The organism is Wenjunlia vitaminophila DSM 41686 (assembly GCF_000380165.1).
Taxonomy (GTDB): domain Bacteria; phylum Actinomycetota; class Actinomycetes; order Streptomycetales; family Streptomycetaceae; genus Wenjunlia; species Wenjunlia vitaminophila.
Genome location: NZ_KB904634.1, coordinates 286,651 through 336,673, shown reverse-complemented (window position 1 = coordinate 336,673; position 50,023 = coordinate 286,651). Strand labels below are relative to the sequence as shown.

General features: G+C 74.2%; 41 protein-coding genes, 1 pseudogene and 1 riboswitch (1 of these 43 cut by a window edge). Of the genes and pseudogenes, 32 read left to right on the top strand and 10 right to left on the bottom strand.

The features are described from left to right. Positions 1 to 136: 136 nt before the first annotated feature. The 6 genes from A3IG_RS0101340 (at position 137) to A3IG_RS0101315 (ending at position 7,279) form a co-directional block, all read left to right on the top strand. Positions 137 to 544 (top strand): YciI family protein, encoded by a 408-nt coding sequence (locus A3IG_RS0101340; protein WP_018381740.1) that lies wholly within the window; start codon positions 137 to 139, stop codon positions 542 to 544. An 8-nt stretch (positions 545 to 552) separates the two neighbouring features. Continuing rightward, positions 553 to 1,698 carry an RNA polymerase sigma factor gene (locus A3IG_RS0101335; RefSeq protein WP_018381739.1) on the top strand — a complete coding sequence of 382 codons (1,146 nt, stop codon included), beginning with the start codon at positions 553 to 555 and terminating at the stop codon, positions 1,696 to 1,698. A 168-nt stretch (positions 1,699 to 1,866) separates the two neighbouring features. Then, positions 1,867 to 3,942, top strand: a complete 2,076-nt coding sequence (locus A3IG_RS28155) for a PEP/pyruvate-binding domain-containing protein (RefSeq protein ID WP_018381738.1) — start codon at positions 1,867 to 1,869, stop codon at positions 3,940 to 3,942. Further along, complete coding sequence (locus A3IG_RS0101325; protein WP_018381737.1) at positions 3,936 to 4,874, top strand: hypothetical protein; 939 nt, start codon at positions 3,936 to 3,938, stop codon at positions 4,872 to 4,874. The genes A3IG_RS28155 and A3IG_RS0101325 overlap by 7 nt, the downstream gene beginning before the upstream one ends. Positions 4,875 to 4,966: 92 nt before the next feature. Next, positions 4,967 to 5,743 carry a protein-tyrosine phosphatase family protein gene (locus A3IG_RS0101320; RefSeq protein ID WP_018381736.1) on the top strand — a complete coding sequence of 259 codons (777 nt, stop codon included), beginning with the start codon at positions 4,967 to 4,969 and terminating at the stop codon, positions 5,741 to 5,743. 96 nt (positions 5,744 to 5,839) lie between these two features. Further along, positions 5,840 to 7,279: a GuaB1 family IMP dehydrogenase-related protein gene (locus tag A3IG_RS0101315; protein ID WP_026219776.1), complete on the top strand. Its 1,440-nt coding sequence runs from the start codon at positions 5,840 to 5,842 to the stop codon at positions 7,277 to 7,279. 106 nt (positions 7,280 to 7,385) lie between these two features. Here the strand turns inward: A3IG_RS0101315 and A3IG_RS0101310 are convergent, their stop codons facing one another. Then, positions 7,386 to 7,679: an SHOCT domain-containing protein gene (locus A3IG_RS0101310; protein ID WP_026219775.1), complete on the bottom strand. Its 294-nt coding sequence runs from the start codon at positions 7,677 to 7,679 to the stop codon at positions 7,386 to 7,388. A 453-nt stretch (positions 7,680 to 8,132) separates the two neighbouring features. On the opposite strand from A3IG_RS0101310, the gene A3IG_RS34025 reads away from it, so the two are divergent. The 3 genes from A3IG_RS34025 (at position 8,133) to A3IG_RS0101295 (ending at position 13,269) form a co-directional block, all read left to right on the top strand. Continuing rightward, positions 8,133 to 10,088 carry an alpha-amylase family protein gene (locus A3IG_RS34025; protein ID WP_158676896.1) on the top strand — a complete coding sequence of 652 codons (1,956 nt, stop codon included), beginning with the start codon at positions 8,133 to 8,135 and terminating at the stop codon, positions 10,086 to 10,088. Then, entirely contained in the window at positions 10,082 to 11,914 is a 1,833-nt protein-coding gene (locus A3IG_RS0101300; RefSeq protein ID WP_018381732.1) for an MBL fold metallo-hydrolase, read from the top strand. Before A3IG_RS34025 ends, A3IG_RS0101300 begins: the two co-directional genes overlap by 7 nt. A 191-nt stretch (positions 11,915 to 12,105) precedes the next feature. Further along, on the top strand, positions 12,106 to 13,269 hold the full coding sequence (locus tag A3IG_RS0101295; RefSeq protein ID WP_018381731.1) for a LacI family DNA-binding transcriptional regulator: 1,164 nt from the start codon (positions 12,106 to 12,108) through the stop codon (positions 13,267 to 13,269). A gap of 52 nt (positions 13,270 to 13,321) precedes the next feature. On the opposite strand, the gene A3IG_RS0101290 is transcribed toward A3IG_RS0101295, so the two are convergent. The 3 genes from A3IG_RS0101290 to A3IG_RS32210 all read right to left on the bottom strand — a co-directional run bounded on the left by A3IG_RS0101290 (position 13,322) and on the right by A3IG_RS32210 (position 14,994). Next, positions 13,322 to 13,774 carry an SRPBCC family protein gene (locus A3IG_RS0101290; RefSeq protein WP_018381730.1) on the bottom strand — a complete coding sequence of 151 codons (453 nt, stop codon included), beginning with the start codon at positions 13,772 to 13,774 and terminating at the stop codon, positions 13,322 to 13,324. Then, positions 13,771 to 14,385: a CGNR zinc finger domain-containing protein gene (locus tag A3IG_RS0101285; RefSeq protein ID WP_026219774.1), complete on the bottom strand. Its 615-nt coding sequence runs from the start codon at positions 14,383 to 14,385 to the stop codon at positions 13,771 to 13,773. Before A3IG_RS0101285 ends, A3IG_RS0101290 begins: the two co-directional genes overlap by 4 nt. A gap of 90 nt (positions 14,386 to 14,475) precedes the next feature. Further along, entirely contained in the window at positions 14,476 to 14,994 is a 519-nt protein-coding gene (locus A3IG_RS32210; RefSeq protein ID WP_018381728.1) for a hypothetical protein, read from the bottom strand. Between the two features lie 598 nt (positions 14,995 to 15,592). Here A3IG_RS32210 and A3IG_RS0101275 point away from each other — a divergent pair. From A3IG_RS0101275 to A3IG_RS0101260, 4 genes and pseudogenes are all read left to right on the top strand, one after another. After that, positions 15,593 to 16,567, top strand: coding sequence for a hypothetical protein (locus A3IG_RS0101275; RefSeq protein WP_018381727.1), 975 nt, complete (start codon positions 15,593 to 15,595; stop codon positions 16,565 to 16,567). A 175-nt stretch (positions 16,568 to 16,742) separates the two neighbouring features. Beyond that, a pseudogene (locus A3IG_RS28140) lies at positions 16,743 to 17,644 on the top strand (aminoglycoside phosphotransferase family protein). 188 nt (positions 17,645 to 17,832) lie between these two features. Then, positions 17,833 to 19,227: a GH1 family beta-glucosidase gene (locus tag A3IG_RS0101265; RefSeq protein ID WP_018381726.1), complete on the top strand. Its 1,395-nt coding sequence runs from the start codon at positions 17,833 to 17,835 to the stop codon at positions 19,225 to 19,227. After that, complete coding sequence (locus A3IG_RS0101260; protein WP_018381725.1) at positions 19,224 to 22,355, top strand: FAD-dependent oxidoreductase; 3,132 nt, start codon at positions 19,224 to 19,226, stop codon at positions 22,353 to 22,355. The genes A3IG_RS0101265 and A3IG_RS0101260 overlap by 4 nt, the downstream gene beginning before the upstream one ends. A 119-nt stretch (positions 22,356 to 22,474) precedes the next feature. Here the strand turns inward: A3IG_RS0101260 and A3IG_RS0101255 are convergent, their stop codons facing one another. Both A3IG_RS0101255 and A3IG_RS31655 read right to left on the bottom strand, forming a co-directional pair. Next, positions 22,475 to 22,960: a GlcG/HbpS family heme-binding protein gene (locus tag A3IG_RS0101255; protein WP_236719083.1), complete on the bottom strand. Its 486-nt coding sequence runs from the start codon at positions 22,958 to 22,960 to the stop codon at positions 22,475 to 22,477. Positions 22,961 to 23,046: 86 nt separating this feature from the next. Further along, a complete protein-coding gene (locus A3IG_RS31655) occupies positions 23,047 to 23,400 on the bottom strand; it encodes a hypothetical protein (protein ID WP_058032774.1) in 354 nt (117 codons plus the stop codon). A 454-nt stretch (positions 23,401 to 23,854) separates the two neighbouring features. Here A3IG_RS31655 and A3IG_RS0101245 point away from each other — a divergent pair, with 454 nt between their 5' ends. From A3IG_RS0101245 to A3IG_RS0101220, 6 genes are all read left to right on the top strand, one after another. Then, positions 23,855 to 24,943 carry an ROK family protein gene (locus A3IG_RS0101245; RefSeq protein ID WP_018381722.1) on the top strand — a complete coding sequence of 363 codons (1,089 nt, stop codon included), beginning with the start codon at positions 23,855 to 23,857 and terminating at the stop codon, positions 24,941 to 24,943. Beyond that, positions 24,936 to 25,652 (top strand): D-sedoheptulose-7-phosphate isomerase, encoded by a 717-nt coding sequence (locus tag A3IG_RS28130; RefSeq protein ID WP_018381721.1) that lies wholly within the window; start codon positions 24,936 to 24,938, stop codon positions 25,650 to 25,652. The genes A3IG_RS0101245 and A3IG_RS28130 overlap by 8 nt, the downstream gene beginning before the upstream one ends. 49 nt (positions 25,653 to 25,701) lie before the next feature. Further along, positions 25,702 to 28,251: an alpha-mannosidase gene (locus A3IG_RS0101235; protein ID WP_157862242.1), complete on the top strand. Its 2,550-nt coding sequence runs from the start codon at positions 25,702 to 25,704 to the stop codon at positions 28,249 to 28,251. A gap of 11 nt (positions 28,252 to 28,262) precedes the next feature. Continuing rightward, positions 28,263 to 30,347 carry a hypothetical protein gene (locus A3IG_RS34020; RefSeq protein ID WP_018381719.1) on the top strand — a complete coding sequence of 695 codons (2,085 nt, stop codon included), beginning with the start codon at positions 28,263 to 28,265 and terminating at the stop codon, positions 30,345 to 30,347. After that, positions 30,344 to 31,843 carry an FGGY-family carbohydrate kinase gene (locus tag A3IG_RS28125; protein WP_158676895.1) on the top strand — a complete coding sequence of 500 codons (1,500 nt, stop codon included), beginning with the start codon at positions 30,344 to 30,346 and terminating at the stop codon, positions 31,841 to 31,843. The genes A3IG_RS34020 and A3IG_RS28125 overlap by 4 nt, the downstream gene beginning before the upstream one ends. Before the next feature lie 135 nt (positions 31,844 to 31,978). Beyond that, on the top strand, positions 31,979 to 32,839 hold the full coding sequence (locus tag A3IG_RS0101220; RefSeq protein ID WP_018381717.1) for a phosphotransferase family protein: 861 nt from the start codon (positions 31,979 to 31,981) through the stop codon (positions 32,837 to 32,839). Positions 32,840 to 32,920: 81 nt separating this feature from the next. Here the strand turns inward: A3IG_RS0101220 and A3IG_RS0101215 are convergent, their stop codons facing one another. Then, positions 32,921 to 33,625 (bottom strand): DUF5995 family protein, encoded by a 705-nt coding sequence (locus tag A3IG_RS0101215; RefSeq protein ID WP_018381716.1) that lies wholly within the window; start codon positions 33,623 to 33,625, stop codon positions 32,921 to 32,923. Between the two features lie 132 nt (positions 33,626 to 33,757). Beyond that, positions 33,758 to 34,408 (bottom strand): FMN-dependent NADH-azoreductase, encoded by a 651-nt coding sequence (locus tag A3IG_RS0101210; protein ID WP_018381715.1) that lies wholly within the window; start codon positions 34,406 to 34,408, stop codon positions 33,758 to 33,760. Between the two features lie 115 nt (positions 34,409 to 34,523). Between A3IG_RS0101210 and A3IG_RS28120 the strand changes: the two genes are divergently transcribed. After that, positions 34,524 to 34,934: a winged helix-turn-helix transcriptional regulator gene (locus tag A3IG_RS28120; RefSeq protein ID WP_018381714.1), complete on the top strand. Its 411-nt coding sequence runs from the start codon at positions 34,524 to 34,526 to the stop codon at positions 34,932 to 34,934. Positions 34,935 to 35,064: 130 nt separating this feature from the next. Continuing rightward, the gene (locus tag A3IG_RS0101200) at positions 35,065 to 36,324 is read left to right on the top strand and encodes a WD40 repeat domain-containing protein (protein WP_236719067.1); all 1,260 of its coding nucleotides are present in this window, start codon (positions 35,065 to 35,067) and stop codon (positions 36,322 to 36,324) included. Positions 36,325 to 36,397: 73 nt separating this feature from the next. Here the strand turns inward: A3IG_RS0101200 and A3IG_RS0101195 are convergent, their stop codons facing one another. Next, complete coding sequence (locus A3IG_RS0101195) at positions 36,398 to 37,687, bottom strand: MFS transporter (protein ID WP_018381712.1); 1,290 nt, start codon at positions 37,685 to 37,687, stop codon at positions 36,398 to 36,400. A 77-nt stretch (positions 37,688 to 37,764) separates the two neighbouring features. On the opposite strand from A3IG_RS0101195, the gene A3IG_RS0101190 reads away from it, so the two are divergent. The 11 genes from A3IG_RS0101190 to A3IG_RS0101140 all read left to right on the top strand — a co-directional run bounded on the left by A3IG_RS0101190 (position 37,765) and on the right by A3IG_RS0101140 (position 48,139). Further along, positions 37,765 to 38,946, top strand: coding sequence for an ROK family transcriptional regulator (locus tag A3IG_RS0101190; RefSeq protein WP_018381711.1), 1,182 nt, complete (start codon positions 37,765 to 37,767; stop codon positions 38,944 to 38,946). Between the two features lie 191 nt (positions 38,947 to 39,137). Then, positions 39,138 to 39,268: riboswitch (FMN riboswitch) on the top strand. A gap of 184 nt (positions 39,269 to 39,452) precedes the next feature. Then, a complete protein-coding gene (gene ribD / locus A3IG_RS0101185) occupies positions 39,453 to 40,571 on the top strand; it encodes a bifunctional diaminohydroxyphosphoribosylaminopyrimidine deaminase/5-amino-6-(5-phosphoribosylamino)uracil reductase RibD (protein WP_018381710.1) in 1,119 nt (372 codons plus the stop codon). Then, positions 40,572 to 41,186 (top strand): riboflavin synthase, encoded by a 615-nt coding sequence (locus tag A3IG_RS0101180; RefSeq protein ID WP_018381709.1) that lies wholly within the window; start codon positions 40,572 to 40,574, stop codon positions 41,184 to 41,186. Continuing rightward, positions 41,183 to 41,842: a nicotinamide mononucleotide transporter family protein gene (locus A3IG_RS0101175; protein ID WP_026219772.1), complete on the top strand. Its 660-nt coding sequence runs from the start codon at positions 41,183 to 41,185 to the stop codon at positions 41,840 to 41,842. The genes A3IG_RS0101180 and A3IG_RS0101175 overlap by 4 nt, the downstream gene beginning before the upstream one ends. Continuing rightward, on the top strand, positions 41,839 to 43,116 hold the full coding sequence (locus A3IG_RS0101170) for a bifunctional 3,4-dihydroxy-2-butanone-4-phosphate synthase/GTP cyclohydrolase II (protein WP_018381707.1): 1,278 nt from the start codon (positions 41,839 to 41,841) through the stop codon (positions 43,114 to 43,116). Before A3IG_RS0101175 ends, A3IG_RS0101170 begins: the two co-directional genes overlap by 4 nt. Before the next feature lie 98 nt (positions 43,117 to 43,214). Further along, positions 43,215 to 43,718 carry a 6,7-dimethyl-8-ribityllumazine synthase gene (gene ribH / locus A3IG_RS0101165; protein ID WP_018381706.1) on the top strand — a complete coding sequence of 168 codons (504 nt, stop codon included), beginning with the start codon at positions 43,215 to 43,217 and terminating at the stop codon, positions 43,716 to 43,718. Between the two features lie 20 nt (positions 43,719 to 43,738). Continuing rightward, entirely contained in the window at positions 43,739 to 44,008 is a 270-nt protein-coding gene (locus A3IG_RS0101160) for a phosphoribosyl-ATP diphosphatase (protein WP_018381705.1), read from the top strand. A gap of 97 nt (positions 44,009 to 44,105) precedes the next feature. After that, positions 44,106 to 44,954, top strand: a complete 849-nt coding sequence (gene hisG, locus A3IG_RS0101155) for an ATP phosphoribosyltransferase (protein ID WP_018381704.1) — start codon at positions 44,106 to 44,108, stop codon at positions 44,952 to 44,954. A 75-nt stretch (positions 44,955 to 45,029) separates the two neighbouring features. Next, positions 45,030 to 45,515: a PH domain-containing protein gene (locus A3IG_RS0101150; RefSeq protein ID WP_018381703.1), complete on the top strand. Its 486-nt coding sequence runs from the start codon at positions 45,030 to 45,032 to the stop codon at positions 45,513 to 45,515. A gap of 204 nt (positions 45,516 to 45,719) precedes the next feature. After that, positions 45,720 to 47,072, top strand: coding sequence for a hemolysin family protein (locus tag A3IG_RS0101145; RefSeq protein WP_018381702.1), 1,353 nt, complete (start codon positions 45,720 to 45,722; stop codon positions 47,070 to 47,072). Continuing rightward, positions 47,069 to 48,139: a hemolysin family protein gene (locus A3IG_RS0101140; RefSeq protein ID WP_018381701.1), complete on the top strand. Its 1,071-nt coding sequence runs from the start codon at positions 47,069 to 47,071 to the stop codon at positions 48,137 to 48,139. Before A3IG_RS0101145 ends, A3IG_RS0101140 begins: the two co-directional genes overlap by 4 nt. A gap of 293 nt (positions 48,140 to 48,432) precedes the next feature. Here the strand turns inward: A3IG_RS0101140 and A3IG_RS0101135 are convergent, their stop codons facing one another. Next, positions 48,433 to 50,023, bottom strand: partial view of an AAA family ATPase gene (locus tag A3IG_RS0101135; RefSeq protein WP_051087339.1) — the 3' portion only. 263 nt of this gene lie beyond the right edge of the window; only the last 1,591 of its 1,854 coding nucleotides appear in the window; the start codon falls outside the window, past its right edge — the gene reads right to left on this strand; its stop codon occupies positions 48,433 to 48,435.

The window sequence follows — 50,023 nt, the reverse complement described above, 5'->3', positions numbered from 1 at the left end:
CCCCTCTCCCAGGGCGCCTCCTGGCCGCGAGATTCCAAAAAAGTCGGACGGCGATGTCGAGAACCCGTGTCCTGCTCCGTCCTGGGGGTGAAGGCGGCATCCACCGGGGGTCGCACGAGTACCGAGGAGAACCACGATGGCGAAGTACCTGCTGTTGAAGCACTACCGGGGTGCCCCGGCNGCGGTCAACGACGTGCCGATGGACCGGTGGACGCCGGAGGAGATCTCGGCGCACGTGCAGTACATGAACGACTTCGCGGCGCGGCTGGAGGAGACGGGCGAGTTCGTGGACGGTCAGGCGTTGGCTCCGGAGGGGGCGTGGGTCCGGTATGACGGTGAGGGGCGCCCGCCGGTGACCGACGGGCCGTTCGCGGAGACCAAGGACCTGATCGCCGGTTGGATGGTGATCGACGTCGACAGCTACGAGCGCGCCGTGGAGCTGGCCGGGGAGCTGTCGGCCGCTCCCGGGGCGGGTGGCAGGCCGATCCACGAGTGGCTGGAGGTGCGCCCGTTCCTGACCGCGCCGCCCACCATCACGGAGTGACGCCACCGATGGACGAGGTCCTGCTGCGCAGCCTCACACCCAGCGTGCTCGGAATCCTCGTCCGCCGCGGAGCTGACTTCGCGGCGGCCGAGGACGCCGTGCAGGACGCGCTGGTCGAGGCAGTCCGCGTCTGGCCAGCCGAACCGCCCCGGGACCCGAAGGGCTGGCTGGTCACCGTGGCGTGGCGCCGGTTCCTGGACGCCACCCGGGCGGACGCCGCCCGCCGCCGGCGCGAGGACCTCGTCGACGAGGAGCCGCCCCCCGGTCCGGCGCCCGCGGTGGATGACACGCTGCTGCTCTACTTCCTGTGCGCCCACCCGTCGCTGACGCCCTCGTCCGCGGTGGCGCTCACGCTGCGCGCCGTCGGAGGGCTGACCACCCGCCAGATCGCCCGGGCCTACCTGGTGCCCGAGGCGACCATGGCGCAGCGCATCAGCCGGGCCAAGCGCACCGTCTCCGGCGTGCGGTTCGACCAGCCCGGTGACGTCGCCACCGTGCTGCGCGTCCTGTACCTGGTCTTCAACGAGGGCTACTCCGGCGACATCGACCTCGCCGCCGAGGCCATCCGGCTCACCCGGCAACTCGCGGCCGCGATCGACCACCCCGAGGTGGCGGGGCTGCTCGCCCTCATGCTGCTCCACCACGCCCGGCGCGACGCCAGGACCGCGCCCGACGGCAGCCTGGTGCCGCTCGCCGAGCAGGACCGCGGCCGGTGGGACACCGGGTCGATCGCCGAGGGCGTCGAGATCCTGCAGGCGGCCCTCGCCCGCGACCGGCTGGGCGAGTTCCAGGCCCAGGCCGCCGTCGCGGCACTCCACGCGGACGCGCCCACCGCCGAGGAGACCGACTGGGTGCAGATCGTCGAGTGGTACGACGAGCTCGCGCGCCTGACCGACAACCCGGTGGTCCGGCTCAACCGCGCGGTGGCCGTCGGCGAGGCCGACGGGCCGCGCGCCGGCCTGGCGGCGCTGGCGGCGCTCGACGACTCACTGCCCCGGTACGCCGCGGTGGCGGCGTGGCTCCACGAGCGCGACGGTGACCTGGCGACGGCGGCACGGCTGTACGCCGAGGCGGCCGGGAAGGCCCCCAACGCCGCCGAGCGCGACCACCTGACGCGCCAGGCAGCCCGGCTCAACACCCGTGGGTGCCGCTGACGGGTCGCGTTGGCCGAAGCCTCCTCGTCCCGCGCCGCATCCCCCAGGGGAAACCCCCACTTCCTCCCCAACAAGGGCGTCCTGGTGGTTACTTGTGCCCTACCTCCCGATGGATCCTGGACGTACACCGGCCCGCGGAAAGGGCTGCCGTGGAGGGGAGATACGGCAATGGTGCTCGACACAGGGGGGTTCGCTCTCGTTGACCTACATGACGCCCGGGCCGCCGACGCCCGGCTCACCGGGGCCAAGGCCGCCAACCTGGCCACGTCGGCCAGGGCAGGGCTGCCGGTGCTCCCGGGTTTCGTCCTGGTGCCCCGCGAACGCGTGGCGACGGCCGCCGCCGGCACCGGGGCCATACGCCACGCCTGGCGCGAACTGAGCGGGAACGGCGCGCGACCGCTGGTGGTGCGTTCCTCGTCCGCCAGCGAGGACACCGCGCTGTCGTCCATGGCCGGGCGGTTCGCCTCGGTCCTCGACGTCACCGACTGGACGGCCTTCCGCGAGGCGGTGCGGACCGTGGTCGCCTCGGCCGGACCGCACGGAACGCGGGAGATGGCGGTGCTGGTCCAGCCGATGCTGCGGTGCCGGACCGGAGGGGTGGTGTTCGGCGCGGACCCGGTGCGTGGCCGCACCGACCGGATCGTCGTCAGCGCGGTGCGCGGCGGCCCTGACGCGCTGGTGTCCGGCGCCGAGACCGGGATCCGGTACCGGCTCACCCGCCGGGGGCGACTGCTGTCCAGCGAACCGGGGGAGCCGGTCGGGCGGCGGGTCCTCGAGCCGCGGGGGTTACGCCGGCTGGCCCGGCTCGCCCGGAGCACCGCGCGGCTCTTCGGCGGACCTCAGGACGTGGAGTTCGGTTTCGACTTCGAGGACGGGCTGTGGCTGTTCCAGAGCCGTCCGATCACGGCGATGGCCGCGACCCCGCCCCGCCGAGCCCGGTTGCTGGGCCCGGGACCGGTGGCGGAGACGTTCCCCGGGGTGCTCCAACCGGTGGAGGACGACCTGTGGGTGGTTCCCATGGCCAGGGGGCTGGCCGCCGCCCTCGACCTGGCCGGCGCAGCCCCGCGGCGCAGCCTGCGCAGGCATCCGCTGGTCACCACCGTGGACGGGCGGGTGGCCTGCGACCTGCGGCTGCTGGGGGCCGCGCCGCGCCCGAGGCGGGGACTCGCCGTGCTCAACCCGGCTCCTGGAGCCCGCCGCCTCGGCGCCGCCTGGCGCGTGGGGCGCCTGCGGGTCACGCTGCCCGACCTCGCGGTGGACCTGATGGCGGACGTCGATCGGGAGCTGGCCCGGGTGGGGCCGTTGGACGGGCTGAGCCGGGCTGAGCTGCGGGCCGCGCTCGCCTGGGGCCGTGCCGTCCTGGTCCCGCTGCACGCCCAGGAGTCGCTGGCGTCGGCGCTGCTGGGCGAGGGCACCGGGCGCACCGCCGCGGCCGAGGCGCTGTCCGTGCTCGCCGGGACCCGCCGGCGCGGTGGGGACGACGCCGACCTGGTGGCCCAGCACCCGGTGCTGCTGGCCCTGGTGCCGCCCGGGGTCGGGGTTCCGTACCGGCTGCCGCCGGCGCCGGCCGAGGCGGTGTCGCCCTGCGGGGTCGCGGCGCTGCCGGTCAGGGAGGGCTTGCGCCTGCGAATCCGCTGGGTGCAGGAGCTCCAGGCCCGCCTGCTGTGGGAGCTCGCCGCGCGCCTGGAGCGCGGCGGTGAGCTGGGTGAACGCCACCAGATCACCCAGCTCCGCTGGTCGGAGCTGGTGACGGCGCTGCACGGCGGCGCGCTCCCCGCAGACCTGGCGGAGCGGGTGCCGAGGAGGGGTTCGGCACCGTTGCCGGTTGCGTTCCGGCTCGCCGACGGCCTTCCGGTGGCTGTCGAGGAGCGGCCGTCCCCGGCGGGCGGCGCGGGTCAGGGCGCGGGCGGCGGCCGGGTCCGCGGCACCTCCTGGCACGGGGTCGGGATCCGGCCCGACGACGCGGTGCTGGTGGTGCGCACCCTCGACCCGTCCCTGGCGGCGTCGCTGCCCGGGCTGACCGCGCTGGTCGCCGAGACCGGCAGCGTCCTGTCCCACCTCGCGGTGCTGGCCCGGGAGTACCGGGTGGCCACCGTGGTCGGCGTGCCCGGGGCACTGGACCGCTACCCGCCGGGGACGACGCTGACCGTGGACGGCCGCACCGGGCAGGTGCGGGCCGAGCCCGGACCGTTGCCGACGTCGGCCCCGGCCCCGGTGACCGGCGAGGTGACCCAGGCATGCTGAGGCTGGTCTCGTACGGCTTCGGCGGGCTGAGCGCTCTGGGCGCCGGCGGCTACCTGGCGGTGTACCTGTACCGCTGGGAGTGGCAGCGCGCACTGATCGCCGGACTGCTCCTGCTGGTGGCCGAGGTGTTCTTGGTCTGCATGATGCTGCTGAGCCGCATGACCCGTCTGGAGCACCGGGTGGCGGAGGCGCTCGACCCCGGGACCGCGGACGTCGGCCGGCGGCTGGCCCGGCGAGCCGAGCCCGAGGGGAACGGGGCCTCCCCGTTCCGCTGGCTGGTGCGCGACGACGGGGCCACCGCCAACCGCACCTTCGTCTTCGTCCCGGTGCTGATCGCCACCGGGGCGTTGCTCTCGGCCGCGGCCTGGGTGGTGCAGCGGGTGGCCTCCGCCACCGCGAGGAGCGGTGGCGACGTGCGGCTGGCCAGCCGGCTGTCGGTGCTCACCGCGCCTGCCGGTGGTGTGCGTGACCCGGCGCCGCGGCCCGACATCGAGGACCTCCCGTTGCTCGGCCGGCCCGTGCACGGGCCCGGTTCCGGGGGGTGGCGCCGACCCGTGCTGGGCCTGGGAGCGGTGCTCGCGCTCGGCGCGCTGGTCGCGGGGCTGGCCGCACTCACCCAGACCCGTCCCGAGCGGGAGTCGCGGGCCGAGGCCACGGCGTACCTGCTGAGGGTGTCGGTGCGCGGGGACCTCGACGAGATCGGCCGCGAGATCATGGCCAACCGGCTGTGGGGGAGCTGTCGGGCCTCGACCTCGTCGCTGCTGGTGAACGCGCCGCTGAGCCATGTGGAGGGGGACGTGTACGCGGGAGTGGTGCGCCCCGCCCTGACCGGCCACGACCGGATGCGGCTGCGCGGCTGCCTGGTGGACTCCCAACTCGACCGGGTCCGGTTCACGGTGCTGGGGGAGGAGGAACTCGGCGACGACCGCTGAACGAGGGGCGGGTGGGCCGCCCACGGGGCGTGCCCGGGGGAGTCCCGCGGGAGCGGCGGAACGCCCTGGGGAACCGGGTGCACTGGCATAGGATGTCCGCCATTCGTGTCGCCATCGGCGGCGCGTGGCTGCGCCGCCCCTGGTCCGAGGTGGTGCTTCCCTTGCCCCGGTTCCCCCGTACGTCGGCCCCACCGGCGGGGTCCGTGCCCTCTTCCCCGCCGGTGGTCCGTCCCTGGCGCACGGCGGCCAGGGTGCTGGTGGCCGCGCTGGTGATGTACGGACTGCTCTGGCTGACGGGGGTGTTGGGCATTCTGGGAGCCACCCTCGTTGCCCGGCAGAGCCAGCCGGCCGGGGTGCGGATGGAGGGCATCAACCACTTCGTGGCCGTGGACGACGAGGTCCTGCGGGGTTCGGCCCCGGGGGACCGCGGTTACCGGGCGCTGGCCCGCCGGGGCGTCACCACCGTGGTGGACCTGCGCGCCGAGGAACTGTCACACCGCCAGCTCTCGGCTCCGGGCAGGGCCGGACTGCGGCTGGTGAGGCTGCCCGTCAGGGACGGGCAGACCCCCACACCCCGCCAGGTGGAGCGGTTCCTCGCGACGGTCGAGCAGGCCGGAGGTCGGGTCTTCGTGCACTGCGGCGCGGGCGTGGGCCGCAGCGGTTCGATGAGCGCCGCCTACCTGGTGCGCACCGGTCAGGAGTCGCCCGCCGGCGCGACGTTCCGCAACCTGGCCGTCGGGCCGCCGTCCCTCGAACAGATCTACTACGCCTGGCACCTGCGGCGCGACGCCAGCGCCCAGCCCCCGTTGGTGGTCCGGGCGGTCAGCCGGGCGTTGGACGCCCCCCGCCGCCTCTGGTCCTCGTGGTGACGGGCACGGCGCCGCGTGCCGGGGTGCCGTGCCGGTGGTCCGTTCAGTGGATCTTCCCAGCGCCTGGCGGCGATCACCCGTGTGACAATCGGATGTGTGCGCTTCCTCAATGAGATGGTCCCGCCCCACGACCTGACCTACGACGACGTCTTCATGGTGCCGAGCCGCTCCGCGGTGGGCTCCCGGCAGGACGTGGACCTGGCGACTCCCGACGGCACCGGCACCACCATCCCGCTGGTCGTCGCCAACATGACCGCGGTCGCGGGCCGCCGGATGGCCGAGACCGTGGCGCGGCGGGGCGGACTCGTGGTGATCCCCCAGGACATCCCCCTGGACGTGGTGACCGAGGTCATCGGTTGGGTGAAGCAACGTCACCTGCTGTACGACACGGCGATCACGCTCACCCCGGCGGCGACCGTGGCGGAGGCGCTGTCCCTGCTCCCCAAGCGGGCCCACGGCGCGGTCGTGGTGGTGGAGGGGCGCCGCCCGGTGGGCGTGGTCACCGAGCACGACCTGACCGGGGTGGACCGGTTCACCCAGCTCTCCGAGGTGATGTCCCGGGACCTGCTCCTGCTTGACGCGGACACCGACCCGCGCGAGGCCTTCAACCGGATGGACGAGGCGCACCGCAAGCTCGCCCCCGCCGTGGACACCGCGGGGAACCTGGTCGGCATCCTCACCCGCACCGGCGCCCTGCGCGCCACCCTCTACACCCCGGCCACCGACGGGGCCGGTCGGCTGCGGATCGCCGCCGCCATCGGCATCAACGGCGACGCGGCGGGCAAGGCCCGGGTACTGCTGGACGCGGGCGTGGACGCGCTGGTGGTGGACACCGCCCACGGCCACCAGGAGCGCATGATCGAGGTGCTGCGCGGGGTGCGGGCCCTGGACCCGGGGGTTCCGCTGGTGGCGGGCAACGTTGTGGCCGCCCCGGGCGTGCGCGACCTGGTCGAGGCGGGCGCCGACATCGTCAAGGTGGGCGTGGGCCCGGGGGCGATGTGCACCACCCGGATGATGACCGGGGTGGGCCGGCCCCAGTTCTCCGCGGTCCTCGAGTGCGCGGCCGAGGCCCGCAGGCTGGGCCGGCACGTGTGGGCGGACGGCGGGGTGCGGCACCCCAGGGACGTGGCGATGGCGCTGGCCGCCGGCGCCTCCAACGTCATGGTCGGCTCCTGGTTCGCCGGAACCTACGAGTCTCCGGGAGACCTCCAGCAGGCCGCCGACGGCCGCCTGTACAAGGAGAGCTTCGGCATGGCCTCCGCCCGCGCGGTGCGGAACCGCACCAGCGAGGACTCCGCCTACGACCGCGCCCGCAAGGCGCTGTTCGAGGAGGGCATCTCCACGTCCCGCATGTTCCTCGACCCGGACCGTCCGGGGGTCGAGGACCTGATCGACTCCATCGTCGCGGGCGTCCGCAGCGCCTGCACCTACGCCGGTGCCGCCACCGTGGAGGAGTTCCACCAGCGGGCGGTCGTCGGCGTGCAGAGCGCCGCCGGCTACGCGGAGGGCCAGCCCCTGCACATGAGCTGGAACTGACCCGCGCGTCCCGGCCGGGTGGTGATCCCCGCCTCCTCCCGCCGGGTCGCGGGTCGCGGGCGGGACGACCTGACTAGGCCGTGTTCTAGGTCGGGGCTCTGGCCCACTAGGAGGACGGTGGTGTCCCTGGTGACGAACCGCGGAGGGTGTTCAGGCGGCGGTGGTACTCCTCGTCGTCGATCTCGCCGCGTGCGTACCGGTCGGCGAGGACCTGCTCGGGGCTCCCGGGCGGGGACGTCCTGTGCCAGCCGGTGGGTCCCGTGCCGCTGGGGGCGGAGCGGGTCGAGGCCCGGTAGATCAGGACGCCGACGGTGATGATCAGCGCCCAGAACACCACCATGCTGATCAACATCGCGAACCAGCCCCAGCCGTTCATGTCATGGCTGTACCAAAACATCATTCCCGTCTCACTTCCCAGGGTCAGTCGCCGACCAGGCGGCCCTTGCGTGGGGTTCCTGCTGTCGTCGTCGCTCAGCCTGGCCGAGTGTGCTCCGGGCCATCGGGTACCCGCTTCCTGCGGGCGAGACCGGGGCAGAGAGGGAACGTCGCACGCGGAGTGCCCCGGATCTTGTTGTCTCCGCCGCCGTCGTCCTGGTCGCTGGGCTGGGCTGGCATGCCGCTTGGGCCGCGCCGAGCCCGCACCGCGACTGTCGCGTCGGCATCACGGTGTGCGCCGACCACTACCCGAAACGTCATCGGGGTGCGCCAGACGGCCCAGAGAGCGCACCTCGCGGGTGGTCTTCCCCGACCGTGGACAGCGCGGGCGCACCACCGTTCAGCCGGGGCCCGGGAAGGCCGGCTCCTTCTCTCCTGGTCTTCCTTGACCCGCCGGCCCCTGTGTGGGTACGTTCCCATGCTGGGAACGATCCCAGTCGTGGTGCCGTCCGGCCCCGCGGTCGGCGACAGGTGGGGACGGATGCGGGACGTGGCGGAGAACGGGGTGCGGGTCAGCCGCTCCTGGGGGTCGTCCGGGACGCCGGAGACGATCACCGTGGAGGCCCCGGGATACCGGCTGCGGGTGGCCGCGGGGGACAGCACCGCCCGGCTGTGGGACACCACCGGGCGGTGGGTGGCGGAGCTGAACCTGCTGGGCGCGTTGGACTGCCTCCAGGGCCCGGACGAGACCACCGCCCTGGAGCCGGTCATGGTGGACTGCGCCGGCCCCCACCCGGTGCTCCTGCTGCGGCGGAGCAGCACCCGCTGGGAGAGCGCCGCCGCCCGCGTCGAGTGCCGGCCCGGGGAGATCGAGCTGAGCTGGGAGGTGCGGGGCCGCGGGACCCTCGACGGGGTGCACCTGCTCGCCGGGCGCTCGGTGATGGCCGGGGGCGGCAGCGGCTTCACCCCCAGCGGCGGCGCCTTCCGCACCCTGTTCTCGCCGAACCCCGGGGACCCGCGCCGGCTGGTGCGGGGCGCCGGGGAGAGCGCCGTGATCGGGGTGGTCGGCGACGCCGGACCCGGACGCGGGCACTGGTTCTCCACCCCCGCCCCGCTGTGCCTGGTCCTGACCACCGCCGCGGTGCGGGAACCCGAACAGCGGCTCCCCGAGGGCGAGCGGTGGTGGACGCTGGCCCTGGGCGGCCCCGTGGACCAGCTCAACTTCACCCAACTGCGCTACCTGCCGGCGGACAACGGGTTCGCCCTGCGCCTCGACTACGAGGGCCAGACCCGGGTGGACGGCGCGTTCCGCACCCCACCGGTGGTGCTCGCCGCCGGGCACCGGGACCCGTACCAGGGCCTGCGCTGGTACCGCGGCTACCTGTCCGCCCGTGGCTGGGCACCGCCGCGCCCGGACGACCACCCACAGCCCGCTGCCGACCGCGCCCAGGCCGTCACCGACGCCCCCGGGCCCGCCGCGCCGCACCGGCAGCCCCGCCCCGCCTGGTGGAGCGCGCCGATGTTCTGCGGATGGGGAGCCCAGAACCACCTCGCCGCCACCCGCCGCGGCGCCACCGCCCCGGACCTGTCCACCCAGGCCAACTACGACCGGTTCCTGGACGAACTCGAGGCCCGGGGCCTCGTCCCGGGCACCGTGGTCATCGACGACAAGTGGCAGGCCCACTACGGGACCTGCGAACCCGACACCACCAAGTGGCCGGACCTGCCGGGCTGGATAGCCCGGCGGCAGGCCGACGGGCAGCGGGTGCTGCTGTGGTGGGCCGCCTGGGAGTGGGACGGCCTGCCCGACGAGCTGTGCGTGCGGAACCCGTCCGGCCAGCCCGTCGCCCTCGACCCGTCCCACCCCGCGGCGCGGCGCGTGCTCGCCGCGAACGTCGCCCGGATGCTCGGCCGCGACGGGCTCAACGCCGACGGCCTGAAGATCGACTTCACCGCGCGCACCCCCAGCGGAACCGCCCTGCACCGGTACGGCCCGGCCTGGGGCATCGCGCTGCTCCACCAGATGCTGGCCGTCGTCCACGCCGAGGCCAAGCGGGTCAAGCCGGACGCACTCATCGTCACCCAGACCCCGCACCCGTCGTTCGCCGACGTCACCGACATGATCCGGCTCAACGACATGCTGCGCCTCGACGACTTCGAGCCCGACGCCCCCGTGGTGCCGCAGATGCGCTACCGGGCCGCCGTGGCCGCCGCGTCCTGCCCCGAGCTGCTCCTGGACACCGACGACTGGTGCGCCCCCGACCTCACGGGCTGGCGGGAGTACCTGGCCGTGAAACCGGAGATCGGCGTCCCCTCGCTCTACTACACCACCCACCTGGACCGCACGGGACAGGCCCTGGAACCGGACGACTACGCCACGCTGCGCGAGGTCTGGGCCCGCGCCGGGCGCCCCGCGAGGGGGAAGCCGTGCTGATCGGAACGGACGTCTTCCGCTTCCAGGACACCTGCCACGTCTACCTGCTGCGCAACGGCCGCCAGGCCGTGCTCATCGACTTCGGCAGCGGGGACGTGCTGGACCACCTCGCCGAGTACGGCGTGGAGGAGGTCACCGACGTCCTGGTCACCCACCACCACCGCGACCAGGTGCAGGGACTGGCCCGCGCGGCGCGTGAGGGCATCCGGATCTGGGTGCCCCCGGTCGAGCGCGACCTCATCGAGCGGGTGGACGAGCACTGGCGCACCCGTCACCTGGACAACGACTACACCGTGCGCCAGGACCGCTTCTCCCTGCTCGAGCCCGTCCCGGTCACCGGCTCCGTCGCCGAGTACCGCACCCGCGCGTACGGACCGTTCCAGGTGTTCACCCTGCCCACCCCGGGGCACACCGTGGGCTCGGTCAGCTACCTGGTGGACGTCGGCGGCAAACGCCTGGCGTTCGTCGGTGACCTGGTCCACGGCGAGGGGCGGGTGTGGTCGTTGGCCGCCACCCAGTGGGCGTACACCGGCGCCGGTGAGACCGCGGGCCTCGAGGGCGTGGCGGCCACCTCGCTGTCCTGCGCCCAACTGCTCGACCGCGCCCCCGACCTGCTGCTGCCCTCCCACGGCGAGCCGGTCACCGACCCGCCCCGGGCCGTGGCCCGGCTCCGCGGCCGGCTGCACGAGCTGCTGGACTCCCGCCGCCGCACCCCCTGGGACCCGGACGCCATGCTCCGCGACCCGTGGCAGCGGATCACCCCGCACCTGCTGCGCAACCGCACCAGCGAGGCCCAGACCTACGCCCTGCTGTCCGACCACGGCACCGCGCTGCTGCTGGACTTCGGCTACGACCTCACCACCGGGCTCGCCGGCGGCTCCACCGACCGGTCCGCCCGCCGGCCGCTGCTCGCCGGCCTGGAGGCGCTGCGCCGGGACCACGGGATCGACCGGGTCGAGGTGGCCCTGCCCACCCACTACCACGACGACCACGTGGCCGGCTTCAACCTGCTGCGGGACGTCGAGGGCACCCGGATCTGGTCCCCGTCGAACGTCACCCCCGTGCTCGAGGACCCCAGGCGCTGGGACCTGCCCTGCCTGTGGTTCGATCCGATACCCGTGGACCGCGACCTGCCGGTCGGCGCCCCGGTGCGGTGGCGGGAGTACGAGATCGGGGTGCACGAGCTGCCGGGCCACACCCTGTACGCCGCGGCCTACGCCTTCGAGGTGGACGGCCGCCGCGTGATCGCCACCGGGGACCAGCAGAGCACCCAGTGGCGCCCCGGGGAGCGACCGGAGGTCCTCAACTACCAGTACCGCAACCGGTTCCGGATCGACGACTTCCGGCGCAGCGCCGAGCTGTACCGCGGCCTGCGCCCGGACCTGATGATCAGCGGTCACTGGGCGCCCCACGAGGTCACCGAGGAGTACCTGGACATGCTGCTCGAGGAGGGAGAGCGACTGGCCCGCCTGCACCGGGAGCTGCTCCCGGAGGAACTCGACTTCGAAGCCGGGGGGTTCGGGGCGCGGATCACCCCGTACCGGTCCGTGGTGGGGGCGGGCCGGCCGCTGCTGCTCCAGGTGGAGGTCCGCAACCCGTTCCGGGAGCCGCGCCAGGCCCGGGTGGAGGTGGTGGTGCCCGACGGCTGGACCGCCGAGCCCGCCGTGCAGGAGGTCAAGCCCGCGGGGCACAGCGAGGCCACGGTGGTCTGCACGGTGACCCCGCCGCCGGGGGAGCGGGGCACCCGGCGGCGGGTGGCCGTTGACCTGACCGTGGGACAGGTGCGGTTCGGCCAGCAGGCCGAGGCACTGGTGGACGTGGACTGACGTGGGGGCCATCGACGGGCCGTCGCAGTGGGGCGTGGCCGGCGGCGGGCGGAGGTCGCGTTATCGTTCCCGCGTCACCGTGTCCGCGTTCCCCACGGGTCGCCGGGAACGGCGCGGTGGCCGCGCCCGGGCCGTCCGCCCGGGCGGGCACGAGGCGGCGGCGCCGCCGGGGCGGAGGAGACGAGCAGCGCATGGCTGAGCGCGGGGCGGGTGGCAACACGTCGGGTCGGGGCACCCCGGGACGCCGGACGCCCGACCGGAACACCTCCGGCCAGGGGAACGGCGCGGGGGCCACGGGGCGGGCCAGGGTCGCCGCCGTCCGCAGTCGCCCGACCCTGCACGAGGTGGCGAAGGAGGCGGGGACCTCGCGGTCCACCGCGTCCCGGGCGCTGAGCGGCCAGGGCTACGTGGCGGCGGAGATCCGGGAACGGGTGCGCGCGGCGGCCGAGCGCATCGGCTACGTGCCCGACACCATGGCCCGCACCCTGAAGGGCCACAGCAGCCGACTGGTGGGCCTGCTCGTCTCGGACCTGCGCAACCAGTTCTACGCCGAGCTCGCCGCCGGGGTGGAGCAGGTGCTGGGCACCGACGGCTACCAGATGGTGCTGGTGGACGACCACGGTGAGCCGGAGCGCGAGGTGGCCGGGGCCACCGCGTTCGTCGCCATGCGCGCCGTGGGTGTGATCCTCACCCCGGCGCGGGGCGCGGCCACCAAGCTGCTGGCCGACCGCGGGGTGAGCGTGGTGGAGGCCGACCGGCGCTCCGGTCGGGGCCGCTGCGACTCGGTGGTCATCGACAACGAGGGCGGTGCCCGGGAGGTCACCCGTCACCTGCTCGAGCTGGGACACAAGCGGGTCGCCCTGCTGACGGACGAGACGGTGTGGGCCACCGGGGCCGACCGGCTGCGCGGCTACCGCGCCGCCCACCGCGCCGCCGGGGTGCCGCTGGACCGCCGGCTCGTCCTCGACGTGGGTTTCAAGGCGGCCGGCGCCCAGCCCCGGGTGGCCGAGCTGCTGGACCGCCACCCCGACATCACGGCCCTGTTCGCGGTGAACAACCTGATGGCCGAGACCGCCTGGATGGAGTTGCGGCGCCGCGGCCTGTCGGTGCCGGGGGACGTGTCCCTGGTGTCCTTCGACGACATGCCGTGGATGCGGATGGTGGAGCCCGGCGTCACCGCGGTCGCCCAGCCCACCTACGAGATGGGGCGCCGGGCGGCCCAGCTCCTGCTGCGGCGGATCGCCTCCCGGGACGTCGACACGCCGGTCGCCGGCCGGCCCGTGCGCGAGACCATGCAGCCCGCGCTGATCCGCCGGGGCTCCACCGCGGCCCCCTCGGGCTCCGCGGCGGGCTGACCCCCGGCGCGGCGCGGGGCCGGCCGGCGACCGGGTCGGTCCGCCCGGCGGGTCAGCTCCCGTGTCCTGCCGACACCCCGGCACCGTGCGGCGCCAGTGCGTTCGCCACCGCGTCCATGACCGCGCGCCAGTGGCTGCGCCGGGCCTCCCGTTCGGCCGGGTCACGCATCCGCTCCTGGTGGAAGCGGACCAGTGAGCCGTGGGCCCGGGGAGTGACCGTGACCTGCACCGTGGTCCCGTGGTCAGCGTCAGCCGGCACCAGGGTCAGCCGGATCTTCGCCCCCTCGTGGTAGCCGCGGACCTCGCCCGTGCTGCCGTCGGTGAGGTGGTACGGCGCACCGCGCCGGGGCTCGAGCTGGCTGCCCTCCTCCAGTTCCCCCAGCCACAGGGCGAGGCCCTCGCGACTGGTGAGGTACCGCCAGATCGTCCCGGGGGGCAGGGGCAGTGTGGCCGAGACGCCGATCTGGAAGCCGGCGTCCCTGGTCAGGCCGGTGGGGCGGGTCATGGTGTCGTTCGCTCCTCGGTGTCACGTCGGGCGCGCAGTGCCCGAACCTTGTTGCGGTTGCCGCAGCGCTCCATCGCGCACCAACGGCGGCGTCCCGGCCGGGAGGTGTCCACGAAGACCAGGTAGCAGTCCTGCGCGGCGCACTCACGGACGCGGTGGGCGAGTGGACCGGAGAACAGCTCCACGGCGTCGCGGGCGACGGTGGACAACGCCTGGCTGCCCTCGGCCGGGAGGCCCCAGGCGCGGGCCCCGTCCGCGGTGATCTGCGGAACCAGCGGTGGTCGGGACGCGGCCTGGTTCATCTGCGACAGGTCCTCCGCCGGGAGCGGCCGGCCGTGGGCCGTGGCACGGGCCACCCGCCACAGCGCGTCGCGGAGCCGACGTGCCGCGGCCAACTCCCCGGCGCCGACCTGGAGCAGCGACGGGTCAAGGGCCAATCGGGACGATCTCGCCCAGGAGGCCAGGTCCCCCGGCGCGTGGAGCACCTCGTGCCGGGCGAGCGCTCCGGGGCCCCCGGTCGTGAGGAACTCCAGGCACAGCGCACCGGGGTCGAAGGTGAAGCGGGTGCCCTCGGGGGTGTGGAGCACCAGTCCTGGAGCCGTCGTGGTCATGTAACCACTATAACTGGTACGCAGTGGGTGGGTGCGGTGCGCGGGAGGCCGGGCCGCGGATCGCTGGAACGGGAGCACCCGCGCCCGGGGTCACCCCCACGGGCGCGGACTGCGGCTGCGGCGGTTGACGTCCCGGAGGCGGGCGAGGAGCGCCTGGTCCCGACGGTTCCGTTCGACGGCGGCGAGGCCGGGCGGCCCCACGGGAGCGAGGTGCCTGGAGTGCCGCACCGCGGTGTCCAGGGCCTCGCCGAGCAGTTCGGGCGGGGTGAGGTGGCGGTCGGGAGCGGGCGGAACGTGCCAGTGTGGGCCCGGACCCGTGGTCCTCCGGGGCGGGGGGACCGCCACGAACGCGCCGCAGCCGAGGACGGACACGGCGGGCAGGGCCGGCCAGGGGTCGGCGGCGCGGGGCGGGACCAACCAGTACCGCACCCCCGTGCGGCCGTCCTGTATCACCGCCCCGGTGCGCCGCCCCAGGTACACCAGCACCGCCGCGCCGAGGGCGCGGTCGCTCACCCGCACCGCGTCCCAGTGCACGCCCGCCGCCACGGGCACGGCCAGGGCGCCGCCGGGCGAAGCCCAGGGCGCGGGCAGCGGGACCGGGCCGCTCACCGGGCTCCCCCGGGGCGCCGGGTGGTTCCCGCGGTGGCGTCACCGGTGACGGCCCGGTTGGTGTGCCGGTGGCCCGGCCGGACCGGTGGGTGCCGGTGAGGGGCCGGCGGTGGGAGGGGGATGGGCGTCGTCGTTTCGCCGCCTGTCGTCATGGCAGTTCCTTCCTTGTCCTGAAGGAGAGAACCGCTTTCCGGCCGGTGAGTGGGGACGTGTCGGGCGGACTTTCGACCGGACTTTCCGGTTCTGCGGGGACTGCGGTTCGCGAAGTCCGGGCTACGGTGGGTGCCGACCCGATTACCGGTGGTAGATGTCGATGGAACAGCAGAGCGTCTTCGTGCGGGAATGCGTGGCCCGTGGTTGGTGTCGGACGGCGACCTTCCTGCGGGCCTACGCCGAAGCTGCCCGACTGGTGGGCGAGCCGGTATCCCTCACCGACCGCCAGTTACGCCGCTGGCGCCAGCCACGGCCCCCGCGACCACGTCCCCGGGCCTGGCGCGTGCTGCACGCCATGTTCGGCGTGAGCCCGACCGACCTGGGTTTCCCCGGACCCGCACCCCTCGGCGTCGCGATTGACGACCCACCCGAAAGGACGACGAACGTGGACCGACGTGCGTTCGTCGCCGACACCCTCGGATCGGCGGCGGGCCTCACCCTGCCGCGTGCGGACTCGGTGAACACCGCACACCTCGGCGAATTGCGGGAGGGTTTGCGATCCCTGATCGCCCTCGACGACGCCTATGGCGGGGGTGATATCCGTTCCCTGGCTGTTCGGCATTTGCGCCGTATCCGCCGTGTCATCAACACGGCCAACTATTCCGAGAGCATCGGCCGTCAACTCCACCTGCTCGCCGGGGAATCCGCGGAACACTGCGGTTGGCTGTGCTACGACGCCGACGAGCAGGACCCGGCACGCCGCTACTGGGGCGAGGCGCTGGCCACCGCCAACATGATCCGTGACCCGGGGCTCGAGGTGCTGGTGCTGGCGAGCCTGAGCATGCAGGCCATCCACGAGGACCGGCCCCGGGACGGCTTCGAGCTGGCCCGCGCGGCCCGTCGCCGCGCCGAGTCGCTCGAGTCACCGGTGCTGCTGTCCCTGCTCGCCGCGCGGGAGGCGCGGGCCCTGGCCGGGATGCGGGACGACCACGGCGCCCGGCAGTGTCTGGCCCAGGCGATGCGCCTGGCCAGCCGTCCGGGGCGGGGGCGTCCCACCCCCTCGTGGGCGGCCTTCCACGGGCCGGCCGAACTCGACTTCGTCCAGGGGCTGCTCTACACCGAGGCGGGGCACCACCGGGCGGCCGTCCCGTTCCTGCGTGCCGCGCTGTCGCGCCAGGACCGCGCCTACGGGCGGAACCGCGCGCTGTACCAGCTCACCCTGGCGCGGAGCCTGGTGCGGGCCGGCGAGGTCGATGAGGGCGCGGCGGAGGCCAGGGGCACCCTGGAACAACTCGTCGAGGTCGAGTCCGGGCGGGTGACGCGCCGCCTGGCCGAGGTCCGGGACCTGCTGGCCGCGACGAACGCCGCAGCGGCGCGGGAGTCGGTCGAGGCGCTGTCCGCGTACGTCCGGCGCGGGTAGCGGTGTGGGCGGCGGACAACGCCCACCACCCGACCGCGCCCCGTCCCGGCCCCGGAAACCGGTTGACGTTCCAGCCCCGGCACGTTGGGATGACCGGCGGCCGACGACCGTCGGCCCACCCCCCGACCGGGCAACCGCAACCCGTGGGCGTGGAGGAGCCGACCCGGGAGGTCCCGTGCGCGCTGGCAGGACGCATGCCGACGAGGCGGACATCGACGCCTCCCTCGTGCGCCGGCTGCTCGCCTCACAGTTCCCCCAGTGGGCGGACCTCCCCGTCGAACGGGTCGGCTCCTTCGGAACGTCCAACGCCATGTACCGGCTCGGCCGGGACATGGTCGTGCGGCTCCCGCGCGTCGCCTCGGCCGCCGACGACGTCGCGAAGGAACACCGGTGGCTGCCGTGGCTCGCCCCCCAGCTCCCGGTCGCCGTACCCGTGCCGTTGGGCAGGGGGGTGGGCGCCGAGGGGTACCCCTGGAGCTGGGGTCCGTCTACCGCTGGCTCGACGGGGTGAACCCGGGGGACGGCGGCGTCAACGACCCCGGCCTGTTCGCGCGGGACCTGGCGGGGTTCGTCACCGCGCTGCACCGCGTCGCTCCCGAGAACGGCCCCGCCTCCTACCGCAGCGAACCCCTGGGGGCGCGGGACGCCGAGACGCGCGCCGCGATCGGGGCGCTGCGCGGAACCGTGGACACGGTCGCGGCGACCGCCGTCTGGGAGGCCTCGCTCGAGGCACCGGCGTGGCCGGGCCCCACCGTCTGGGTCCACGCGGACCTGCAACCAGGGAACCTGCTGGTGGACGGCGGGCGGCTGAGCGCCGTCATCGACTTCGGGTGCCTCGGCCTGGGCGATCCCGCCGTGGACCTGATCGCGGCCTGGTACGTGCTGCCCGCTCGGGCGCGCGGTGTCTTCCGGGCGGCCCTCGGGGTGGACGACGCGGCCTGGGCGCGGGGACGCGGCTGGGCGCTGTCCGTCGCCCTCGCGGAACTGTCCTCCTACCGGGACACGAACCCGGTCATGGCGGGCGTCGCACGGCACGTCATCGGTGAGGTCCTCGCCGAGCCGATCCGCACCCCCTGAGGTCCGGTGCGGCTGCCGGGACGGGCGCGCACCCGCGGGGCCGCGTGACGCGCGTCCCGTTGACGAGGGCCCCGAGCGTGGTTACGTTCCCACGTGGGAACGATGCCACAATGGTCGGACGACCGTGCCCGGCCATAGCCCCTGATCCGCCCCCAACCGGCCAACGCCACAGGAAGAACCGTCCCCACGTGAACGCCGACCCCCACACACGCACCGAGGACAAGGACGCCCCCCGCACCCTGCGGTTCCCCGAGGGGTTCTGGTGGGGGACGGCCACCTCCGCGTACCAGGTGGAGGGCGCCGAGCAGGAGGACGGGCGCGGCGAGTCCGTCTGGGACCGCTTCAGCCGGGTTCCCGGAGCCGTCGAACGCGGGGAGACCGGCGCCACCGCCTGCGACCACTACCACCGGGTCGAGCAGGACGTGGCGCTGATGGCGGCGCTCGGCACCAACGCCTACCGCTGCTCGGTGTCCTGGCCGCGGCTGCTCCCCGAGGGCACGGGACCGGTCAACCGCAGGGGCCTCGACCACTACCACCGGCTCGTCGACCGGCTGCTGGAGCACGGCATCACCCCCCTGCTCACCCTCTACCACTGGGACCTGCCCCAGGCCCTCCAGGACCGCGGCGGCTGGCGGGCCAGGGAGACCGCGGAACGCTTCGCGGAGTACGCCGCGGTGTGCTTCGACGCCTTCGGCGACCGGGTCCGTGACTGGATCACCGTCAACGAGCCGTGGATCGTCGGCGTCCTCGGCCACCAACTGGGCCTGCACGCACCGGGGGAGCGGGACGTGGCCGGCTCGGTGCGGGCGATGCACCACCTGCTGCTCGGCCACGGCCTCGCGGTGCGCGAGCTCGCCGGCCGGGGACGCGCGGGAGTGGCGTTCAGCCTCTACCCCCACGAACCGCACACCTGGGGACCGGCCGACCTGGCGGCGGCCCACGGCTCGGACGGCTACGTCAACCGCTGGTTCCTCGATCCGGTGCTGACCGGCCGGTACCCCGCGGACATGCGGGCCCACTGGCAGGACGCGGTGGGGGAGCTCGACTTCATCGCCGAGGGCGACCTGGCCGTGATCGGCACGGGCAGCGACTTCATCGGTGTCAACTACTACACGCGCCGGATCGTCAGCGCCGGACGCGGTGACGGCCCGTTCCCCTGGAAGGTACAGCCCGGCCGGCCCGAGGTGGCGCGCACCGACCTCAACTGGGAAGTGGTCCCCGAGGCGCTCACCGACCTGCTGGTCCGGCTGCACCGCGACCACCCCGGAGTGCCGCTCCTGGTCACCGAGAACGGCGCGGCCTACGACGACGAACCAGGCCCGGACGGCGCGGTGCACGACCGACGCCGCACCGACTTCCTCCACCGCCACCTGGTGGCGGTGCACCGCGCCATCGAACGGGGCGCCCCGGTGCGCGGCTACTTCCACTGGTCCCTGCTGGACAACTTCGAGTGGGCCATGGGCTACCGCCCCCGCATGGGCCTGGTGCACGTGGACCACGCCACCCAGCGTCGCACCGTCAAGGACAGCGGGCACTGGTACGCCGCGGCGGCCAGGGCCAACGCCGTCCCGGAGCTGCCGTGACCGGCCCCCGGCGGTCCGCCGGTGCCCCGCCCACCGCTGGTGCCCCGCCCACCGCTGGTGCCCCGGAGCGCGCGTCGCCCACCGTGACCCTGCCCGGTCGGGAGCTGTCCGTGCTGAAGGACGTGGACGTCGCGGTGGTCGCCGGCCCCGTCGCCGCCGTCGCCGCGGCGGTCGAGCTGGCCGGCGCGGGACTGCGGGTGGTCCTGCTCGAAGCCGGCTACGGGCTCGGCACGGACCTCACCGACACCAACCGACCCTGGCTGACCGTCTCCCCCGGGCACGACGGCGGCCCGCTGCGGGCACTGGTGCCGCCGGGCGTTCCCGCCGCTGCCGAGGTCCCGCTGGTGCCGGCCGAGGTCAAGACCGCTCTGGAGGACGCGCTGCTGGCCAGCGGCGTCGAGCTGCTCTACGGGGTGCGCCCGCTGGCCGGGCACGCCCCCCACGGGGTGCCGCGCGGCCTGGTCGTCGGCAGCAAGTCCGGACGACAACTGGTGCGCTGCGCCGCCGTGCTGGACGCCCGCACGGCGACGGCCGGCCCGTTGACCTGGACGGTGGAGTTCACGGAGGTGGACACCACGCGGGGGACACCACACGTGGACGGGGTCCGCTGGCACCGGGGGCACCGCGGCCCGGGACACCTGCTGGGCGAGTTCGCGGTCCGGGACCGCGTCGCGGCCCTGGGGGCGGCGGGCCGTCTCTTCCGCGAGCACCCGGCGTTCCACCGTGCCCGGCTGGGAGCCGTGGCACACCGCCCGCACGGCCCAGCGGTGCGGCACGGCGGCGCGACCGGCCCCGGGATGTGGCCACTGGTGCCGGACGCCGCCGCCCGGAACGTACCCCCGCCGCCCGCCGCGACACCGGACCGCGCGCCGGTCGCGCGCCACGGCCCGGTGCCGACCCGGGACCTGCACCCGCTGGCCGCCGGACCGCTGGCCGCGGTGGCGTTCGGGGAGCGGCGGGGCAGGGAGCTCGCGGTGACGCTCACCGCCGGTCGGCCCGCGCACCCTGCCACGCCCACGTCGCCGGCCCCGGTGCCCCCACCGCGCCCCGTGCTCGAGGTCGCCGAGCAGTGCGCGCCCCAGCGCGGCCGGCACTACCCCCGGGAGCGCGTCGCACCCGTGCCGGTACCCGTGGTGCGCCGGGTGGACGTGCTCGTCGTCGGGGGCGGCAGCAGCGGGGCCCCGGCCGCGATCAGCGCGGCCCGCGAGGGCGCCACGACCCTGGTGGTGGACGCCGGCCCCGGGCTCGGCGGGACCGGCACCTACGGCGGGGTGCACAGCTACTGGTTCGGACGTCGCGAGGGGCAGGCCGCGGAGCTCCAGCGCAGGACCCGGGGACTGCACCGGGAACACGGGCTTCCCGGCGGGGTGGGGAACTGGCACATCGAGCTCAAGGCCCTGGCGCTGGGCCGGGCCGCGGCCGAGGCGGGCGTCGAGGTGTTGCCGGGGACGCTCGCCGTGGCCGCGTTGCGCACCGGCGACCGGGTGCGCGGCGCCGTGCTCGCCGGCCCCGAAGGACCGGTGGCGGTGGTGGCCGAGGTGGTCGTGGACGCCACCGGCGACGCGGACCTCGCCGCCTGGTGCGGGGCTCCCACCGAGTACGGCGCGGTGGGGACGCACACCGTGATGTGGTCGTCGTTGGCCCGGTTCGAGCACCCCGGAGTGACCCGCAACACCTTCGGCGGCATCGCCGACGTCAGCAACGTGGAGGACTCCACCCGTGCGGTCCTCGCCGCCCGCCGCCGGGGCGGGCCGGCGCACGACCACGGCATCCAGCCGGCGGCCCGGGAGAGCCGGCACCTGGTCGGCGAGGCCACGGTGACCCTCACCGACCAGCTCACCCAACGCCACTGGCCGGACGTGGTGAACCTGCACTTCTCCAACCACGACGTCAAGGGCAAGGGCGAGGCGCTGTGGCCGCAGCTCGGGCTGATCCCACCCAACCTCGAGGTCGAACTGCCCTACCGCGCGCTGCTCCCGCGCGGACTCGACGGCCTCCTGGTCACCGGCAAGGCCCTCTCAGCGACCCACGACGCCCTGGCTGCGCTGCGGATGCAGGCCGACCTGGAGAACCTGGGGGCGGTGACCGGCGCCGCCGCGGCCCGCTGCGCCCTGGAGGGGGTGGCGCCACGGGCCCTGGACGTGCCGCGGTTGCAACGCGTCCTGGTGGAACGCGGGTTGCTCCCGGCACGGGCCCTGCGGCGGCCCGCACCCGTGCCCCCACCGGTGCCCGAGCTGGTCGCGGAGCTGGTGCGTCGGGTGCCCCTGCACGCGTACTCCGACATGGGCCGCCGGGAGACGTACCGGGGCGCGATCCCGTTGGTGCACCTGGTCCTCGATCCGGGGCCCCGGGTGACCGACGCGCTGCTGACCGCGCTCGACCAGGCGACCGGCCCCGGTCGCCTGGTGCTGGCCCAGGCGCTGGTCTGCCGAGGGGCGTCCGCGGGCGTGGAGGTGCTGCTCGAGCGGCTGCACCTGGCGGTGTCCGGGCCGGCGCTCCCCGCGCGTGAGGCACGGATCAGGGAGGCGCAGCTACCCCCGGACCAGTCGGCGATGCCACAGGACGCGTACCTGCTGTACACCCTGGCGCTGGCCCGCGACCCACGGGCCGTCGCGGTCTGGGAGCGGGTGGCGGAACTGGTGGACGTCTCCCCCCGCGGGCTGCGCGACCCGCTGGCCGGTTCGTTCTACTGGGTGGACGCGGTGTGCGCGGGGGCCGAACGACTGGGTGACCCGGCGGCGGTGCCCCTGCTGCTGCGGCTGCGCGAGCGGCCGGGGCTGCACGCACAGTGGCGGCACCACGGCATCGAGCCGGACGACTTCCAGGAACGTGCGGCCCTGCTGGAGCTGGCGCTGGGGCGGGCCCTGGCTCGGTGCGGCTCGGCCCACGGGACCGAGGTGCTCGTCGAGTACCTGGACGACTGCCGTGCCCTGCTCGCCGAGCAGGCACACCGCCAGCTCGTCGCGGTGTACGGGGTGGACCTGGGGAAGGACGCCGCGGCCTGGCTCCGCCGGCTGGCCGACGGGGGCCCCGCCACAGCCCGACCGCTGCCCTGGGAGCAGGACCCGCACGCCGCCGACCTGCCCTTCCCGGTGGGGATGCGGCCGGTGCCGAACCGCATCGGGTGACCCCTGCGGCCGGGACGCGCCTCGACCCCCGGTCCCACGGGACCCGGCGTGCTTCGAAAGGCGTGACGCCGTCCCGGTCGGGGCTGGCGGCGCGTCACCGTGCCCGGCGGCTGGACGCCCTATCCGACCAGGGCGGCGACACCCGCCTCGGCGTACTTCTCGTCCAGGTCGCCGCTGGGCGCACCGGCCACGCCGATACCGGCGACCGGGGCACCCTTGGCGGAAACCGGCACGCCGCCCGCCAGGAACAGGGTGCCGGGGATGTCCTTCGAGGTCGGGTTCTGCTCCAGGCGCTTGACCAGTTCCGAGGTGGGTGCGTTCCAGGACACAGCGGTGAATGCCTTCTCCTCCGCGGACGGGTACGACTGCGGGCCCGCCCCGTTGCCGCGCAGGGTGACGAGGGTGTTCCCGTTGCGGTCGACGACGGCCACGGAGACCCGCTGGTTGTCCTTCTCGGCGGAGTCGAGGGCGGCCCGGGTGGCGGCGTCCACGGTGAGGTGCGTGGACTGCTGGAGGTTGCGGTCGGCGGTGTCGGCGGTGACCGCCGCCCTGCCCGCTGGGTGCGGGGGTAGCCGGCCGACGCCCCGGACCCGTCGCCCGGCCAGCGCCGGGCGACGAACCGTCGCCTCCGCCCGCGGGGCCGCTGCCGGCGCTTGGCCCGGCACCGCGGTGCCGAACGGCAACGGGCACGTTAGGCGACGTACAGGTACACCCGTGCCTCGGTGCCGGGGCCGGACCAGTTGAACCTCGTCGTCGTGTTGTACGAACAGGCCTTGGCGTCACGTCGGCCGGAGTGCCCGAGGAACGCCTTGATGCGGGCGCACCTGCCGTCGGGCATGGTGTCCCGCACCCACCCGCGGACCTGGACCCGCCCGCTGGAGCAGCGCACCGTCCACTCCGCCTTGCCGCCCGTGGTGGAGGCGTGGAGATTCGCCGGGCACCGCGCCGCCGGGCGGGTCGGGGCGGCCGAAGCGGGCGCGGCAGCCAACAGGCCCACGACCAGGGTTGCCCCGGTCGCCGCGGCCACGTGGGCAAGAGCCTTCATCCTGCTCTCCCTCTTTGTCTCTTTCGTTGGACCAGGTCATGTGGGTTGGGGCACGTCACGGCGGTTGAAGCGTGTTTGGGATGGAATACCCGAAACATCCCACGCATGGCGTTGGCCAGTGTGGCAGTCGTGGTCGAGGCGTGGTCCGCGACACTCCGTCGCCCGGTGGGCGGCCACCGCTTCGTGTCCTCCCGCGTCGGGCCGGGCGGACTCCCGGGGCCGTCGCGTCGGAGCTCCCTCGCGGCCGGGAACCGACGGGATCGCCGTGGGGTGTTGACGCGCCTCCGGTATGTGGTTACGTTCCCACATGGGAACGATGTCATATCGTTGACGACACCCGTCCGGGGGCGGCCACCGAGGGGCCGGCGCCGGGCGGTGTGGCGGAACCCGCCGCACGTGAGGGGCCGTGGCGCCCTGCGGCGGGCCCGAGGCGACGACCGAACCGGAAGGTCCAGTGGCGGAGAACACCCGCGTCCCGGCGGAACGAGCGGACCGCAGCGGCCACGCCGTCCTGGGGCTCGACATCGGCGGCACCAAGCTGGCGGCCGGGGTCGTCGGCCGGAACGGCCAGGTGCACTCGTTCCTGGTGACCCCCACCCTGGTGCGGCAGGGGGTGAGCGCCGTGCTCGACCGTCTCTTCGCCCTCGGCCGCAGGGCGATCGAGGAGTCCGGTGTCGCCCCGGAACGGATCGGTGCGGTGGGCATCGGTTGTGGGGGACCGTTGGACTGCTCCGCCGGAGTGCTGCTGGGTCCGCCCCACCTGCCGGGCTGGTGGGAGGTGCCGGTGGTCAGGCTCGCCGAGCGGGAGTACGGCCTGCCCACGGTGCTGGAGAACGACGCCACCGCGGCCGCCGCGGGCGAACACCGCTTCGGTGCGGGGCGGGGCACCCGACACATGATCTACCTCACCATCTCCACCGGGGTGGGGGGCGGGGTGGTCATCGACGGCCGCGTCTACCGGGGCGCCGCGGGCAACGGTGGTGAGCTGGGGCACGTCACCGTCGAACGAGACGGCCGGCCCTGCCGGAGCTGCGGCCGGCGCGGTTGCCTGGAGGCGTACGCCTCCGGCACCTCCATCGCGGAACGGGCCCAGGAGGCCGTGGCCGAGGCGCTGGCCGCCGGCCGCGCCACCGCCCTCGCCCGGTACTCCCCGCTCACCGCCAGGGACGTGGCGCGCGAGGCCGCAGCGGGCGACGGGGTCGCCGGCGAGGTGTGGGCGGCCACCACCGACGCGTTGGCCTGCGGCGTCACCTCCCTGGTGAACCTCTTCGAACCCGAACTCGTCGTGCTCGGCGGGGGAGTCACGCGGGCCGGCGAGCGGCTGCTCGCCCCGGTGCGACGCACGGTGCGCGAGCAGGCGATGGGCCCGGCCGCCGCCGCGGCCAGCGTCGTCGCCGCGCACACCGGTGACCACGTCGGGGTGGTGGGCGCGGCGGCCGTCGCCTTCGAACGCGCCCCGGTCGGGCCGCACCCCACCGCGGCCCCGGTACCCCCGGCGGCCCCCACCCCCGAACCGTCCGAAGGGAACCCCACGCATGGCTGAGGACCCACGGGCCCAGCTCGCGGACCACCTGGACCTGGCCCGTCGGGTCGAGCCCCTGCTGCCCGCACTGGACCTGGCCGTCCGGCGCCTGATCGGGGTGTACGAGTCGGGGGGCCGGCTCTACACGTTCGGCAACGGTGGCAGCGCGGCCGACGCCCAGCACCTCGCCGCCGAACTGGTCGGCCGCTACCTGCGGGAGCGCCGCCCGCTCCCGGCCCTGGCGCTGACCGTGGACCCCTCCGTGGCCACCTGCATCGGCAACGACTACGCCTTCCAGGACCTGTTCTCCCGCCAGGTGAGGGCGTTCGCCGGGCCGGGCGACATGGTCATCGCGTTCACCACCTCCGGCCGTTCCGAGAACGTGGTGCGCGGACTGCGCGCCGCCCGCGAACAGGGTGCCTTCACCGTGCTGTTCGGCGGTGGTGACGGGGACGGCGGCCCCGCCGCGGCCCACGCCGACCTGGCGCTGGTGGTCCCGTCCCGCACCACCGCCCGGGTCCAGGAGATGCACCTGCTCCTGCTGCACCTGCTCAGCGAGCAGGTGGACGCCTGGGCCGCCGAGCAGGCACCGGCCGACGCCGCCCCAGCGCAGGGACCGCCCCCCGGCCGGACCCCCCACGAGGGCCGCTGCGAAGGGCCGCCCGCCGTCACCCGGGCCCACCCCGCCCCGGACGCAGGACCCAGCCGTGCCCGCACCACCTCCTCCTGACCCACCCACGCCCCGGACGCCACCCGTCCCCCAGCCCCTGGACCCCACCGTGAACGATCCCGCGCTCCCCCCGACCGCCGCACCGGGGACACCCGTGCGCCCCCACCGGCGCACCGCGCACATGGTGGGCAACGCCCACATCGACCCGGTGTGGCTGTGGCAGTGGCCCGAGGGCTACCAGGAGGTCCGGGCGACCTTCCGGTCCGCGATCGACCGCATGGAGGAGTACCCCGACTTCGTCTTCACCTGTGACTCGGTGCTGTACCTGGCGTGGGTGGAGGAGAACGACCCCGAGTTGTTCACCGCGATCCGCGCGCGGGTCGCCGAGGGGCGCTGGAAGATCGTCGGCGGCTGGTGGGTCGAGCCGGACTGCAACACGCCCGGCGGCGAGGCGTTCGTCCGGCAGGCGCTGTACGGGCAGCGTTACCTGCTGGACAGGTTCGGCGCCATCGCCACCGTGGGCTGCAACGTGGACCCGTTCGGGCACAACGCGGCGCTGCCGCAGCTCCTGCGTCTCAGCGGCATCGACTCCTACCTCTTCCTGCGCCCGGGGCCGCACGAGCTGGCCCTGCCCAACCAGTACTTCTGGTGGGAGTCCGCGGACGGCTCCCGGGTGCTGGCGTACCGCATACCCAACGAGTACGGCTCACCCGGTCAGGACATCGGTCACCACATCGACAAGTCGTTGGCGCTGGTACCTCCGGACGAGCCCGAACTGCTGATCATGTACGGGGTGGGGAACCACGGCGGCGGACCCACCAGGGCCAACCTGGACAGCATCCGCCGGCTCGACGACCTCGGTGGGCTCCCGAGGCTGCGGCTCAGCCACCCCGAGGCGTTCTTCGACGCGGTGCGGAACCGGCCGGGCACGCCGGTGCACGCCGGTGAACTCCAACACCACGCCGTGGGCTGCTACTCGGCCCACTCCGGCGTCAAGCAGTGGAACCGCCGCGCCGAGAACCTGTTGCAGCGCGCCGAGAAGTGGGCCTCGGTCGCCCAGGTGGTGGCCGGGGTGCCGTACCCGCTCGCCGAGCTGACCGAGGCGTGGAAACTGGTGCTGTTCAACCAGTTCCACGACGTCCTCGCCGGCACCTCGATCGCCCCGGCCTACGAGGACAGCCGCGACCAGTACGGCCACGCCAGCTCCGTGGCCGCCACCGTGTTCAACCGCGCCGTCCAGTCGGTCAGTCGTCTCATCGACATCCCGGCCGAACCCGACCTGTACCCGCTGGTGGTGTTCAACCCGCACCCGTGGACCCTGGTGGAGGACGTCGAGTTCGAGTTCACCGGGTACCCGGGGGGCGTCCGCGCAAGGCTGCTCGACGACGAGGGCACCGAGGTGCCGGTCCAGCCCACCCGGTCCCACGCCACCATGAGCAGCAGCCGCGGGCGGCTCGCCTTCCGCGCCGAGGTGCCGCCACTGGGATACCGCGTCTACCGGGTGCTGCCCGGCACCCGCACCGCGGACCGCCTCGTCAGCGCCGACCCGGCGCCCGGGCCGGTCCGCGCCACCGCGACCACCCTGGAGAACGAGCACCTGCTGGTCGAGGTGGACCCCGCCACCGGCTGGCTGCGGCGGCTGTACGACAAGGACCACGGGAACGAACTGCTCCCCGCCGAACCCCGCCCGCACGCCGTGGTGGTGGACGACCCCTCGGACACCTGGGGCCACCGGGTCTCCGCCTACGACAAGGAGATCGGCGCGTTCCACTGCACCAGGGTGCGCCTGGTGGAGAGCGGCCCGGTGCGCGCGGTCCTGCGGGTGGACAGCGAGTACCAGCGGTCCACCCTCGCCGAGGAACTGGTGCTGTCCGCGGGGGCCCGGCACCTCGAGGTGCGCGCCGTGGTCGACTGGCACGAGAAGCTGCGGCTGCTGAAGTTCCGCTTCCCCACCGCCCTCGACACAGACGCCGCCAGCTTCGAGATCCCCTACGGGCAGATCACCCGACCCGCCGACGGAACCGAGGAGTCCGCCCAGGCGTGGGTGGACGTCTCCGGCGCCCTGCCGGACGGCCGTCGGGCCGGCCTTTCGGTGCTCAACGACGGCAAGTACGGGCACGACGCGGTCCGCGGCGAGATCGGCATGACCGTGCTGCGCAGCCCCGCCTACGCCTGGCACGAACCCCGGGAGCTCGACGAGGACGGCGTCTACGAGTACCTGGACCAGGGGCGGCAGACCTTCCGCTACCGACTGCTGCCGCACGCGGGTGACTGGCGGGACGCGGGCACGGTGCGGCTCGCGGCGCAGCTCAACCAGCCGCCGTTCGCCCTGCTCGAGAGCTACCACCCGGGGCCGCTGCCGGGCCGACGCGGTTTCGTGGCGGTGGACGGGGAGTCGGTGGTGGTCAGCGTGGTCAAGGGCGACGAGGACGGCACCGGCGCGCTGATCGTGCGGGCGGTGGAGACCGCGGGACGGGGCGGGACGGCCACCATCCGGCTGCCGCTGCTCGACCGGGAGATCCGGGCCGAGTTCGGCCCGGCGCAGATCAGGACCTTCCGGATACCGGTCGACCCCGGCGAGCCGGTGGTGGAGACGGACCTGTTGGAGTTCCCCAGGACACAGGTCACCACCGACGACCTCCCCGCCGCGGCGCGGTGACGGGACACCCGATGCTGCTGCGCACCGAGCACCGCGGCGGGCTGGTGGAGCTGCCCTACCTGGTCGCGATCACTGACGAGCGGGGCGTCGCCGCGCCCGTCGCGGTGCGCGGGCGGACAGCGACCCCCGGGGGCGGACAGGTGCTCACCGGTGCCGCCGCCGGATTCTCGGCCGAGGCCGTGGTGTCCCCGCCGACACCGACCGACGGACCGGCCGACGACCCCGGCGCCACCCCTCCCGCTCCCGGTGCGGGGCCCGTCAGCCACACCGTCACCCTCACCGTCACCCGCACCGCGGCGACCGCGGCCCGCGCCGGACTCCGGGTGGAACTGCTCCTCGGCCCCACCGCTGACCCCGGCTGGTTGGTGCCCGGCCTGTTCTACGGCCAGAACCGCCTCCCCGACTGCCAGCGCCGGTTCCCCCGGTTCGCCCCCGGCACCTCGGACCCCGCGGGGATGGTCGCCGACACCTGGGCGTTCCGCGCCGACCGCTGTGCCACACCGGCCGTCTTCGCCCGGGACCGGCACGGCGGCGCAGCGCTGGAGACCGGGGAGGACAGCCCGCTGGGGCTCTCCGGGGTGGGGCTGTCCCTGGGGCCGGAGTCCCGTCCGGCGCTGCGCCTGCACTTCCCGTACCGTGAGGAGCCCGTCGTCTACCACGGCTCGGCCGACCCCCTGCCCGCGGAGGTCCCGTTGCACCGGTGGCAGCCGCAGGAGCGGCGGACCGTCAGTTTCCGGGTGCACCTGCTCGACGCGGACCCGCACGCCTACGCGGCGGTGCTGCGCGCGGTGCACCGGCGCCTCGCCGCGGACCGTGCCCCCGCCGCCTGGGTGGACGTTCCCGAGGCGGCGGACCTCACCGCCTGGGGGCTGTACCGCTGGCACTACCGGCCCGACCCGCCGGTGCTGCTGGAGACCGCGGCGTTCGACCGGGAGGCACTGGGGGAGCGCGGCGACCGGCAGGCCATGCACGTGGGATGGGTCAGCGGGACCCCCCACGCCCACGCGTTGCTGCGGCACGCCCGCCGCACCGGCCGTGCCGACTACCGTGCGGCGGCCACCGGGGTCCTGGACCACATAGCCGAGAACCTCACCCCGGCGGGCACCTTCTGGGGCCAGTGGACGGCGTCCCGCGGGTGGACCGTGGGCTGGACCCCCGATCCGCACCGGCTGCACGCCCGCACGCTGGCCGAGGCCACCCTGTTCCTGCTGCGCGCCCTGGTCGAGGAGCGGCGGCACGGCACCGACCACCCCACGTGGGAGCACGCGGTCCGGAGCAACCTGGCGGTGGCCCTCACCGCCCAGGACACCGCGGGCAACCTCGGCTCGGCCTACCACTGCCGGACGGGACAGGTGCTCTCCAGGGCCGGCGCCGCCGGGCTCACCTGGGTCCCCGCCCTGGTGGAAGCGGCCCGGGAGTTCGGCGACCCCACGCTGTTGCACGCCGCCCGGCGCGCCGGACGCGGCTACGCCCCCGACGTGCACGCCGAGTTCCTGTGCGGCGCGCCCGAGGACGTGGACCTCGCACCAACCTCCGAGGACGGGTACATCGCTGTCATGGCGTACACGGCACTGCTCGAGGCTGACGACCCCACGGACCCGACCGCGCCGGGGGTGACCCACGGCACCGCGGGGGCCGCGGCCGACCCGGAGCTGTGGCTGGATCTCGCCCGCCGCAGCGCCGACTGGATGTTGACCTTCCGCTACACCTACGACGTGGCGTTCTCCCCGCGCACCATGCTGGGCCGCTACGGCTTCCGCACCCGCGGCGGGGACCAGGCGTCGCCGTCCAACCAGCACCTGCACGCCTACGGCCTGGTCTGCCTGCCGGAGATGGCCCGCCTCGCCCGCCGCACCGGGGACGACTACTACCTGCGCTCCACCCGGGAGAACCTCGACTGCTTCCGGCAGTTCGTCGCCCGCGAGGACGGCGACTTCGACGCCTACCGGGGCATGGTCAGCGAACGCTACTACCAGACCGCCTGCTTCCAGGCCAAGGGGATGTTGCTCACCCTCTCCCACGCGTGGTCCGCCGGTCTGCTGCTGTACGCCTGCGAGGCCGCCCTGGACCTGCCGGACCTGTGGGGGCCGGCGTGATCCTGGCGGGCCTCGACGTCGGCAGCACCCACTGCAAGGCGGTGCTCGCCACTCCTGGGGGCACCGTGCTCGCGCACGCGCAATGCCGCACCCCGGCGGACGGGCCCACCCACGACGTCGGGGCGCTGTGCGCCGCGGCCCTGGACGCGCTCGCCGAGTGCGTCACGGCCGTGGGGCGCCAGCCAGACGCGGTGGGGATCACCGGAATGGCGGAGACCGGCGCCCCGCTGGACGCCGCCGGGGAACCGCTGCTCCCCGCCTCGTCCTGGTCCGACCCCCGGCCCAGGGCGCACGCGGAACGACTGCGCCGCGACCTCGGCGCCGGAGACCTGCACGCGGCGACGGGCGTCCTGCCCAGCCCCAAGGTGCCGCTCGCCAAATGGCTGTGGATGCGCGAGGAACACCCGGCGGCACTGGACCGGATGCGCACCTGGGCGGGCGCGGCCGACCTGGTGGCGCAGGCGCTGACCGGGCAGGTGGGCACCGACGCGACGTTCGCCCAGCGGTCCATGGCCTGGGACGTCCACGCCGGGCGCTGGCACCGGGACCTGCTGGGCCTCGCCGGCCTGGACGCCGACCGGATGCCCGCGGTGCGCGGGCCGGGCGAACCGGTCGGCCGTTGCCGCCGCACCGGGGTGCCGGTGGTCGTCGCCGGGCACGACCACCTGGTGGGCGCGTGGGCCGCCGGGGTGCGCGGCGCCGGGGAGGTCGCCGACTCGATGGGCACCGCGGAAGCCGTGGTCACCGTGGGGGAGACGGCGCCCGACGCACCGGCCGCCGGGCGCCAGGGGATGTCCTACGGCCGGCACGTGGACGGGACGCACTGGTGCGTGCTCGCTGGCATGTCCAGTTCGGGGGCGCTGGTGGAGTGGTTCTGCGACCAGGTGCTCGGTCTGGCCGGGGCGCCAGCCGAGCAGCGGTACCGCCGGTTCGCCGAACTCGTCGAACGGGCCGGCGCGGGCCCCACCGGGCTCACCGTCCAGCCCTACCTGTCCGGCAGGTCCGCCCCCGACCCGGACCCGGCCCGGCGGCTGACGGTGCACGGTCTCGACGTCGGACACGGGCTGCCCCACCTCGCCAGGGCCCTGCTCGAGGGCGCGGCCCACCAGGCCCACTGGATGGCCGAGGTGCAGGGGGAGCTGACCGGGAACGGCACCCGCGGGGTGACCCTGCTCGGTGGCTCGGTGCGGCAGCGCACCTGGGTCGAGATCAAGGCGGCGCTCGCACCGTGGCCCACCCGGGTCTGCGCGGTTCCTGACGCGGCGTGCCTGGGCGCCGCCGCCTGGGCCGGCGCGGCCCTCGGCCTGGACCCCGCCGCCGTGCTGCTCCCCGGGCACCGGGTGTCCCCACCGGCTGAGCTGGCCGCGGCCTACCGCTCCGCCCACCGCGCCGCGTTCCTCCCGGCGGTCACCGCGCGTCCCGCGGCCACGCGGCCGGAGAGCACACCTCGTGCGGTGACCGAACAGGTTCGCCGGGTCGGCGGTCGGGGCGGTTGAATGGGAGACGCGTCCTCCCCCGTGTGGGGTGTGGTGGCCGAGCCGGTGCGGGTACGGACGCCTGCTCGCCGGCGCGGCCTGACAGCGCAGTCACGCACCGCCTCCGCACCGTGGAAGGAACCAGAGGCCGTCCTCATGAACGCCCGGGAAACACACCGCGCTCTGCTGGGCCGCCTGCTGCCTGACAGCAGACCGGACGACCTCGCCGTACGTCAGGGGCAGTTCCACACCGTGGTCATGGGCCCAGACCGCGTCGTGTGCCTGCCCCGCACCCGGGCGGCGGCGGCCCGCCTGCCTGAACGGGCGGTCGCACTACGTGCGCTCGCCGGGCTCGACCTCGGTTTCCGCACGCCTGAGCTGCTGCTCCAGGGCGGAGGCCATGGCACCGACGTGCCGTTCCTGGTACTGAGCCGCATCCCCGGGGAACCACTGGAGGCCGAGGCGGTCGACGATGCCCAGGTGGCCGGCACGGTGGCGGCGCAGTTCGCCACGCTGCTGGCAGGCCTGGCCCGTGCCGGCACCGACGGGAGGGTACGCGCGGTTCTGCCCCGGGCACCACGGGATCGGTGGCGCCGGTTCGCGCAGAGCACGCGCGCCGAGTTGTTCCCGCTCATGTCCGACGGGGGGCGCCTGCGGGCCGAGCGGGAACTCGCGGCACTCGGCGGCCTTCCCCACCTCACTCGAGCGGTGGTGCACGGTGACCTCGGTGCCGAGAACGTGCTGTGGGAGTGGAAGCAGGGACTGCCCCACCTCGCCGGGGTGCTCGACTGGGACGACGTCACCCTTGGCGACCCGGCCGAGGACCTCGCGGCCATCGGGGCCAGCTACGGCCGCGACCTGTTGGAGCGGGTGCTCGCCCCGCGCGGTCGGTCAAACAACGGACTCACCACCCGCGTGGCCGTGATCCGCGGCACCTTCGCCCTGCAACAAGCCCTCCAGGCCCTTCGTGACGGCGACGAAGGAGAACTGGCGGACGGTCTGGCCGGCTACCGCTGAGGCGGACCAGCACGCCCACGCGTCGAGCACGTGGTGTCCACGGAACCCGGCGGACGTTCCCGGTCAGAACACCTGGCCGAGCTACCGGGCCGGTTGGCCACCCCGGACGGGGGTCAGCAGGAACCTGCTGACCAGGCCGATGCTCTTGTCCAGCCGCTGGGTGAACTCCTCCGCGAAGTCGGGCAGGTCCCGCAGGCGCCACAGCACGCAGGCCGTGGCCCAGGCGGCGTCCCTGGCCCGCTCCAGGCTCCAGGAGTCGACGAGGTGGGTCAGCGGATCGGCCACGTCCAGCAGGTCAGGGCCGGGCATCAGCTCCTCCCGGACCCGCTCCTCGAGCTCGGTGAGCACCTCGCCGACGCGCCGGAAGTCGTCCTCGAGCTCCCCGGGCGGCAGGCCGCGGGAGCGGCAGGTGTCGGAGACGGCCAGCGCCAGGTCGTGACCGATGTGGGCGTTGATCCCGGCGAGGGCGAACTGCAGGGCGTGGATCCGCGGGTGCCCCCGGACCTGGAACAGCGGCCGCCAGCAGGCGGAGATCCGGGAGCCCTGCAGGTCGGCTTCGACCGCGTGCAGGTAGCGCCGGGCGAACCGCACGTCGAGTTCCGCCGCGACCACCGGGTCCGTGAAGTACTTCGAGCGGAGCCGCCGGGCCACCTCCTCGGTGACCGACAGGTACACCGCGTTGAAGTACCCGACCCCGTCCCCAGGGGGCAGCGACCGCCGCAACTCCCGCATCCTGGCCACCACGGCGTCCACCGACCGCACCTGCACCTGCTCGAGTGACGTCATGGCCGCCACCCTGGCAGCCGGCCACCCGCACCCGGCATCCCCCTCACGGGGGAACGTCGCCGGTTGCGGGCGACCCTGTCGAACGAGTGGTGGAAAGGCGCGGGGTGACAGCCGGGCGTCCGCCGGCTGGCGTTACGCGGAGAGCTGGCGGGCCAGTTGCTTGCCCCGGCTCTCGGCCTCCTCGAGGGCCTTCGCCCGCGACGCCTCGGCGAGCGGGATCAGGTCGGCCATCGCCGGGTTGACCGGGGCGAGGGTCAGCTCCGGGATGATGAAGTGGACGTCCAGCCCCATCTCGCCGGCCAGCAGGTGCTCCAGGTAGGGCTGGACGTAGTCCACGCCCTCCCGGGGGGTGCCGGGGGCGTACGAGCCGCCGCGGCTGGCGACGACCGTGGTCGGCTTGCCGGCCAGGGTGCGGTCCGGGGTGCCGACGGTGCGGCCGTACAGGACGACGTGGTCGAGCCAGGCCTTCAGGGTCGAGCTGATCGTGTAGTTGTACATCGGCGCGCCGATGAGGATGGCGTCGGCCTCCTCCGCCTCCTGGATCAGCGTGCCGCGCAGCTCGAACGCGGCCTTCTGCTCGGGGGAGTGCTCGGCCGGGCTCACCTGGCCGGCGTAGTAGGCGGCGGCGGCCAGGTGGGGGATGGCCTCGGCGGCGAGGTCCCGGTACACGACGGTGCCCCCGGGGTGCTCGCTCTCCCAGGCCGCCCGGAAGGCGGCGGTGACGGCACGGGAGTGCGAGGCGTCGCCGTTCAGGGACGAGTCGAGGTGCAAAAGCTTGGCCACGGGAGTGCTCCTGGAAGTAGAGGGTGATCGCGTAAGCGGATTCGCTTGGGTATGTAGCTATATATAGCATAGCTACTTACTTTTCTGCACCCACTATACCCGCTACTGTTGAGTCATGGCCAAGCGGCAGCAGTCAGAACCGGACACCCCGCAGCCGGTCCCAGACCGGGAGCGTACGGACGGGTGTACGGAGCCCGAGTCCGGGATCACTCGGGTCTTCGAGGTGCTCGGAAAGCGGTGGACCGGCCTGATCATCGCCGCGCTGATGAACGGGCCGGGCCACTTCGTGGAGCTGCGCCGGGCCATCCCCGGGATCAGCGAGCGCATGCTCTCCGACCGGTTGGCCGAGCTCACCGCGCTGTCCCTGGTCGCCCGCGAGGTGAACAGCGGACCTCCGCTGCGGGTCAGTTACCGGCTGACGCAGGCCGGGAAGGCGCTGAAGCCCGCCATGGTCGAGCTGACCAGGTGGGCGGACACCCACCTGCCGGAGGGCGGGGCGAGCTGCCCCGAGCAGTTCCGGGGCTGATCCCGGAGTTCGCCGACGCCCCGGGGCAGGGCCCTGTTGAGGGCGACGGGCTCACCGTGGGGAGACACCAGCGGGCAGGGGCCTTTTCCGCGCGCCCGACTGTCAGCCGCCGCGTATACCTTCACCTGCCATGACCATTCTGGAGACGACGATGAGGTCTTCCTCCGCCGGCACGGTGAAGTTCTACCGGATCACTGCCGACGGCCCCCGGGTGACCCGGTCCGCGTGGACCGAGGGGAGGTCGCCCCGGAGAACCGTCGCGGAATTCCCGGACGGGTACCAGGCGCAGAGGGAGTTCGAGGAGATCCGCCAGAAGAAGCTGCGGGAGGGGTTCGCGTGCGTCGCTGACGCCGCAGGCGCGGCGCGCGGTGCCGTGGTGCTCGACATCCAGGTCCCCAACCGGTGCTCGGCCGAGGCCTTCGACATGTCTCCGGACGGCCGCACCATCGTCGTCGGAACGATGCTGAAGGACGCGTACGGGGCGGAGATCCACCTGATCGATGTCGGCAGCGGACACCGTGAGTTGATCCACGCCGAGCCGCCGGAGGCCCGCCCCGAGCCGCTCGGCCGGGGACAGACGTTCCTGCACGCCGCGCTCTTCGACGCCGGTGGCAAGCGCGTCATCTACGCGCTCAACGGGGAAACCCGACTGTTCGACCCGGCCAGCGGACAGACCGATGTCCTTGCCCGGTACCGGCAGTACGAGGACGCCGCACACAACCCGTTCCTCCTGCGTCCCGCGTGGGACGCCACCCGGCAGCGCCTCATGGTCTTCGACGCCGGCGACCGCGTCCGCATACTCGACGCGGAGTGGAACGAGGTGTTCACGACGTCCACCAGGAGACCGTCACGACAGTGCTGGACCGGCGCCCTGTCGCCCTCCGGGAAGCTGATGGCGCTGTGTTTCACCGAGGAACCCCGGCACGCACGCGATCGGGGCACGCACGATCGGGCGGTCGCCGAGGTCGAGATCTGGGACATTGACCAGCGACAGGTGCGGACCCGCATCCCGATGGGCCGGACGCCGCACACCGCCGGTTTCGACCCGGCCGACACGCTGCTCGTCGTCAACCCCGAGTTCGTCGAGGGGCCGTGCGCGTTCTCCCTGGCGACCGGCAGACTGGCCTGGCACTTCCCGGACCCGGTACGCACCGACCGCTGGGCCACCTGCTACCACTGGGCATACTCGCCCGACGGCGCGACCCTGGCCATCGGCCGGCGGGGGGACACCGACGTGGTCGACGCCGCCACCCGCCGCGGTGACCCCGCCTTCCGCCGCCGCCCGGGAGACCGCGGGACGGGCCGGACGAACACTGTCCGGATCTCTTCGGACGGAACGCTGGTCGCCTCCGGCGGCGACAGCGGCCGCATCGTCGTCCGCAAACTCTGAGGCCGCCCGACCCGGGGCGGGTGCCCGTGGTCGGCGCCGTCCCGTCCCAGTCCCTCGAGGGCCGGTGCGGCCTTCAGCCGGTCTGGCCCCGGCCGCGCGCCGTGGGGTCCGGTGGTGCCGCTCCGGGGCGCGCGGCTCCCGGCTCCGTCGCCGGTCCGTCCGTGGTGGTCGGACGTTGGCCCGCCCCGCGCCGGCCCAGCACGCCGGCGAAGACGATCAGCAGGCTGGTGCCCACGGTCACCAGGCCGAAGGACAGCCGCAGGGTGGTGGCGTCCGCGATGGCCCCGAAGGCCGCGGGCGCGACGAGCGAGGTGGCGTAGGTGATGGTGGCGACCCCGGCGATGGCCTGGCTGGGCGCGCCGTCGGTCTGTCCTGCGGCGGCGAACGCCAGCGGCACCACCACCGCTATGCCGACGCCGAGCAGGGCGAAGCCGGCGATGGCCTGGCCCGGGGAGGCCGCGGTCACCACCAGCAGCCCGCCCAGGGAGGCCAGGACCCCGCTGAACCGCACCGTCCGTGCCGGTCCGAACCGCCGCACCAGCGCGTCCCCGGCCAGCCGGGCGGCGGCCATGGTGCAGGCGAACGCCGTGAAACTGGCGGCGGCGACGCTGGAGGACGTTCCGGTGACGTCCTTGAGGTAGACGCCCGACCAGTCCATGCTGGCGCCCTCGGCGAAGACCGCGCACATTCCCACGGCGCCGATCGCCAGTGCCGACCTGGGGGGCAGGGCGAACCTCGGGGGCGCCTCCTGGTCCGGTTCCGACCGCACGTCCAGCAGGTTCCGGCAGACCCAGAGTCCCGTCGCCACCAGCACGCCGCCCACCACGGGCAGGTGCAGGTCGGCGCCGACCCCGGCGTGGGTGGCCGCCACCGCGACGGCGGAGCCGATCAGCGCTCCGGCGCTCCACATGCCGTGCAGCCCGGACATGATGGACCGTCCGTACTTGCGTTCCACCTCCACGCCCTGGCCGTTCATGGCCACGTCCGCCATCCCCGCCGTCGCCCCGTAGAGGAACAGCGCCGCGCACAGCCAGGGCAGGGCGGGGGTCTGGACCGGCAGCGCCAGGGCCGCGCAGTAGACGACGATCAGCCAGCGGACCGCGGCCCGACCGCCGAAGCGGTGCACCATCCAGCCGGCGAGGGGCATGGCGACGGAGGCGCCGATCGCCGGGAAGGACAGGGCCAGGCCGAGCTGTCCCGCGCTGAGGTCGAGGTGGTCGCGGAGCCATGGGATGCGGGTGGCGAAGGTGCCACTGACGCAACCGTGGATCGTGAAGACCGTGGCGACGGCGATCCTGGCGCGGCGGATCACTGAGGTGTCCCGGCCGGGGAGGCCCGAACCGGAGGGGGTGGCGTGTGGCATGGCCGTAAATTATCAGGCAGCCTTCCTGATAGAAACGGGAAAAGCCGCCAACTGGTCCGTCTGCGAGGATCACCACCATGAACACCGTGCGCACGGCGTCCCCGCGAACCGCCCGCGCCCTCAACGACAGGTTCGCGCTCGACCTCCTGGCCGACCACGGACCGCTGACCGCCAACCAGCTCAAACAGGCCATGGGGCTCTCCCGCCCGACCGTGGCCGACCTGCTCCAACGACTCGCGGACCGCGGCCTGGTCGCGGTGGTCGGGGAGAGCGGCGCAGTCCGCCGCGGCCCCAACGCGCGGCTCTACGGGCTCGTGGCCTCCCGGGCCCACATCGCCGCCGTGGACGTGCGCACCCACAGCGTGGCCTTCGCGGTCACCGACCTCGCCGGCAGGGACGTCACCGAGGTCACCCTTCCGGTCGATCCCACCCGGCCCGCCGCGCACCTCGTGGAGTCCGCCGTCGCCGCGCTGGACGAGACCCTGCGCGGGGCCGGCGTACGCACCCTGCACACCCTCGCGGTGGGCGCCCCCGGCCTGGTCGATCCGGCAACCGGGGAGCTCTCCCGCGCGGGCGGGCTCCCCGACTGGCACGGACTGCTGGTCGCCGCGCTCCGGGAGCACCTGCCGGCGCGGGTGCTCCTCGACAACGAGGTCAACCTCGCGGGTGTCGCCGAGCTCCGCACCGGCGCGGCCCGTGACCGGGACACCTTCGTGCTGGTGTGGCTGGGACACGGCGTCGGCGCGGCGGTGATCCTCGACGGCAGGCTGCGCCGCGGCTCCTCAGGCGGCACCGGCGAGATCGGCTTCCTGCCGGTGCCCGGCACGGCGGGACTGCCCACGGCCACCGCGTGCGACGGGGGGTTCCACTCCCTGGCCGCGAGCTCCGCGGTCTGCGCGCTCGCCAGGGAACACGGGCTCGCGACCTCCGGGGAGGACGACGCCGCCGCTGCCGAGGAGGTGCTGCGCGCAGCCGTGACCGGCGGGGCCACGGGGTTCCTGGACGAGCTCGCCGGCCGGATCGCCGTCGGCGCCGCCGCCGTCGCCTCGGTCCTGGACCCCGGCTGCGTGGTGCTCGGCGGCGAGGTCGGCCGGGCCGGGGGCAAGGAACTGGCCAGCCGGGTGGGTTCCCGGCTGGCCGAGCTGTCGCCGCTGCGCACCGAGGTGCTGGCCGGGACCGTCGAGGGCAGTCCGGTGCTGCGCGGCGCCGTGGTCACCGCGCTCGACGCGGCACGCGACGACGTGTTCGCCACGGACTGAACCCCCGGAGTCCACCGACGCCCGGCGGCCGCCAGGGGCGTCCACCGGTCAGAACCACTGGCTCGGACAAGGTCCGTACTGACGCGGCGCGGTGGCCGGGCTGGAACCCCGCTCGAGTGACCCAGCGCACAGCCGTCCAGGCTCTCCGGCCGCCGAGCCGCCATGGCACACTGGACGCGTATCAGTGACGTTCGCGCACTCCGGGGTCGGTGAAACTCCGAACCGGCGGTTACAGTCCGCGACCCGGCCGCAGCCAGCGGCCGGTTGACCAGGTGAAATTCCTGGACCGACGGTGAAAGTCCGGATGGGAGGCAGTGCGCGGCGGGCGAGCACCGGTACGCCGTCCTCGACGGCCGGGTCGGCCATGTCCTCATGGCTTTCCGTCTCGCGGCTGGGGTCTCCCGTGTCCGCGACCGGCTTCCCTGCCTCGACGTGCGTACGGTGGTGCGCCGTCCGCGTCCTTCCCTTCCCCGGAGTCCGCGCCCACAGGTGGCAGGAGGACTTCGGTGGCCCCGATCGACGAAGCCGACGCCATGCGGCGTGCCGTCGGGCTCGCCGCCCGCGGCCTCGGCGCGACCAGCCCCAACCCCGTCGTCGGCTGCGTGGTCCTGGACGCCGCCGGCGAAGTCGTCGGCGAGGGGTGGCACCAGCGCGCCGGCGGCCCCCACGCCGAGGTCCACGCCCTGCGGGCCGCCGGGGAACGCGCCCGAGGCGGCACCGCCGTGGTCACCCTCGAGCCGTGCGACCACACCGGACGCACGGGCCCCTGTTCCCAGGCCCTGATCGGCGCCGGGATCGCCCGGGTCGTCTACGCCGTCACCGACCCCACCCCCACCGCCACCGGCGGCGCCGCCACCCTGTTCGCCGCGGGCGTGGACGTGGCCGGCGGACTGCTGGCGGACGAGGCCACCGCGGTCAACGAGGCGTGGCTGACCTCGGTGCTGCGCCGCCGCCCGTTCGTGCTGTGGAAGTACGCGGCGACCCTGGACGGCCGGATCGCGGCCGCCGACGGCACCAGCCGCTGGATCACCGGGAGCCAGGCCAGGGCCGACGTGCACCGACTGCGTGCCGAGGCCGACGCCGTGGTGGTCGGCTCCGGGACCCTGCGCGCCGACGACCCCCACCTCGCCCACCGCGACGCCCCCCGCCCCGACGTCCCCCAGCCGCTCCGCGTGGTGGTGGACACCCATGCCACCGTCAAACCCGACGCCCGGGTGCTGGACGCCGCCGCCCCCACCCTGCTGTGCGTGGGCCGGGACGCCGCCACCGGGCACCTCCCGGGCCTCGACGTGCTGCGGCTGCCCCCCGCCCGGGACGGGCGCGGGTTGGACCTGACCGCGCTGCTCGCGGCGCTCCACGACCGCCAGGTCCGTTCCGTCCTGCTCGAGGGCGGACCCACCCTGGCCGGTTCGTTCCTCGCCGCCGGGCTGGTCGACAAGGTCGTCGGCTACCTCGCCCCGGCGCTGCTCGGCGCCGGCCCCTCCGTCGTCCACGGCGTCGGAATCCACACCATCACGCAGGCCCTGCGGCTCGATGTCGCCGACGTCACGCGACTCGGCGTGGACCTGCGCGTCACCGCTTATCCCCGGACGCACCCCGCGCCCGGCGTACTCGAGGAGAGCTGAGTGTTCACCGGAATCGTCGAAGAGCTTGGCGAGGTCGTCGAGGCGCAGGAACTGGGGGACTCCTCCCGGTTCCGGTTCCGCGGGCCACTGGTCACCAAGGACGCGCGGCACGGGGACTCCATCGCGGTCAACGGCGTCTGCCTGACCGTGGTGGACACGCAGGACGGTGAGTTCACCGCGGACGTGATGGCCGAGACCCTCAAGCGCACCAGCCTGGGTGCGCTGGCCCCCGGCTCCCGGGTCAACCTGGAGCGGCCCATGGCCCTCGGCGGGCGCCTGGGCGGCCACCTGGTGCAGGGCCACGTGGACGGCGTCGGCGAGATCGTCCGCCGCACCCCGGGTGAGCGCTGGGAGGTGGTCGCCGTCGCACTGCCCGCGGAGCTGAGCCGCTACGTGGTCGCCAAGGGTTCCATCGCGGTGGACGGGGTCAGCCTGACCGTGGTCGCCGCGGAGCGGGACCACTTCACCGTCAGCCTGATCCCGACCACCCTCGCCGCCACCACCCTCGGCTTCAAGCAGCCGGGCGACCCGGTCAACCTCGAGGTGGACGTGCTCGCCAAGTACGTGGAGCGGCTGCTGGACCAGGACGCGGACCCCGCGGGGGTGGCCGGGTGACTGGCGTGGACTGGCTCAACGGGACCGCGTTCGAGGTCTTCGACCAACACGTCATCTGGTCCGACATGATCGGCAACCTGCTGGGGCTCACCGCGCTGGCCCTGGGCTGGCGCCGTTCGATGTGGACCTGGCCGGCGCAACTGCTGTCCGGTGCCGTCCTGATCACCGCGTATCTGTCCGCGCAGCTCGGCGGGGGCGTGGGCAAACAGCTCCTGGTCGTCGGCGTGGCCTGCTGGGGCTGGACCCGGTGGCGGAACGGCAGCCGCGGCGGGACGGGTCGGATCACGGTCCGGTTCGCCACCTGGCCGGAACGCATCGCCCTGGTCGGCGGCACCGCCGCGGGCACCCTCGCCGTGGGCTGGCTGTTCAGCGCGTTCCCCACCCTGTCCTGGAACCCCTGGCCGGACGCGTACATCTTCGTGGGCACGCTCGCCGCGATGGTGGCCCAGGCCCGCGGCCTGGTGGAGTTCTGGTTCGCCTGGCTCGCGGTGGACCTCGTCGGCGTCCCCCTCGCCCTCACCAGCGGCCTGGCCTTCTCCGGCCTCGTCTACTGCATCTACTTCGCCCTGGTGCTGCTCGGCCTGCGCGCCTGGTGGCAGCGCACCCGCAGCACCACGTCCCCGGGTCGGCCCGTCCTGGAAGGAGCAGCAGCGTGACCGTCACCCCAGCACCCCGACAGGTGCCGACCGAGGAGGACCTCACCCTCGACCCGATCGAGCGGGCCGTCGCCGACATCGCGGCGGGCCGGCCGGTCGTGGTCGTGGACGACGCGGACCGGGAGAACGAGGGCGACCTGGTCGTCGCCGCGCAACTCGTCACCCCCGAGGTGATCGCCTTCATGATGGCCGAGTGCCGCGGCCTGATCTGCGTGCCGATGCGCGGCACCGACCTGGACCGGCTCAAGCTGGAGCAGATGGTCCAGGACAACACCGAGAGCATGCGCACCGCGTTCACCGTCTCCGTGGACGCCAAGCACGGCACCACCACCGGCATCTCCGCCGCCGACCGGGCCCACACCGCCCGGGCCCTGGCGGACCCCGAGTCCGTCCCCGGCGACTTCGTCCGGCCCGGACACGTCTTCCCGCTGCGCGCCCGGGAGGGCGGGGTGCTGGCCCGGGACGGCCACACCGAGGCCGGCATCGACCTGGCCCGGCTCGCCGGCCTCCACCCGGCCGCGGTGATCTGCGAGATCGCCAACGCGGACGGCACCATGGCCCGGCTGCCCGAACTGGTCCCGTTCGCCCGCAGGCACGGGCTGGCGATCGTCTCCATCGAGGACCTGATCGCCTACCGCCGCCGCGTCGAGCCGGCGGTGCGCCGCGAGGCCGACACCGCCCTGCCCACCGCGCACGGCACCTTCCGGGCGTTCGGTTACCGCAGCGAGGCCGACGGCGCGGAACACATCGCGCTGGTGGCCGGGGAACTCGCCGACGGGCGCCTGCTGGACGGCGAGGACGTCCTGGTGCGCGTCCACTCCGAGTGCCTCACCGGCGACGTCCTCGGTTCCCAGCGCTGCGACTGTGGCCCGCAGCTCCAGGCGTCCCTGGCCCGGATCGCCGACGAGGGCCGCGGCGTGGTGGTCTACCTGCGCGGACACGAGGGACGCGGCATCGGCCTGCTGCACAAGCTGCGGGCCTACCAACTCCAGGAGGTCGGTCGGGACACCCTCGACGCCAACCTCGACCTCGGCCTGCCCGCCGACGCCCGGGACTACGGGGCCGGCGCCTCGATCCTGACCGACCTCGGCGTGCGCTCGCTGCGCCTGCTGACCAACAACCCCGACAAGACGTCCGCGCTGACCAGGCACGGTCTGCTGGTGCTCGGCCGCGAACCGCTGCCGGCCCCCGCGGGCGAGCACAACCTGCGGTACCTGCGGACCAAGAGGGACCGGATGGGGCACGACCTGCCCTGGCTCGGCGACCCGGCCTGAGGCCGGCCGGCCCCGGGGCGCCGGGCCGGGGCAGTGGCCCGGCGGACCGGTCGGGGCGACACGAACAGTTACTCCTACCCCTAAGGATCTGAAGAGACGTGAGTGGCAAGGGCGCACCAGAGATCTCCGTGGCCCCGTGCGAGGGCCTGAAGGTGGCGGTCGTCGCCGCGCAGTGGCACGACAAGGTGATGGACGGGCTGCTCGACGGGGCACTGCGGGCGCTGGCCGGGCTCGGGGTCACCGAGCCCACCGTCGTGCGGGTGCCCGGCAGCTTCGAGCTGCCGGTGGCGGCCCGGGTGCTGGCCGACCGCGGTCATGACGCGGTGGTGGCGCTCGGGGTGGTGATCCGCGGTGGCACGCCCCACTTCGACTACGTCTGCCAGGGCGTGACCGCGGGGCTGACCCAGGTGAGCGTGGAGACCGGGGTGCCGGTCGGCTTCGGCGTGCTGACCTGCGACACCGAGGAGCAGGCGGTGGACAGGGCGGGGCTGCCCGGGTCCGTCGAGGACAAGGGGCACGAGGCGGCCACCGCCGCGGTGGCCACCGTGGTGGCCCTGCGTTCCGCCGCCGCGGCCATGGCGGTGACCGCCAGCTCCGGGTGACCCGGTAAGTTGGGGGCACCATGGGCAAGACATTCGACGAGCTGTTCACCGAGCTCAAGCACAAGGCCGCCACCGGCGACCCCGCCTCCTCCCGCACCGCCGAGCTGGTGGCCGCGGGGGTGCACACCATCGGCAAGAAGGTCGTCGAGGAGGCCGCCGAGGTGTGGATGGCAGCCGAGCACGAGGGCGCCGACCGCACCGCGGAGGAGATCTCCCAGTTGCTGTACCACCTTCAGGTGATGATGGTGGCCCGCGGCATTGACCTCGACGACGTCTACGCTCATCTGTAGCCGACGGAACCGCGGCGCGCCCCCGGCCCGCCGTGGTCTCCCCGGCCCACCGTCCTCCCCACCACCGCCCCCACCACCGCGAAGGGTCTGACCTGACATGCTCCGCATCGCCCTCCCCAACAAGGGTTCACTGTCCGAGCCTGCGTCGGCGATGCTCCATGAGGCCGGCTACCTCCAGCGCAAGGACGCGCGCGAGTTGGTCCTCGTCGATCCGCAGAACAACGTGGAGTTCTTCTTCCTGCGTCCGAGGGACATCGCCGTCTACGTCGGCTCCGGGCGGCTCGACCTGGGCATCACGGGGCGGGACCTGCTGCTGGACTCCGGGGCGTCGGCCGAGGAGATCATGCAGCTCGGCTTCGGCCGCTCCAAGTTCCGCTTCGCCACCCGTCCGGGTACCGCCAAGGACGTCAGCGAGTTCGGCGGGATGACCGTCGCCACGTCGCTGCCCGGAGTGGTCGCCAAGCACCTCGCCGACCGCGGCGTGGACGCCGCGGTGGTCCGCCTGGACGGCGCGGTGGAGACCGCCGTCCAACTCGGGGTGGCCGAGGTGATCGCCGACGTGGTGGAGACGGGCACCACCCTGCGCAACGCCGGCCTGGAGATCATCAGCGACCCCATCCTGGAGTCCGAGGCCGTGGTGGTCCGCCGGATCGGGGCGGAGCGGGACGAGCCGCGGGTCACGCAGTTCCTGCGGCGCCTCCAGGGGGTCCTGGTCGCCCGGAGCTACGTGATGATGGACTACGACATCAGGGCCGAGCACGTGGACAAGGCCATAGGGCTCACGCCGGGGCTGGAGTCGCCCACCGTGTCCCCGCTGCACAACGAGGGCTGGGTGGCGGTCCGGGCCATGGTGCCGCGGTCCGAGGCGCAGCAGATCATGGACGATCTGTGGGAGGTCGGGGCCCGGGCCATCCTGGTCACCGACATCCACGCCTGCCGGCTGTGACGCCTCCCGGGCTCCGCTCCCGGTGACCAGGACCAGCCGCAGACGACCCGCCGAAGACGACGAGAAGGCGCCCCCGTGTCAGCCACCGCCGACCTGCCCGAACTTCCGATCACGTTCCGGCCCCGGCGCACCCGTGTGGTGCTGCTGAGCATAGGTACGGCGCTGCTCGTCGTCTTCGCCGTGATCGCCGTGCTGCTGCCCGGCGGCTCCGGGAGCGGCTCGTGGAACGTCGCCGACCGGCTCACCTTCGTGGGCACCGGTCTGCTGATCTTCGGCGTGCTGGTGGTGCTGTCCCGACCGAAGGTCATGGTGGACCAGGCGGGCGTGACGGTGGTCAACCTCACGGTCAAGCGGCGCCTGGAATGGGCCGAACTGATCCGGGTGAACCTCCGCGCCGGTGACCCCTGGGTCTACCTGGACCTGGCCGACGGCACCACCCTGGCCGCCATGGGCATCCAGACCGGTGCGGGCAAGGCCCAGGCCATCCGGGACGCCCGGGCGCTGCGTGCGCTGGCCGAGGTCCGGGGCAGCGCCGCGGAGGACCCCCGGGGCACCGACTGACATCACCGGCCTGCTTTGTCTACTCTTGAACCACTGGTGTGCCCCCTGTGCGCCCCCGCCGACGTGGGCCGCGGGCTGCACCGCGTCGTTCTCGTCGTCCGACCGCCTTCTACTCGAGGAGTGACACTCTCCGACGATGGACCCATCGTCCTGTAGTACCTGCGCCACCTTGTCCGCCCTGGTGCGGCGCGAGGAGGTGGCGGAATGACCGTCCCACTGCTGCTGCTCGCCGCGGCGTTCGTGTTGATCCTGGCCAACGGCTTCTTCGTGGCCACCGAATTCGGTCTGGTGGCCGTGGACCGGCCGGCGGTGGAGCGGGCCGCCGCGGAGGGCGACCGCCGGGCCCGCAACGTGCTGCGGGCGCTGCGCAAGCTCTCCTTCCAGCTCTCCGGCACCCAGCTCGGCATCACCATCACCTCGCTGGTGGTCGGCATGCTCGCCCAGCCCGCCCTGGCCGAACTGCTCGGCGGACCGCTCACCGCGACGGGCGTGCCCAGCTCCGCGGTGCCGGGCACCGCCGTGGTGGTGGGCATGCTGCTGGCCAGCGCGGTGCAGATGGTCCTCGGGGAGCTGGTCCCGAAGAACTGGGCGATCTCCCGCCCCCTGGACGTGGCCCGGTTCGTCGCCGGTCCCCACCAGGCGTTCTCCGCGGCCTTCAAGCCGATGATCACTTTTCTCAACAGCTCGGCCAACCGCCTGGTGCGGGCGCTGGGCGTGGAGCCCGCCGAGGAACTGGCGTCCGCCAGGTCACCGGCCGAGCTGGTGTCCCTGGTCCGGCACTCCGCGCGGGCCGGGGCACTGGAGGAGGACACCGCCGACCTGTTCGTGCGGACCATCAGCCTCACCGAGCTGACCGCGCAGTCCGTGATGACCCCCCGGGTGCGGGTCTCCGCCCTGGAGGACACCGCGACCGCCGCGGACGTCGTCAACCTCACCCGGGCCACCGGGCTGTCCCGGTTCCCGGTGTACCGGGAACGCCTGGACGAGGTGATCGGCGTGGTCCACCTCAAGGACGCCCTCGCGGTGCCGGCCGCGGAACGGACCCGCAGGACCGTGGGGCGGATCGCGGTGGCCCCGCTGCTGGTGCCCGAGACCCTCCCGGTGCAGCCGCTGCTCGAGCGGCTGCGCAGGGAACAGCCGATGGCCGTGGTGGTGGACGAGTACGGCGGGACCGCCGGCGTCGTCACCCTGGAGGACATCGTCGAGGAACTGGTCGGTGAGGTGCGCGACGAGCACGACGCCGCGGCGCTGCCCGAACTGGCCCCCGCCCCCGCCGAGGGCGGGCACCCCGCCTGGGACGCGGACGGGAGCTGCCGGGTGGACCTGCTGGGAAGGGTCGGCCTCGAAGCCCCGCCCGGCCCCTACGAGACGGTCGCGGGCCTCGTCGCCGACCTGCTGGGACGGATTCCCGAACGCGACGACGTGGTCACCCTGCCCGGCTGGCGGCTGCGGGTGCGCCACGTGGGCCACCACAGGGCGGAACGGGTGCGGCTGGTGCGGGTGGGCCGGGCCGAGCCGACGCAGCCGTCCGGACGCCCCGGGGAGGCACCGCGATGACCGCGCTGCAACTGCTGTTCTTCGGGCTGCTGCTGCTCGGCAACGCCTTCTTCGTCGGCGCCGAGTTCGCGCTGGTGTCGGTGCGGCGCGACCAGATGGAACCGCTCGCCCTCCAGCACCGGCGTGCCCGTACCGTCATCTACGGCCTCGAACACCTGTCGCTGATGCTGGCGGCGGCCCAGTTCGGGATCACCGTGTGCTCCCTGGCCCTCGGTGCCATCGCCGAGCCGACGGTCGCCCACCTGCTCGAGGGGCCGTTCCACGCCGTGAGCGTGCCCGGCCACCTGATCCACCCGATCTCCTACGTCATCGCCCTGGCCGTGGTGGTCTTCCTCCACCTGGTCATCGGCGAGATGGTGCCCAAGAACATCGCCATGGCCAAGCCGGAGAAGACCGCGCTGTGGCTGGGCGTCGCCCTCGTCGGCTTCACCCGGGCGCTGCGCCCGTTGATAGCGTTCTTCAACGCCTGCGCCAACGCGGTGCTGCGGCTGCTCCGGGTGGAGCCCAAGGACGAGGTCGAGTCGGTGTTCACCAGCGAGGAGCTCTCCCACCTGGTGCAGCACTCCCGGCAGGCCGGGCTGTTGGGACGGGCGGAGCAGGAGCGGCTCGAGGACGTCCTGGAGCTGGGCACCCGCCCGGTGACCGACGTGCTGTTGAAGTATGAGTCGCTGGTGACCGTGGACCCCGCGGTGACGCCGCGCCAACTCGAGGACCTGACCGTGCGCACCGGGTTCTCCCGGTTCCCGATCACCGCCCCCGGCGGCGCCTTCCACGGCTACCTGCACGTCAAGGACGTGCTCGAGCTGGAGGAACCGGACCTGCCGGTGCCCCGGCGGCTGTGGCGGGCGATGGCGGTCCTCGGGGCGGACCTGCCCCTGGACGACGCCCTGACCACGATGCGCAGGGCGGCCTCCCACCTGGCGGCGGTCGAGGACGCGGAGGGCCGGGTGCTGGGCGTGGTGGCCCTGGAGGACGTTCTGGAGATGCTGGTGGGTGAGGTCCACGACCCGGCCCACCGGCCCACCCCGCGCAAGACGCCCCAGTCGGCGGGCCGGGGCAGGACCTAGGGTCCGGTCGCCCAGCAGCACGCGGCTGAGCGTTCGCCCCCGCTGCCGGGCCGGCCCGGCCCGGCAGCGGACGTCCTGTGGTGCACCAACCGGCCGGCCGAGCCGGTGGTGGGGTGCTAGGGCCTGTCTGATGAATCCCGCCTGGGTCGTGACGCCTGGCACGCACGCTCGCTGCGTTGTCGGGATCATCCATGTACGCCCAGTACGAGGACGACCCTCCGCCTTGCGATCGCGCGCACCAGACGCCGCGACCCCCGCCCTCCGGGCGGGGGTCGCTACTTATCAGACAGGCCCTAGTCGCCTGGTGGCTCCTGCTCCCGTCCGTGCAGGTCACGGCCGGCCAGCACCTCGCCGTACGCCTGCATCAGGTCGGGCAGCCGCAGGGTGGACAGGTCCTCCCGGGTGGGCACCGAGGGCATCGTGGACAGCCGCAGGTCGCGGTAGGCGCAGCTCTTCTCGTACAGGGTGCGGACGAACCGCCCGTTGCCCAGTTCGTCGATCCACCACTGGTCCACCACGTACCCGCTGATGCTGCGGAGCTCGTCCAGCGCCTCCTCGTCCCACAGGTCGCCGTTCTCCTCGGCCAGCACCTCCCCGATCCGGGTCAGCTCCGAAGGGCGGTAGCTGGGGAAGTCCACCCGGGTGGTGAACCGGGAGTTCAGCCCGGGATTGGCGGCCAGCAGCCGGTCCATGCCCTCGGGGTACCCGGCGAGGATGACCACCAACCGGTCACGGTTGTCCTCGGCACGCTTCAGCAACACCTGGAGCGCCTCGTCCCCGTAGGCGTCGCCCTTGGAGTAGCCGGAGTTGGCCAGGCTGTACGCCTCATCCACGAACAGCACCCCGCCGAGCGCGGAGTCGATCAGCTCGTTGGCCTTGACCGCGGTCTGCCCGAGGAACTCGCCCACCAGGTCGGCGCGCTGCGCCTCCACCAGGTGCTCGCCCTCCAGCAGTCCCAGCGCGTAGAACACCCGGCCGAGTATCCGGGCGACCGTGGTCTTGCCGGTGCCGGACGGGCCGGAGAAGACGAAGTGCCGTTTCGGCGGCTGGACGGGCAGTCCCTGCCCGGACCGCAGCCGGGCCATCCGGAGCTGGGCGGACAGCGCTCGGACCTGGCGCTTGACCGGTTCCAGGCCGACCATCCGCTCCAGTTCCGCCAGCGCCTGTTCGAGCAGCACGGGATCGGGGGCGGCCAGCACCCCGCCGTTGGACGGCACCGGGGCCACCGGCAGCACCGCCTTCTCCCGGGGGGAGTCGCCGCCCGGCGTGGGCGGCGAGGACGTGGTGGTCGCCCGGGGATCGACGGGCTGCCCGCCGTCGGGATCGCCCATCTGGCTCAGGCCGGTCAACGGGACCGGGGTGAGGTCCTCGGAGTCGTCCAGCCCCTCGCCGACGGTGATCGCCGCCAGTCGGGCCGCGGTGTCCATGAAGGTGGGGTCCACCTGGTGAACCGCCCGGTACAGGGGCAGCGCCGCCGCACTGCGGCCGGTGCCCTCGTACGCCCGACCCAACCAGTAGCGCAACTCCTTGCGCTGCGGCTGCTCGGAGCGGCACCGCATCAGGGCGGTGACGAGCAGCGGTTCCGCCGGTGCGCAGAGCTCGAGCCGCACCCGGGCCATCCCCGCGAACAGGCGGGCCTCGATGCCCAGCACCGGGTCGTCGAGCAGCGGTTCCGTGTGCCGGATGACCTGCTCCCAGTCCTTGACCAGGTAGGCCCGGCACGCGTGCAGGAAACGCACCTGGGGGTCGGTCTCCACGTCCGGGCACAGGGCGAGCGCGGCCTCGAGCTCGTCCACGTGCCGCCCGTCCAGCCAGTGCGAGGCGTGCGCGAGGAGCAGGTCGCGGTGGGTCTCCAGGATCGGCTGCACCCACCAGCCCAGCCAG

What these genes read in the sequence shown, in the direction of transcription:
- A3IG_RS0101195 (WP_018381712.1), bottom strand. Translation starts at nt 37,687, where the DNA reads ATGCCACACGCCACCCCCTCCGGTTCGGGCCTCCCCGGCCGGGACACC.
- A3IG_RS0101310 (WP_026219775.1), bottom strand. Translation starts at nt 7,679, where the DNA reads ATGATGTTTTGGTACAGCCATGACATGAACGGCTGGGGCTGGTTCGCG.
- A3IG_RS31655 (WP_058032774.1), bottom strand. Translation starts at nt 23,400, where the DNA reads ATGAAGGCTCTTGCCCACGTGGCCGCGGCGACCGGGGCAACCCTGGTC.
- A3IG_RS34025 (WP_158676896.1), top strand. Translation starts at nt 8,133, where the DNA reads ATGCTGGGAACGATCCCAGTCGTGGTGCCGTCCGGCCCCGCGGTCGGC.
- A3IG_RS28120 (WP_018381714.1), top strand. Translation starts at nt 34,524, where the DNA reads ATGGCCAAGCGGCAGCAGTCAGAACCGGACACCCCGCAGCCGGTCCCA.
- A3IG_RS0101320 (WP_018381736.1), top strand. Translation starts at nt 4,967, where the DNA reads ATGTCCGCCATTCGTGTCGCCATCGGCGGCGCGTGGCTGCGCCGCCCC.
- A3IG_RS0101215 (WP_018381716.1), bottom strand. Translation starts at nt 33,625, where the DNA reads ATGACGTCACTCGAGCAGGTGCAGGTGCGGTCGGTGGACGCCGTGGTG.
- A3IG_RS0101285 (WP_026219774.1), bottom strand. Translation starts at nt 14,385, where the DNA reads ATGACCACGACGGCTCCAGGACTGGTGCTCCACACCCCCGAGGGCACC.
- A3IG_RS0101190 (WP_018381711.1), top strand. Translation starts at nt 37,765, where the DNA reads ATGAACACCGTGCGCACGGCGTCCCCGCGAACCGCCCGCGCCCTCAAC.
- A3IG_RS0101160 (WP_018381705.1), top strand. Translation starts at nt 43,739, where the DNA reads ATGGGCAAGACATTCGACGAGCTGTTCACCGAGCTCAAGCACAAGGCC.
- A3IG_RS34020 (WP_018381719.1), top strand. Translation starts at nt 28,263, where the DNA reads ATGCTGCTGCGCACCGAGCACCGCGGCGGGCTGGTGGAGCTGCCCTAC.
- A3IG_RS0101290 (WP_018381730.1), bottom strand. Translation starts at nt 13,774, where the DNA reads ATGACCCGCCCCACCGGCCTGACCAGGGACGCCGGCTTCCAGATCGGC.
- A3IG_RS0101335 (WP_018381739.1), top strand. Translation starts at nt 553, where the DNA reads ATGGACGAGGTCCTGCTGCGCAGCCTCACACCCAGCGTGCTCGGAATC.
- A3IG_RS0101200 (WP_236719067.1), top strand. Translation starts at nt 35,065, where the DNA reads ATGACCATTCTGGAGACGACGATGAGGTCTTCCTCCGCCGGCACGGTG.
- A3IG_RS28130 (WP_018381721.1), top strand. Translation starts at nt 24,936, where the DNA reads ATGGCTGAGGACCCACGGGCCCAGCTCGCGGACCACCTGGACCTGGCC.
- A3IG_RS0101220 (WP_018381717.1), top strand. Translation starts at nt 31,979, where the DNA reads ATGAACGCCCGGGAAACACACCGCGCTCTGCTGGGCCGCCTGCTGCCT.
- A3IG_RS0101145 (WP_018381702.1), top strand. Translation starts at nt 45,720, where the DNA reads ATGACCGTCCCACTGCTGCTGCTCGCCGCGGCGTTCGTGTTGATCCTG.
- A3IG_RS0101325 (WP_018381737.1), top strand. Translation starts at nt 3,936, where the DNA reads ATGCTGAGGCTGGTCTCGTACGGCTTCGGCGGGCTGAGCGCTCTGGGC.
- A3IG_RS0101140 (WP_018381701.1), top strand. Translation starts at nt 47,069, where the DNA reads ATGACCGCGCTGCAACTGCTGTTCTTCGGGCTGCTGCTGCTCGGCAAC.
- A3IG_RS28155 (WP_018381738.1), top strand. Translation starts at nt 1,867, where the DNA reads ATGGTGCTCGACACAGGGGGGTTCGCTCTCGTTGACCTACATGACGCC.
- A3IG_RS0101295 (WP_018381731.1), top strand. Translation starts at nt 12,106, where the DNA reads ATGGCTGAGCGCGGGGCGGGTGGCAACACGTCGGGTCGGGGCACCCCG.
- hisG (WP_018381704.1), top strand. Translation starts at nt 44,106, where the DNA reads ATGCTCCGCATCGCCCTCCCCAACAAGGGTTCACTGTCCGAGCCTGCG.